Genomic DNA, 57,671 nt, shown 5'->3' with positions numbered 1-57,671 from the left:
CACCACGATGATCTTGCCGCGGCGCAAACCGACCTTCATCAGTGCCACCAGATCGGTCCAGGCCGCATCGAACTCGTCCTCGCCGACGTCGCGGCCGGGGCGGAACGGGTCGATGCCGTGGCGGTACAGCAACTCGCTGCGGTAGACGTTACCCACGCCGGCCATGACGGCCTGATCCATCAACAGCGCGCCAATGGGCCTGCGCGACTTGGCAATTCGTTTCCACGCCCACGACGGATCGGCGTCGCCGCGCAACGGGTCGGGACCCAGCCGGGCCAGCACGTCGCTGACCTGCCCTTCGTCGATCACTTCGCACACCGTCGGGCCGCGCAAGTCCGTGCCGTAGCCGGCGCCGATCATGCGCATCCGCACCTGACCCACCGCCTCGGGAAACGACCCGTCGCCGGGACGTTCCCATTCGGTGAAGGCGCCGTACAGGCCGAGATGCACATGCACGATCGGGCCGTCGGCGTAGTGGTGAAACAGGTGTTTGCCCCAGGCGCTGGTGCGTTGCAATACCCGGCCGTCGACCGCCGCGGCCGCATCGGCGAAGCGGCCCTGCGGGCTCGACACCGACACGGGCGCGCCGGCGTAGCGGCGTTGATGCAGCCGGGCCAGCCGGTGCAGGGTATGCCCTTCGGGCACGCGCAGACCTTTCCGGCGTCAGCCCGCCGCGCCGGGCACCGGCGGGGCTTGGTGGGTGCGTTCGTATTCGGCGAGGATGTCGATACGCCGTTGGTGGCGTTCGGCTTTCGACCACGGCGTGGTCACGAAGGCGTCGACGATTTCCAGCGCCTCCGCCACCGTGTGCATGCGGCCGCCGATGCCGATCAGCTGCGCGTTGTTGTGTTCGCGGGCCAGCGTCGCGGTTTCGACGCTCCAGGCCAGCGCGCACCGCGCCCCGGGGACCTTGTTGGCGGCGATCTGCTCGCCGTTGCCCGACCCGCCCAGCACGATGCCCAGGCTGTCCGGGTCGGCCACCGTGCGCGTGGCGGCGGCGATGCAGAACGCTGGGTAGTCGTCGTCGGCGTCGTAAGTGAAGGCGCCGCAATCGATCGGCTCGTGGCCGGACTTCACGAGGTGCTCGATGATCTGCTGCTTGAGCTCGAATCCGGCGTGGTCAGAGCCGAGGTAGACGCGCATGGACGCCATCCTTACACAGCCGCGCGACGGCCCGACCGCGCTAGGCGAAGTCGGGCTTCTCGGTGCGGCTGCGCTTGAGCTCGAAGAAGTGCGGGTAGGACGCGAAGGCCACCGAGGCGTCCCACAGCTTGCCCGCTTCCTCACCGCGCGGAATCTTGGAGAGCACCGGACCGAAAAACGCCACATCGTTGACGTGGATGGTGGGCGTGCCGACGTCATCGCCGACCGCGTCCATCCCGGCGTGGTGGCTCTTGCGCAGCGCCTCGTCGTAGGCGTCGCTGTTCGCGGCGTCGGCCAGCTCGGCCGGCAGGCCCACCTCGGCCAGCGACTGCTTGATCACGTCATCCAGTTCTTTGTTGTCCTCGTTGTGAATCCGGGTTCCCATCGCGGTGTACAGCGGTGCCAGCACCTCGGCGCCGTGGGCCTGTTCGGCGGCGATCGCCACCCGCACCGGACCGAATGCCTTCGCCAACCGTTCGCGGTATTCGTCGGGCAGGCCCTCGCGGTTTTCGTTGAGCACCGCCAGGCTCATCACGTGGAAGTTCACCTCGATGTCGCGGACCTTTTCCACCTCGAGGATCCAGCGCGAGGTGATCCACGCCCACGGGCACAGCGGGTCGAACCAGAAATCGGCTTTGTTCTTCGCGGGCGCGTTGTCGGGCATGGCGAGTCCTCTCGTCGGTTGCAAGTCTGGTCTGCACAACCGTAGGCCTCTCGCTCCTGTTCCCGGGTTGCCCAACCCGTAAGTTGGACACGTGGCACTCCCCAACCTGACCCGCGAACAAGCCGTCGAGCGCGCCTCCCTGATCACCGTCGCCAGCTATCAAATCGATCTCGATCTCACCGACTCCCACGGCGGTCCCGGCGAACGGACCTTCCGCTCGGTCACCACGGTGGTGTTCGACGCGCTCGCCGGCGCCGACACGGTCATCGACATCGCCGCCGACACGGTGCGCGCCGCCACGCTCAACGGCCGCGACCTCGACGTCTCCGGATACGACGAATCGACCGGCATCGCCTTGCGCGGGCTGGCCGACCGCAACGTCGTCGTGGTCGACGCGGACTGCCGCTACTCCAACACCGGCGAGGGTCTGCATCGGTTCGTCGACCCGGTCGACGACGAGACCTACCTGTACTCGCAATTCGAGACCGCCGACGCCAAGCGCATGTTCGCCTGCTTCGACCAGCCCGATCTCAAGGCGACCTTCGACATGCGGGTGACCGCACCGAAGCACTGGAAGGTGATCTCCAACGGCGCGACGGTGTCGGTGAACGACGGCCTGCACACCTTTGCCACCACCCCGCGGATGAGCACCTATCTGGTTGCCCTGATCGCCGGCCCGTACGCCGAGTGGAAGGACGCCTACACCGACGAACACGGCGAAATACCGCTGGGCATCTACTGCCGGGCGTCGCTGGCGCCACACATGGATGCCGAGCGGCTTTTCACCCAGACCAAGCAGGGATTTGGCTTCTACCACAAGAACTTTGGCTTGCCCTACGCCTTCGGGAAATACGATCAGCTGTTCGTCCCCGAGTTCAACGCCGGCGCAATGGAAAACGCGGGCGCGGTGACCTTCCTGGAGGACTACGTCTTCCGCAGCAAGGTCACCCGGGCGTCCTACGAGCGGCGCGCCGAGACCGTGCTGCATGAGATGGCGCACATGTGGTTCGGGGACCTGGTCACCATGGCATGGTGGGACGACCTGTGGCTGAACGAGTCCTTCGCGACGTTCGCGTCGGTGCTATGCCAAAGCGAGGCAACCGAATTCACGGAGGCCTGGACGACGTTCGCCACGGTCGAGAAGTCGTGGGCCTACCGACAGGACCAGTTGCCCTCGACCCATCCGATCGCCGCCGATATCCCGGACCTGGCCGCCGTCGAGGTGAACTTCGACGGCATCACCTACGCCAAGGGCGCTTCGGTGCTCAAGCAGTTCGTCGCCTACGTCGGGCTGGAGCACTTCCTGGCCGGGCTGCGCGACTACTTCCGCACCCACGCGTTCGGCAACGCCACGTTCGACGATCTGGTCGCCGCTTTGGAGAAAGCGTCGGGGCGCGACCTGTCCGACTGGGGTCAGCAGTGGCTGAAGACGACCGGGCTCAACACGCTGCGGCCCGACTTCGACGTCGACGGTGACGGCAGGTTCACGCGGTTCGCGGTGACCCAGAGCGGGGCCGCCCCGGGCGCGGGAGAGACCCGGGTGCACCGGCTGGCCATCGGCATCTACGACGACGACGGGTCGGGAAAGCTGGTCCGGGTGCGCCGCGAAGAGCTCGACGTCGAGGGCCCGGTGACGGAAGTTCCTGCGCTGGTTGGTGTTTCGCGGGGCCAGCTGGTCCTGGTCAACGACGACGACCTGACGTATTGCTCGTTGCGGCTGGACGCCGAGTCGCTGCGCACCGCGCTGGGTCGCATCGCCGACGTCGCCGAGCCGTTGCCGCGCTCGCTGGTCTGGTCGGCGGCCTGGGAGATGACGCGCGAGGCCGAACTGCGGGCCCGCGATTTCGTGGCCCTGGTGGCGGGCGGCGTGCACGCCGAAACCGAGGTCGGGGTGGCGCAGCGGCTGCTGCTTCAGGCGCAGACGGCGCTGGCGTCCTACGCCGAGCCGGGCTGGGCGCGCGAGCAGGGCTGGCCGCAGTTCGCCGACCGGTTGCTGGAATTGGCGCGCGCCGCGCAGCCCGGATCGGATCACCAGCTCGCCTTCGTCAACACGCTGTGCTCGTCGGTCCTGTCGACTCGCCATGTCGTGGCGCTGGCGGATTTGCTCGACCGCTCCCCCGCCGACCTGGGACTGCCGGGCCTCGAGATCGACACGGATCTGCGGTGGCGGATCGTCACCGCGCTGGCCACCGCCGGCGAGATCGACGCCGAGGGACCGGCGACACCGTTCATCGACGCCGAGGTTCAGCGCGACCCGACCGCCGCCGGCAAGCGGCACGGCGCCCAGGCCGCGACGGCGCGGCCCCAGCTGCAGGTCAAGGAGGCGGCGTGGACCACGGTGGTCGAGGACGACACCCTGGCCAACATCACCGCCCGCGCGATCATCGCGGGCATCGCCCCGCCGGCCCAGCATGAATTGCTCAAGCCGTTCACCACGCGGTATTTCGAGGCGATCTCCGGGGTCTGGGCGCGCCGATCCAGCGAAGTGGCCCAGACGGTGGTGATCGGCCTGTATCCGCACTGGGATATCAGCGAGGACGGCATCGCCGCGGCCGATGAATTCCTGTCCGACCCCGAGGTCCCGGCCGCGTTGCGGCGGCTGGTGCTCGAGGGCCAGGCCGGGGTGAAGCGTTCGCTGCGCGCGCGCCGTTTCGACGCCGCCGAGGCTTAGGCCGGGGAGATCCCCGCGCTCAGCACCCGGATCGCGCTGACCAGCCCGTCCACCAGATCGCCGCGCTCGAATGCCGAGGAGGCGGCGGCGACACCCAGCGGTGCGGCCGACTCGGCGCCGCGCCCGCGGACGGCGGACCCGTAAACCACCTCGATGACCCTCTGGTCGGGCGAGACGGCCAGCAGCACCGCATTGTCCGGCGTCGGCACGTCGGCCAGGATCTCGCGGGCCCGCGCGGCCGTGTCGCTGCCCAGGTCGCCCAGGTAGATCGCGAAACGCGTCTTGGAGGACCGCGACCCGAATTTCAGCGCGTCGTCCACGGCCACGAGATCTTTGGTCGAAAACGGGAAATGCACCGAGAGTTCGCCGGGCTCGGTGACGCCGGAGATCCGTCCGCTGGTGGTGATCACCGAGCCGTACGGCAGCTCGGCGGGTTCCCTCGTCGCTACCTCACCACGTGCCACTGGCGCCACCTCCGACCGAGAATTCCGACGTGCCGTGCCCCCCATGCCCGCCGTGGGGGTGGCCGACCTCTTCACCGATGGCGGCCCACAGGATCGGCGGATGCGTCCACTTCTCGCCCAACTTGTAGGACGCCGGGTGCGGCCCCTTGCGGGACCAGATCAGCACCGACAGCGCGACCACCAGCAACAGCGGTATGCCGACGATGAACAGGTGAAGATGCATAGGACTCACGACGCAAACCGTATCCCACCAAGCGATCCGCCGGCGCGCCCGGACACCGGATTGGCGCTCAGGCGGCGCCTTCACCGAGGTATCGGGCCCAGGCCGGGTCCAGCTCCTTGACCGTCGACAACAGCCGCCAGTGCTGCCCCGTCGGCGGCATCGGCGGCCGGCGCAGCGCCCAGCCGAGCTCGCTGAGCAGCTTGTCGCCCTTGCGGTGGTTGCAGGTCGAGCAGCAGGCGACGCAGTTCTCCCAGGAATGATCGCCGCCGCGGCTGCGGGGCACCACGTGGTCGACGGTGTCCGCCTTCGCCCCGCAATAGACACAGCAAAACCGGTCGCGGTGCATCAGCGCGGCGCGGGTCATAGGGACGCGCGCCCGGTAGGGGACGCGGACGTACGACCGCAACTGAATCACCGACGGCACCACGATCGAGCTGGTCGCCGAGTGGATGACCGGGCCGGCCGGGTCGTGGTGCACCACGTCGGCCTTGCCGCAGATCACCATGACGATCGCGCGCCGCATCGGCAGCGCGGTCAGCGGTTCGTAGGTGGAATTCAGCAGCAGCACCCGCCGCCGACTCCAGATGGAAGCGCCCTCCGGGCGGGCGGGCGGATGGATCTCAACACTGTGCAGCGATGACACGGTTGTGGGCCCGGTTAACCCTGCCGCGGCCACCTGACTACTGCGGTGGCTGCGGCGTCTTTTGCCCTGCGCCATAGATCCTCCGCGAACAGTCCACCATGATTCGTCGCCAATCGCACCCCTATTGCAGGTGAAACGCCGTGTCCAGCCGGTGAACAGCAGGAGTGCGATCGGGCCGCCTCCGCTCGCCGCCGCGGCGATGCCCCACAATGGACGGCGATGGATGAGGTAGGACAGTCCTTCTACGACGCTGTCGGCGGTGCCGAGACTTTCCACGCGATCGTGTCGCGCTTTTACGCTCAGGTGCCCGAGGACGAGATTCTGAGCGAGCTGTATCCGCTGGACGACCTCGAGGGCGCCGAAGAGCGCTTGCGGATGTTCCTCGAGCAGTATTGGGGCGGCCCGCGCACCTACTCTGACCTGCGCGGACACCCCCGGCTGCGGATGCGGCACGTCCCGTTCCGGATCACTCCGCTGGCGCGCGACGCGTGGCTGCGCTGCATGCACACGGCCGTCGCCTCCATCGATTCGGCGACACTCGACGACGAGCACCGCCGCGAGTTGCTCAGCTATCTGGAGATGGCCGCCGATTCACTGGTCAACTCATCGTTTTGAAGCCCAGTTCTGATGCCCAGTTCTGATGCCCAGCGAACCGAACGGAGCAGCATGAGCCCGGCAGCGTGGTGGTCGAGCGCGGTGTTTTATCAGGTGTATCCGAGGTCGTTCGCCGACAGCGACGGCGACGGCGTCGGCGACCTGGACGGGCTGACGGCCCGCCTGGATCACCTCGAGCGACTCGGCGTGGACGCGATCTGGCTCAACCCGGTCACGGTCTCCCCGATGGCCGACCACGGTTACGACGTCGCCGATCCGCGCGACATCGACCCGTTGTTCGGCGGGATGGCCGCCATCGAACGGCTGATCGCCGCGGCGCACCGGCGGGGCATGAAGATCACCATGGACGTGGTGCCCAACCACACCAGTTCGGCCCATCCGTGGTTTGCCGCGGCGCTGGCGGCCGGCCCGGGCGCCGACGCGCGGGAACGGTACTTCTTCCGCGACGGCCGCGGCGCCGACGGGGAGCTGCCGCCAAACAACTGGACCTCGGTCTTCGGCGGACCGGCGTGGACCCGAGTGGTCGAACCCGACGGCCATCCAGGCCAGTGGTATCTGCACCTGTTCGACACCGAGCAGCCGGACCTCAACTGGGAGCACCCGGACGTCTTCGACGATTTCGAGAAGACGCTGCGCTTCTGGCTGGAACGCGGCGTGGACGGTTTTCGCATCGACGTGGCGCACGGCATGGCCAAGCCGGCCGGCCTGCCGGATTCGCCCGACCTCGAGTCCAAGGTGTTGCACCACACCGACGACGACCCGCGCTTCAACAACCCGAGCGTGCACGACATCCACCGCGACATCCGCAGGGTGATCAACGACTATCCCGGGGCGGTGACCGTCGGCGAGGTCTGGGTCACCGACAACGCCCGCTGGGCGGAGTACCTGCGGCCCGACGAACTGCACCTCGGGTTCAATTTCCGGCTGACGCGGATCGACTTCGACGGCGCCGCGATCCGTGACGCGATCCAGAACTCGCTGGCCGCCACCGCCCTGCAAGACGCCGTGCCGACCTGGACGCTGTCCAACCACGACGTCGGCCGCGAGGTCACCCGCTACGGCGGCGGCGACCTGGGGCTGCGCCGGGCCCGCGCGATGGCGATGGTGATGCTCGCCCTGCCGGGCGCGGTGTTCATCTACAACGGCGAGGAACTGGGGCTGCCCGACGTCGAGCTGCCCGACGAGGTGCTGCAGGACCCGACGTGGGAGCGCTCGGGACACACCGAGCGCGGACGCGACAAATGCCGGGTGCCGATCCCGTGGTCGGGCGACGATCCCCCGTTCGGGTTCTCGTCGTGTGCCGACACCTGGTTGCCGATGCCGAGGCAATGGGCGGCGCTGACCGTCGAAAAGCAGAGCGCCGATCCCGACTCGACGCTGTCGTTCTTCCGGCGCGCGATCGAATTGCGCAAGCGGCGAGTCGAATTCGACGGCGACGGTGTCGAGTGGCTCGACGCGTCCGGCGATGCGGTGACCTTCCGACGTCCCGGCGGCCTGGTGTGCGCGCTCAACAGCGGCGCACAACCCGCGCCCCTGCCGCCGGGGGAACTCATCCTGGCGAGCGCGCCGCTGCTCGACGGAAAACTCCCCCCGGACTCCGCGGCCTGGCTGGCGTAGTCGGCTCGGGGCTTACCTGCCCGGGACCCGGTGGGCGTTTCGCCGCGCACTGCTCTATATGTGGTGCATGACTTCCTACGCGTGGGCAGTGATCGGTGCCGGGCCGGCGGGCGTCGCCGCGGTGGGGCGGCTGCTCGATCACGGGATCGCGGCCGAAAGGATCGCCTGGGTCGATCCCGCCTTCGCCGGCGGCGACATCGGCCAAAAGTGGCGGTCGGTGTCGAGCAATACCCACGTGGGCCTCTTCCTCGAATACTTCAACGGCTCCAAGTCATTTCGATTCGACGAGGCGCCACCCATGCCGCTGCGGGAAATCGACCCCCGGGAAACCTGCGCCCTGGGGCTGGTGGCCGAACCGCTGGTGTGGATCACCGGGCATCTGCGTGAGCAGGTCGCCACGTTCACGACGTCCGCGACAGCGCTGTACCTGGAAAACCGGCGGTGGCGGATCGAGACCGAACACGACGACATCGTCTCCACAAACGTGATCCTGGCCGTCGGGGCGACCGCCAAGAAGCTTTACCACCCCGAGCTCGACGAAATTCCGGTGGAGGTCGCCCTCGATCCCGAGAAGCTCGCGCGGGAGCCGCTGCAGGGCGCGACGGTCGGCGTGTTCGGCTCATCGCACTCGTCCATGATCGTGCTGCCGAATCTGCTGCGCCACCCCGTCAAGCGGGTGATCAACTTCTACCGCAGCCCGCTGAAATACGCTGTGTACTTTGATGATTGGATCCTGTTCGACGACACCGGACTGAAGGGCCAGGCGGCGGTGTGGGCGCGGGAAAACATCGACGGGGTGCTTCCGGAACGACTGGAACGGTGCTGGGTGTCGAGCCCGGAGTTCTCCGGGCAGCTGGCCCGGTGCGACCGGGTGGTTTATACCGTGGGCTTCGAACGCCGACGATTGCCCGAGACACCGCAGTGGGGCCCGCTCGACTACAACCGCACCAACGGAATCCTCGCTCCCGGCCTGTTCGGGGTGGGCATCGCGTTTCCTCAGTACGCGCAGGATCCCTACGGGTACGGGCAATTCCGGGTGGGGCTGAAGAAATTCATGGACTATCTGGACGCCGTTCTGCCGCTGTGGCTGCGCTACGGGCCCTGATCTTCGGCGACCGCCGGAGCGCCGGCGGCCGCTTTAAACTCAGCCTGATTTCGTTCGTCTCCCCGGCGGGCATTGAACTCAGCCCAGTAGCAGCGCCGGATCGCCGCGGCGGCGATACACCGAACCGAACCTCGCGTCCACACGCAGCCACGTCGGAGTGATGCGGACCCGGATCAGCTCGTCGGCGTCGACCGCATCGGGTGACTGCGGCAGGAAGCCCATCGCGGTCAGTGCGAACACGCAGCGCATCGGCAACCCCACGTGGACGTCGGCGGCGCTCACCTGAATGACCTCCTGGTCGAGCAGGGAAACCGGCGGGCCGTGAGAGCTGCTGTGCTCCTTGGCAAGTCGCGCGCCGCTTTGCGCCAGGCCGAGCACCACCCTGGCCGGGATGTCCTCGATGTGAGTGAAGCCGGATTCCGGCGGCAACGCGCCCCGCCACGCCGAGTCCATCGCGAAGCCGGGATCGACGTAGCCGGAGTCGTCCATCGAGGACAGGCCGCGCGCCAGCGCGTCCGCGCCCACGGACAGATCCCCGGGCCGGACCTCGCCTGCCACCACCCTGCTGGCCAGCACGTCGAAACCCGTTGCGACCCAGGCGGTCAGAAGCCCCTCGGATCGGGTCCGCAAGCGGATGATCGCCGCCTCATCGAGTCGCAGCGCGCGGTCGAGGAACGCGGCCAGATCCCTGCGGTGCTCGGCCCTGGATTGCGCGCCCAGCCACAGGCCGCGGTCGGCTACCTGATCCACCGCTGCAGGTACTCCCGATGCTGCGGCGAAAGCCGCACCAGCCGCTCCTCCTCGATGTGGACGGCGGCCAGTTGCGACTCGGCGATGACGGCGGGCTTCGAGTCCGGATCCGCGCTGACCGAACGCACTTCGTAGCCCAGCGTGAAGTCGACCGCCCGCAACCGCTTGGTCCACATCGTCACCTGCAGCGGAGAATCGACCAGCCGAAGCTGACCCTTGTAGGTCACCTTGACCTCGGCGATGAGCAACCCGATCGTCAAGATGTCCACCTCGAATGCCTCGCGCAGGAACTGGACCCGCGCCTCTTCGAGGATCGTGACCATGGTGGCGTGGTTGATGTGCTGGTACATGTCGATGTCCGACCAGCGCACCAGCACGGGCGCGACGAAGCCGATGCTCAACTCGATGAACCTCTTCCGCTCGTGCGGGTCATGCGACGGATTTGTCGCGCGGCGACGGACAGCGTCGCGAGATCCTTGTCCCCGCTTTCCTGGATCTCGATCAGTGTCCGGCGGGCCCGCTCGACCCTGGAGGCGGACAGGTGTTCCCACTCGGCGATCTTCTCTTCACCGCTTTCGTCGGGCTCCCCCACGGCGAGCACATCGAAGCACAGCGAGCGCAGCGAGGCGTAGATGTCGTCACGGATTGCCAAGCGCGCCAACGAATGCCAGCGGTCCCTTCGTGGCAGCTCGGACACCGCGGTCAGCAGGCCGTCGGTGCCGAGCCGGTCCATCAGGGCGAAATAGGTGTCCGCGACCTCGGCGGCGTCGATGTCGTTGATGTCGCCGATATCGATGATGTCGAGCAGGCTGAAGTGGTAGAGGCCGGCGGCCACCGTGTAGGCCAGGTCTTCGGGTGCGCCCTGGGAGGCGAACTCCGCGGCTTCCTTCTCCACGATGGCCTTGTCGTCACCGCGCAGCCATTCCGACATGCGCGGCGTCAGCGCCTTCACCTTGGCGGCGAACCGGTTGATCTCGGCGCCGACCGCCAAGGGCTGCGGACGGTAGTTGAGCAGCCAGCGTCCGGCGCGGTCGATCAGCCGCCGGGTGTCCAGTGTGAGCCGATCCGACAGGGCGACCGGCAGATTCGCCGCGCGGATGCGCCGCCAGATCTCCCCCACGCCGAAGATGGCGTCGGTGGCGACGTAGGTGCGCACCGCGTCGACCGATCCGACGCCGACGTCCTCGACGATCCGGAAGGCGTAGCTGATGCCGGCGGCGTCCACCAGGTCGTTGATCAGCATGGTGGTGACGATCTCGCGGCGCAGCTGATGCGTGCGGATCTCCGGAGTGAACCGTTCCCGCAACGGTTTCGGAAAGTACAGGGGTAACCGGGAGGCGAACACGTCCTGTTCGGTCAGTTCGGTTTCGAGCATCTCCTCTTTGAGCCCCAGCTTCACGTGCGCCATCAGGGTGCACATCTCCGGTGAGGTGAGCCCGATGCCGGCGTCGGACCGGCGCTGGATCTCCTTTTCCGAGGGCAGCGCTTCCAGCTCCCGGTTGATGCCGCGCTCGTCCACCAGGTACTGGATCAGCCTGGCGTGCACCGGAAGCAGGCTGGCCGCGTTCGCGCGGCTGGTGCCGATCAGGTCGTTCTGGTCCTCGTTGTCGGTGAGCACCAGTTGGGCGACCTCATCGGTCATCGACTCCAGCAGCGGTTTGCGTTCCTCCGGCTTGACCTTGCCGGCGGTGACCAGGGAGTCGATCAAGATCTTGATGTTGACCTCGTGGTCGGAGCAGTCCACGCCGGCCGAGTTGTCCATCGCGTCGGTGTTGATCCGGCCGCCGGCAAGATCGAATTCGACGCGGCCCAACGCCGTCACCCCGAGGTTGCCACCCTCGCCGATCACCTTGGCGCGCACCGCAGAACCGTTGACGCGCACCGGATCGTTGGCGCGGTCACCGACGTCGGAATCCGATTCGGACTCGGCCTTGATGTAGGTGCCGATCCCGCCGTTGAACAGCAGATCCACCGGCGCCTGCAGGATCGCCTTGATCAGGTTGGGCGGGGTCATTTCGGTGACCTCACCGCCGATGCCCAACGCGTCGCGGACCTGGGGGCTGACCGGAATGGACTTGTGCTCCCGGCTGTACACCCCGCCGCCCTCGCTGATCAGCGCCTTGTCGTAGTCGTCCCAGCTGGACCGCGGCAGGTCGAACATCCGTTGGCGTTCGTCCCACGAGGCCGCGGTGTCGGGGTCCGGGTCGAGGAAGATGTGCCGGTGGTCGAAGGCGGCGAGCAGCCGGATGTGCTTGCTCAGCAGCATGCCGTTGCCGAAGACGTCGCCGCTCATGTCGCCGATGCCGACCACGGTGAAGTCCTCGGTCTGGGTGTCGACGTCCATCTCCCGGAAGTGCCGTTTGACCGCCTCCCACGCACCCTTGGCGGTGATGCCCATGGCCTTGTGGTCGTAGCCGACCGACCCGCCGGACGCGAACGCGTCGCCCAGCCAGAAGCCGTAGGACTTGGCGACGTCGTTGGCGATGTCGGAGAACGTGGCGGTGCCCTTGTCCGCGGCCACCACCAGGTAGGCGTCGTCGCCGTCGCGGCGGATGACGTCCGTTGGCGGGTTGACCTTTCCGGTCGCGTGGTCGACGTTGTCGGTGACGTCGAGCAGGCCGGAGATGAACAGCTGATAGCAGGCGACGCCCTCGGCGCGGGTGGCGTCCCGGTCGGCGGCGGCGTCCCCGGTGGGCAGGGGCGGCCGCTTGAGGACGAACCCGCCCTTGGCCCCGACCGGCACGATGACGGCGTTCTTGACCGCTTGCGCCTTGACCAGACCCAGGATTTCGGTGCGGAAGTCGTCTCGACGGTCCGACCAGCGCAGGCCGCCGCGGGCCACCGGGCCGAACCTCAGGTGCACGCCTTCGACCCGCGGTGAATAGACGAAGATCTCGTACCTGGGCCGCGGCAGCGGCAGCTCGTCGACCAGTTGGGCGTCCAGCTTGATGGCCAGCACGTCGCGGACCCGGGCCGAACCCTCGCGTGTCACAAAGTAATTGGTCCGCAGCGTGGCCTGCACCAGCGACGCGAAGGCGCGCAGAATGCGGTCGGTGTCCAGACCCACCAGCGCGTCGATGTCGGCCGCGACCGCGGCGGCGGCCGCCTGCGCGTCACGACCCGTAGCGGCACTCGACGGGTCGGGGTCGAACAACGCCTCGAAGAGCGCGACCAGCGACCGCGCGGTCGAGGGGTGTTCGTTGAGCACCGATTCGATGTAGGACTGGCTGTAGGGGAAGTTGGCCTGCCGCAAGTACTTTGCGTAGGCGCGCAAGAGCACGACCTGTTGCCATCGCAGCCCCGCGCGCATCACCAGTTCGTTGAAGCGGTCGATCTCGAGGCGTCCCTGCCAGATCGCGGTGACGGCGTCGGCGAATCGCTCGGCCATCGCGTCGCGCTCGGCTTGCGTCGACGCCAACCTGATGGTCGGGTGCGGGGAGATCTTGAACTGATAGATCCACACCGGCAGCCCGTCCGACCGGGTGACGGTGAACGGCCGCTCCTCGAGCACCACCACGCCCATGCTCTGCAGCATCGGCAGCAGCTGGCTCAGCGAGGCGGTGCGCCCGCCCAGGAACCAGGTCAGCTGGGCGGATCCGTCCTCGCCTTCCAGGAACACCAGCTTGACCGAATCGTCGTGCAGCTCTTTGATGATCCCGATCTGTTCGATGGCATCGGCCGGCGTGACGGCCTGCTTGTAGACCTCGGGAAACGCGTCGGCGTAGTACTCCGCGTCGGCGTGCCCGACGGAGCCTTCGGCGGCGGCGGCGATCATCCGGTCGGTCCAGGTGCGCGCCGCCTCGCTCAGCAACCCCTGGATGCGGATCCGGTTGTCCTCGGAGACGTCGACGTGGATGGCGCCGGGGTCATCGGAGGGCAGGCGGACCATGAAATGCATGAGCGCCCACGGTGATTCGCTGACCCTCGCGGTGAATTCCAGTCGCGTGCCGCCGAATTCGTGGACCAGGATGTCTTCGATCTGCAGCCGCACCGCCGTGGTGTAGCGGTCGCGGGGCAGATACACCAGGCAGGAAACGAAGTACTGCAGGCTGTCGGCGCGCAGGAACAACAACGCGTTGCGCTGCGGGCCGAGATCCACCACCGCTTTGGCCATCGCCAACAACCGTTCGGCGCTCAGCGTGAACAGTTCCGAGCGGGGAACGGTTTGGATCACGTCGAGCAGCAGCTGGCCGGGGTGGATCGGGTCGCTGTCGGCCATCGCCAGCGCGTCGCGGACCCGCCGCGAGATCGTGGGGATCTCCAGGACGTCGGCGTTCATGGCGGCGACCGTGAACAGCCCGACGAAGCGGTGCTCGAGCACGCCGCCGTCGGCGTATTCGCGGACCGCGATGGCATACGGGTAGGCGCCGTACCGCAGGTAGCTGCCCACCACGGATTGCGCCAGGACCAGCAGCCGGTCGTCGTCGGTCAGCCGGGGGCGGGAGCCGGTGCGGGTGCGCAGCACGCCGAGGCCGGGGGTCCCGTCGCCGGAGACCCGCCCGTCGTGCACGTGGCAGCGTTGATAGCCCAGCAGCAGGAAATTGCCGTTGCCCAGCCAGCGCAGCAGCGCCGCGACGTCGTCGCGGTCCGGCGCCGAGAAGCGATCGTCGGGGTTGGCTTCGACCTGTGCGGCCAGATCGGTCAGGGCGGCGATCAACGCCGACGCGTCGCTGGCGACCTGTTGCACGTCGGCCAGAACGCGGGGCAGCAGCCGTTCGACCTCGGTCAGTCCCTTGCTGTCGACGGACGGCAGGAGCTGCACGTGTATCCACGCCTCGCCGGCGTATTGCGATGCGCCCTCGGGCTTCGCTTCGACGCTGAGCAGGTCGCCGGCGGGGTTGCGGCGCACGTCGAACACCGGCGTCATGATCGCCGTGTACGGAACGCCGAGCCGGTGCAGCAGCACGGTGACCGAATCCATCAGCATGCCGCCGTGGTCGGTGACGACCTGCAGCGCCGGCCCGAACCCGGCGGGGTCCTCCGCGGGGTAGACGGCGACGCGGCTCTCGCCGTCGGGACGGTGCTGGCCGAGCCGGTAGTGCGCGCTCAGCATGGCCGGGGTGACGATCGCCGCCGGGACGGTCAGGTCGATGGGCCTGGTCTCGGCGCCCCCGGACTGGTCGTTATGCGGACCGCGATAGCTCTCCACATAGGCTTTCGAGATCCACTTGGGAATGTCCTGCTGCTGGGTGAAGGTCGTCCATGGCTCGAGATCCTGTTTGGCTCCGGGATCGATCGTCATGCCGACTGCTCCCAACTGGCGACGGTTGTCAATGCGCTCAAACGCCCCGGTCCCGCGCGGCGGGGGGCAGAGCCGACACTAGTCGCGCGTCAGCTTGCGGTGGGTCACTCTGTGCGGCCGGGCGGCCTCGGCGCCGAGCCGTTCGACCTTGTTTTCCTCGTATGCACCGAAGTTGCCCTCGAACCAGAACCACTTGGCCTCGTTGTCGTCGTCACCCTCCCACGCCAGGATGTGCGTGCAGGTGCGGTCCAGGAACCACCGGTCGTGCGAAATCACCACCGCGCAGCCGGGAAATTGCTCGAGGGCGTTCTCCAGGGAGCTCAGGGTTTCGACGTCGAGGTCGTTGGTGGGCTCGTCGAGCAGGATGAGGTTGCCGCCCTGCTTGAGCGTCAGCGCGAGGTTGAGCCGGTTGCGCTCGCCGCCCGAGAGCACACCGGCCGGCTTCTGCTGGTCGGGTCCCTTGAACCCGAACGCCGAGACGTAGGCGCGCGACGGCACCTCGGTCTGGCCGACGACGATGTGGTCCAGGCCGTCGGAGACGACTTCCCAGACGTTCTTTTTGGGATCGATGCCGGCGCGGGTCTGGTCGACGTAGCTCAGCTTGACGGTCTCGCCGACCTTGACCGTGCCGCTGTCCGGCTGCTCGAGTCCGACGATGGTCTTGAACAGCGTCGTCTTACCGACACCGTTGGGGCCGATGACCCCGACGATGCCGTTGCGCGGCAGGGTGAACGACAGGTCCTTGATGAGGGTGCGACCGCCGTAGCCCTTGTCGAGATGGTCGACCTCGACCACCACGTTGCCCAGCCGCGGACCGACCGGGATCTGGATCTCCTCGAAGTCGAGCTTGCGCGTCTTCTCGGCCTCGGCGGCCATCTCCTCGTAGCGCTGCAGCCGCGCCTTGCTCTTGGCCTGGCGCGCCTTGGCCCCGGAGCGCACCCAGGCCAACTCCTCGGTCAACCGCTTCTGCAGCTTGGCGTCCTTGCGCCCCTGCACCGCCAGCCGTTCGGCCTTCTTTTCCAGGTACGTGGAGTAGTTGCCCTCGTACGGGTAGGCGCGGCCGCGGTCCAGTTCCAGGATCCATTCGGCGACGTTGTCCAGGAAGTACCGGTCGTGCGTGACCGCCAGGATCGCGCCCGCATACGAGGCGAGGTGCTGCTCGAGCCACTGCACGCTCTCGGCATCCAGGTGGTTGGTGGGCTCGTCGAGGAGCAGCAGGTCGGGCTTGGACAGGAGCAGCTTGCACAGCGCCACCCGGCGGCGCTCACCACCGGACAGCTTGGTCACCGGCTCGTCGGGCGGCGGGCAGCGCAGCGCGTCCATGGCCTGCTCCAGCTGCGAATCGAGGTCCCACGCGTCGGCGTGGTCGAGCTCCTCCTGCAGCCTGCCCATCTCCTCCATCAACTCATCGGAGTAGTCGGTGGCCATCAATTCGGCGACCTCGTTGAAGCGGTCGAGCTTGACCTTGATCTCGCCCAGGCCCTCTTCGACGTTGCCGCGAACGGTCTTCTCCTCGTTCAGCGGCGGCTCCTGCAGCAGGATGCCGACGGTCGCGTCGTTGGCCAAGAAGGCGTCACCGTTGTTCGGCTTGTCCAGGCCCGCCATGATCCGCAAGACGCTCGACTTGCCGGCGCCGTTGGGCCCAACGACACCGATCTTGGCGCCTGGATAGAAGCTCAACGTGACGTCGTCCAGGATCACCTTGTCGCCGTGCGCCTTGCGGACCTTTTTCATCGTGTAGATGAACTCAGCCATGCCGCGGTTGTGCCTTTCTGGTTGCGAGTGATCTCGCGGACCATCCTAGGCATCGCCCGGCGGGCCCGGGCCCGCAGCTAAGCCGACAGCGACAGCGGTGCTGCGTCGTCGGACTCGTCGCCGCCGTCGGCACCGGCGCCCTCACCCGCGGTGTCGGCCGCATCCGCCGGCGTTGCGTTGGCGTCGGCGGGAGTCGGACCGGTGTAGCCCGGCCGCTCGATGCGCACGATCGCGCGGGACACGTCCGGCCCGACGGTGGTCGCCCGCATCTCCAGTGACGAGCGGCGGTTGCCGTCGCGGTCCTCATACTCGCTGGTGTAGACGTGGCCCACCACGATCACCGGTGCGCCCTTGCCCAACGCGGCCCCCACGCCGGTGACCAACTTGCCCCAGCAATTGACGTTGATGAACAGCGAGTTGCCGGCCTCCCAGCCGCCGTCGGCAGTGCGCCGGCGCGAATTGCTGGCAACGCGGAACTTGATGACCTCCTGGGTGCCGACCTGGCGACGCTCCGGGTTGTTGACGATGTGGCCCACGACGGTAAGCGGTGTTTCGAACATTGGCTGATCCCTTCTCGATTGCTTGCTATGACTCGATGGCCACCAGTAAGCGCGGCGGTACCGACGGGTCGGCGGCGCGACGGGCGCCGGCCCACCGGCCCTGTGGAAGGAACGGGGACTGTGGATCGATCCGCCCGCTTGATGCGAACGCGGGCATGCGGACCACGCTGAGCGGTACCACACCTAGTCGGTTGCGGACTCCTCGCGCGGCTTGTCACGCGCCGGTCCCGACCGCTCGCGCTGCGCCAGCCGGCTCAGCATCGCGTTGTAGGCCGCCAGCTCCGCGTCATCGTCGCGGTCGGCGGCGCGGTCCAATCGTTTGGCGGTGCGACGGTCGCTGCGAGCCCACTGCACCAGCAGCGCCAGCATCACGATCACCAGCGGGAATTCGCCCGCCGACCAGGCGATACCGCCGCCCAGACGCTGGTCACCCAGCAGATCGGTGTGCCAGCTCAGACCCAGCGAGCGGTAGTAGTCGGCGCCGAGCACCTTCTTGGTGCCCATCAGCACCACCCCGAAGAACGCGTGCAGCGGCAACGAGGCGAACACCACAGCCACCTTGGCCAGCGGCGGGATCGGTCGCGGCGTCGGGTCCACGCCGATCACCACCCAATAGAACAGGTAGCCGCTCAACAGGAAGTGCAGGTTCATCGCCAAGTGCCCGGCGTGACTGCTCGCGGTGATGTCGAAGAGGTTGGACAGATACAGCCCGTAGAACCCGGCGACGAACAGCACGGTGGCCACCACCGGGTGGGTGAGGAACCGCGAGAAGCGGCTGTGCAGCGCGGCCAACAGCCACTCCCGCATGCCCGGCGGATCGTCCCGCCCGGCCGCGGGCAGCGCCCGCAACGCCAGGGTGACCGGAGCGCCCAGCGCCAACAGGATCGGCACCAGCATCGACAGGCACATGTGGACCACCATGTGCATGCTGAACATCGCCGGCATGTAGCGGCCGACACCCGAGGACGTCACGAACAGCAACGCCAGGCAGCCGAGCAGCCAGGAAGAGCTCCGGCCCGGCGGCCACTTGTCGCCGCGCCGGCGCAGCCGCACCAGCCCCGCCACATACAGCGCCGCCAAGACGATGGCCGCGGTACCGAAGATCAGGTCGAAGCGCCAATGGAAAAGAATGCGCGCCACGGTCGGGGGCCCGTCGAAGTCGTAGCCGATCTCGGCTTCGGCAACCGAGGGCAGCCGGGCCGGCGGGGGCGGCGGCGCGGTGCGGCTCAGCCCGACGGCAATACCGAACGTGAGGCCGAACAGCGCCGCCTCGATCAGCGCCAGCCTCGCCAGCGCGGCGCGTGCCCGCGGCGGGCCCGGATCTGCCTGCAGCCCAGCCACACTCACGCGCCGCTGGCGCCAGCCGACGCCGCCCAACAGGCACAGCGCGACGAACTTGGCGACCACCAGGCGCCCATAACCGGTGGTGAGCAGGTCACCCGGCTGGACGCGCACAAGGGCGTTGACCAATCCGCTCAACGCCATCGCCACCCAACACCACAGCGCGATCGACGAGAAGCGCCGCGCCGCCAGGCCCGTGTGAGCGCCGCCGCGCAGGGCGTGGGCGAGCAGGGCGAGCAGGCCGCCGGCCCACAGGCTGGCGCCGACCAGGTGGATCAGCAGGCCGTTGGTGGCCAGGTCGTGCGAACCGCCGGCCGACGAATGCCCGGTCAGGCCGAGCGGGATCAGCGTCAGCACCGACGCGGCGAGCAACACCGGCGTCCAGGACCAGCGCAGCACCGGCAGGCTCGCCACCGTGATCACGGCGGCCAGGATCGCGGTCCAGCGCCAGGCCGAGGCGGTGGCGATCAGACCCGCCAACGACCAGATCCGCGCCGGGCTGATGTCGACGACCGCGTGACCGGACACGTCGGAGATGGTCAGCGGGACCAGCAGCGCGGCACACACCGCCCACACACCCGACGCCACCGTCCCCAGTCGAAGCGCCCGGTAGCCGTCGGCGTCGAGGACGCCGCTGCGTTGCGGCGGCACCAGGAAGGCGGCGAACAGAAACGACCCGACCGCGAGCACCGCGGCGATCTCCCCCGCCGCCCGAACGAACGGCAACCCCAGGGTCGTCACCGGACCCGGGTCGGGCAGACCCGTCGCGGTCAACACGCTCGCCAGCGAGAGCGTCCCGATGCCGGCGGCCGTGCAGCCCGCCAGCACAGCCACGCCGGCCAGCACCGGCCACACCAACGCGCGGCGCTGGGATGAGGCCGCGGTCGGGGCGTTGCCGGCCGGCGGGGCGACGGTCATGCACCCAGGGTATGGGCGGGCGGGCCGGCTACAGAGTTTGGCTGTCCAGCCGGTCCTGACGCGCCTTGAACTCGCGGGCCACGAACTGATCCCGCGCGATCCGTCCGACGTAGTTGGAGTCCCTCAGGATGTCGCGCAGTTCGTGCAGGAAGGCCACTCGTCTTTCGGCCAGGTCCGGGGCGGCGGCGATCAGGTCCTGATCGTCGACGACCTGGCGCGCGGTGGCGAACAGCAGCGTCGACACCGATTCGCTGCTGCGGATCCGGGTCTGCGCCACATATTGCCGCCCGACGCCCAGCGCCAAGTCGGTCAGTTCCCGGTGCCCGATGTCCGCCGGGGCGTCGCGCAGCACATCGGCGACGATCTCGTAGGCCTCGAAGAACACCCGCAACATCGCGTCGGCCATCAGCGGACGCTTGGCGAACAGCAGCCCTTCGATCTCCTCGCCGCCGGCGGCGACGTGGGCTTCCCAATTGTCGTGCCACGCCATCTCTTCGGCGATGTGGTCCCGGAAGGTCGCCGAGTCCGCGAAATAGAAGTCGAACTTCAGCAGATCGCGCAACCGCATCGCCTGGGCCCAGAACGCCGCCATGCGGTCGCCCTCGGCGTGCCTGGCGTGTGCGAGCGCGAGCTCGACGATCGAGGTCTCCAAGAAGGCGTGGATCACCGAGTTGCGGTAGAACGCCGCGGCGTGCTGCTCTTCGGCCGCGATGTGCCACACCGGCTCCCGGCCGCCGTCGACCCGGGTGATGGGGTGCCCGTTGGACAGCGCGTCGACGGCCGCACGGACGCCGTCGTGCGAGCGCAGCCGCAATGCGCTGGTCGACATCGGATTCTGTTTGCGTTCCAGATAGTCCAGCGAGTCCTGCAGCGTGTGGTGCAGCTGGTCCAACGTCAACGCCGCGCCGCGCGTGGTCAGCAGCAGGGCGCACACCAGACCCGTCGCCGTCACCGGTGTGGCCTGCAGTATCCGCCACGCGACTTCGAACGACATCTTCTGCAGCGCAAGCCGTTTGGCATCCGGGTCCTGTGACAGCGGGCCGTGCGGGGCGCCGAGGTACTGGCGCATCGACACGGCTTCGGGGAACCGGACGTAGATCTTGCCGTAGTTGCGTTCGCCCTGCGCCCTGATGAAGTTGTACAACCAGCCGACACCCTCGGGTGTCTTCTCCCCGCCGCGGGCGTAGGCGGCGTACTCGGCGGTCTCGTGCAGCTGATCGAAGCTGATCGAAACCGGTTGCAGCAGAATGTCTTCGCTGCGACCGTCCAGGTAAGCGTCGGCGACGTAGGCCAGCAGACCGAGCTTGGGCGGCAGCATCTTTCCGGTGCGCGAACGGGTGCCCTCGATGGACCAGCTCAGGTTGAACCGCTTTTCGACGATGTAGCCGACGTATTCGCGCAGCACGTACTTGTAGAGCTGGTTGTTGCCGATGTTGCGGCGGATGAAGATGACACCGGAACGCCGCAGCAGCGGGCCCATCGCGCCGAACGACAGGTTGATGCCGGCGAACACGTGCACCGGCGGTAACCGGTTCTCCTGCATGGCCACCGGCACCACGGCGCCGTCGATGTAGGAACGGTGGGAAAACAACAGCACCGCCGGGTGGGCGTCCAGACCGGTGCGCATCGCGGCAACCTGGTACGCGTCATAGTCGATCTCGGGATCGAACCCGCGGCTGATCATCCTGCCGAGCACCGAGACCAGGTCGACCGACGCCCTGCTCCACCCGGTGGCGAGTTCGTCGAGCATCTTTCCGGCCTCGTCGACGGTTGCGCCCGGGATCTTGGCCAGGCCGGCGCGAAACCGGCTGGACGCCAAGATCTCCGGCTTCACCAGCCGCGGCGATTTGTACTGCGGCCCGAGGATTCGGTACTCGACGCGCTCCATCGCCAAGATGGCGCGGCGGATCACGAATTGGGCGAAGTCGCTCTTGTCGTCGCCGACGGTGGTGTCACGCCACTGCCGGCGGAGTTCGGAGACGGTGGCCGATTCGCCGGCCACCACCCGCGCCCGCTGGGGAGCGCTGCGCAGGATCTGTGTTTGCAGGCGCTGGTTGGGGTGGTAGGGATCCCGGCCGGGCAGCAGCCCGGCCAGCCTCGCGAGCCGCCCGCGATCCGGCGGGGGCAGCCAGAACACCCGCACCGGCACGATCGAACGGCCTTCTCCGGACTCGAGCTGCTCGGCCAGGGATGTCATCGCTTCCGGCGGCGCGTCGAGCGCGGGAAGTGGGACCAGGTCGAATTTCGCGCCCGGGTGGCCGGCACGTTGTTGGTCCAGCCACGTCGTGACCAGTTCCATCTCGAGCGGAGAGGCCATCGACGCCAAGACCAGCGAGTCGGTTCCGGCAAGGATGGCGCTGGTATCTGCCGCCGGTTCGGTCACGGATGCCCTCGGGGCTGCGATTCCGGTGATTCGGCGCCGACGGTTCCGCCCGCGGCGGGCTGTTGTACCTCACCGTCCTTGAGCGCAACCTCGGATGCGTTCGGATTCGCCTTGGGCGCAGCCTTTTTCGCGCGGGGCTTGCTCGCCGACTTCGCTGGGGCCTTTTTCGCCGCGGCCTTCTTGGCGGTGGTTTTGGTGGCCCGGCTGCGGGCTTTGGTGGCCGCCTTCTTCTCGGCGTACAGGTCGACCTCGGGCAGTTCGCCGACGGGCCAGTGGGCGAGCGTGTCCAAATACAGCTGGCGGACCTCGGCGATGCGCTCGGTAAGCGTGTCAACTGTCCAGTCCTGCACCGAGATCGGAGGAAAGACCGCGACGTCGACGGTGCCGGGATTGATGATGGCCGAGTTCCTGGCGGCAACGAGCTCGGCGTTGCGGATCACGATCGGGACGATCGGGATGCCCGCGGCCATCGCGAGTCGGAACGGCCCCTTCTTGAACGGGCCGACCTCGGTGGTGTCGAGCCGGGTGCCCTCCGGAGCCATCAGAATGGAGAGGCCGTTCTTGGCTCGCTCTTCGACCGTGCGCATCGTCTCGAGCGCCGAGGCCGAATCGTCGCGGTCGATGAACACCCCGTCCAACGCCTTGCCGAGCAGGGCCATGATCGGGTTCTTCTGCAGTTCCTTCTTGGCTACGGCCACCCAGTTGTCGTTCACCAGCGCACCGGCGATGACCGGGTCAACCTGGTTGCGGTGGTTGTAGATAAAGACGGCCGGACGTTGCGCGGTCAGGTTCTCTTTCCCGACGACATTGAGATGCACTCCGGTGGTCGCGAGCACCGTTTGGGAGAACACGGAGGTGAAGAAGTTGGCTCCACGCCGCCGGCTCCCGGTCAGCACACCCATTGCCACCGCGCCGGCGCCGACGGGGACGATCGAGCCGAGTCCGGCGAGCGTGCGCACCTGCCGCCGCAAACCCACCGGACCGCGGCTGCTGAACCGCAGGATCGGCCAGCCGCGGCGCTTGGCCACCGCGGCCATCTTGCCTTCGGGATTCGTCGGCCGCGGATTGCCGACCAGATACATCAGCGCGACGTCCTCGTCACCGTCGGCGTAGAAGTAGCTGTCCTTGAGGTCGATGTCGTGCTCGGCCGCAAAGCGTTGCACCGCAGCGGCTTTGCCCGGGCCCCACAGGATCGGCTTCTCGACGCCGCCGGTGAGTATGCCGTCTTCGGTGGTCTCGAATTTGTTGGTCAGCGTGTTGGGGATGCCGAGGAACCGCGCGACCGGATTGACCTGGATGGTCAGCGCCGACGAGCTGAGCACCACGGTGTGGCCGCGGGCCATGTGGGCGCGCACCAGCTCGCGCATCTCCGGGTAGATCCGGGACTCGATGCGCTGGACGAACAACCGCTCGCCGATCTCGTCCAGGTCGTCGAGCAGCCGGCCCGCCAGCGCCGCGGCGGCCTTGCCGATGAGGTCCTCGAACTCGATACGCCCCAGCGTGTGGCTCAGCCCGGCCTGGACCATGCCGAGCAGCTCCCCCACACCCATGTCGCGGCGCAGCAGCCGCTCCTGGGTCAGGATGACCGCGGTGAACCCAGCGACCAGGGTGCCGTCCAGGTCGAAGAACGCACCGATTTTCGCGCCGGCGGGGCTGGCCATGATCTCGGCCACCGAGCCGGGCAGCCGCATGTCCGCCCCGCTTTCTGGGGTGTCTTCGTCCCGCTCTTTGGACGCGCTCATGAGCCCGCCGCCGATCGAGACGACACGGCGGACTCGGTGAACGAGGCGGGTACCGCGCGCGGCGGAGGATCACCGGCCAGCGCCAGGATTTCGTCGAAGCCGTCGAGCAGGCACTGGGCGAAAAGTGCGTCGTTGCGCACCGAGGCCCTGTCGTAGCGCACGGTGATGGTGCACCACCCGCCACGCGAGATCAGCACCACCATCATCGCCACGCCCGGCAGCGGTCCGATACCGTACTGCCGCAAGACTTTTGCGCCGGCGAGGTAGGTGTCTCCCGGAAAGACCGGGAGATTGCTGGCCTGCACGTCCGAGCCGATCACCGAGCCGGTGAGTCCTTCCAGCACGGCTGTGGGCAAGACGCTGAGCACCGGGGCAAAAGAACCGATGATGTTCATCGCGGGCTCGTCGCGACGCTGGGTCATCTGCGCGCGGATCTTCTTCATCCGGGAGACCGGGTCGACGGTGCCGATCGGCGCGGCCAGGTTGACACCGGTGAACCGGTTGCCGCCGGCGTTGTCCGCTTCGGCCCGAAGGTTGACCGGCACCGCCATCGGCAGCGTGCTGATCGGCACGCCGAACGCCTCGTGGTAGCGGCGCAAGGCTCCGCACAACCCGGCGAGATAGGCGTCGTTGATCGATCCGCCGCCGGCTTTGGCGGCCTTGTGCAGGTCGGACAGCGGGATGTCGATCGCTTCGCTGCGGGTGGTCAGGCTGCGCCGGCGCAGCAGCGGCGACGGCTCGGCGGCCCGGTTGAGCACCCGCATGCCCGACATGGCGTACCCGACGATTCCCGAGACGGTGGCCGTCGGTTCCAGCACCACTCGCCCGGCCGCCGACACCGCCCCGGACAGCGCGCCCAGGACGCCGCCGACCACGGCGAGCGGCAGGTGGTTAATGCCTTGGCGCATAAGGTCATTCGACGTCAGGTCCTGCGGGATGGGCAGCGGCAGCGTCGGCTTGGCGGGCGGGTCGCGCTCGAGGTCATAGATTTCGGCGAACATCTGGACCCCGCCGACACCGTCGGTGACGGCGTGGCTGACATGCAGCAGGGTCGCCGCCTTCCCGTCGGCCAAGCCCTCGACCAGGGTGGCCGTCCACAGCGGCCGGGAGATGTCCATCGGTGACTGCAGGGTGACCTCGGCGAGGTCGAACACGTCACGCAGCGTGCCGGGTTCGGACACGCGCACCCGGCGCGCATGGAAATCCAGGTTGAAATCGGGATCGACCACCCAGCGCGGCGCCGCCGTCGGCAAGGTCGGCACGACCACCTTTTGCCGGAGGCGCAGCACCCGTCGGGAGGCGTTTTCGAAGCGGGCCCGGAACTGCTGCCAGTCCGGGGTGGTGTCCAACAGCTCCAGCGCCATGATCCCCGACCGGGTGCGAGGATTCGCTTCGCCCCGATGCATGAGGTAGTCGACCGGCCCAAGCTCGTCGGACAATTTGATCGCCTCGACGGACTCAGTCATGGCCATCAACTCGACGAACCAACCTTGTCACCGTCGATCACGCCTCCCGCCTTGCACCCGCGAACCCTGATGGTCACCACAACGCTAGTCGGGTTACCCCGCTGGTGAAAGCAGCGGCGAGGACTTATGACCCCGCGCTCAGCTGGCCCTCAACTGGCGGAAGTGGCCGACAGCGGCAGCGAATCCAGGACGGAGCTGACACGCCGCCCGTAGACGACACCCAGGAAATCGGCGACGGCGTCGGCGGCCAGCCGCGACCGAACCGTCGGGGTGATGTCGAAAGCGTGATGCGCGTTGGCCAGTTCGGCGTGGGCCACCGTGGGGGCGCCGGCCGCGCGCAGCGCCGCACAGAACGCGCGGGCCTGGCCGCTGGGAACCAGTTCGTCTTTCTCGCCGTGCAGCACGAAGAACGGCGGCGCGTCGGGGTGCACATAGGAAATCGGTGACGCCGCGGTGAACCGTTCCGGCTCGTCGGCGTAACGGGCCTTCACCACGAACTGCTCCAGAAACGGCAGCATCAGTTCGTGCATGTTCTCGAAGTCGGTGAAATCGTAGACGCCGTAATAGGGGGCGACGGCCTGGACGCTGGTGTCGGCGTCCTCGAAACCGGGCTGAAAGTCGGGATCGTTCGGGGTGAGCGCCGCCAGGGAGGCCAGGTGCCCACCCGCCGACCCGCCGGTGATCGCGATGAAGTCCGGGTCCCCGCCGTAGTCGGCGATGTTCTCCCGGACCCACGCGATCGCCCGCTTGACGTCGACGAGATGCGCGGGGAAAGCACTGCGCGGGCTCTTGCTGTAGTCGATCGACACGCAGATCCAGCCGAGTTGGACCATGCGGCTCATCAGCGTGTAGGCCTGCGGGCGCCTGCCGTTCAGCGCCCACGCCCCGCCCGGCACCTGGATCAGGACCGGTGCCCGGCACCCGGGCGCCAGGTCGTCGCGCCGCCAGATGTCGAGCAGGTTGTCGCGGCCGCGGGGGCCGTAGGAGATGTCGGAAGTCTGTGCCGCATACCGGCGGTGCGGGCCGGGCCTGCCCAACAGGCCACCGCGCGGGGCGCACACCGCCCCCACCGCGGTCGGGTGACATACCTGGTCACGGAAGTCGGGCCCGAAGGATTCCTCGAGCGCGGTGGTGAGGGTCTGATCCGCCCGCTGGGCGGCCAGCGTCTTGCCGACGCGGCCGATCGACGGATGCGCGACCCGCGACAGCGCGTGACCGGTCACGACGTGCGGGGGAAACTCTGTGAAAAGCCAGCCGGCGAAACAGCCCAGCGCGAACGGGCCTCCCCGCAGCAACAGGGTGCCGGTCTGATACGCACCCCTGGCCTCGGCCGCCAGGCGTGATGCCTGGGCATTAGCCCAGGAATAGCGCGAAGTCAGGTTACTGGCCACGCTCATGACTACGTCACCCCTCGACGTCAGGCACACGCCTCGTTGCGGTTAACGGCCGATGGCCGGCCGATGTTGTACGTGTGTCGAGGCCCATCACGATAACCGATAAACGCGGCGCGGGAAGGCTTTTCGCGCGCGTGGCGGCGGGGAATCGGGCCGGCGGGGGCGGTTGGATAGACTGACCTGCGCATTGCCTCCGTAGCTCAGGTGGATAGAGCAAGGGCCTTCTAATCCCTAGGTCGCAGGTTCGAATCCTGCCGGGGGCACAGTTGTGAGGCAAGGTGTGCGGGCGCGCAGGAATCCCGCCATGACATCAGCGCCCGACGTCCGGGCCGCTCCCATTCCTGCAGCGCTGGCGATCAGCAGCCGACCGGGCCGCCGCCGGCCGGGCAGGTGGGTATGTCAATAGGTATGCAGCTCACCGACGTCGTTGAGACGGCGAACGCGAGCAGCAGCGAAAGCAAGACCTTCTTCCCCCTGGTCATAACCGGAGAGCGTACGCCCGGCCGGGATCCCCCACGGCGGTGTCCGCAGAAATAGGCACAAAATTTTCCAGGATCCGCGAGGCTGGCGGCGCTCCTTCGTCCTTGCCCAGGCGGACGTCGAGGGAATCGTGAGCGAAATCTGTTACGCCACTTGCCGTTGTGGCGTCAGCGCTCCGCAACATACCGCCAGACCGCTTCTCGATTTCCGTTCAGCGCCGGAGTGCACGACATGGTGCCGCCGGTCGCGTTCGGCACCGAACACGGCCGTCCGACCGCCGGTCGATTGAGGTAAGCAACGCCGATGCCGAGACCGACCAGCCCGGCCGTGGCGGCAGCGACCAGGAACAGGCGCAGGCATCCGAGCCGCCGATCGTTCGTCCTCTTGTCCGCCGCGGTCCGCATGGGTCGCTCCTAGCGTCGATGCCGAATGGGCGCTCTCGCGAGCTGAGATGAGCGTGCGAAGTCGGCCTTGGCGGAATCTCAATGAATCCTTGGCCGCAGTCCCGCTCCTCCCGCTGCGGCCGACGGGACGGCGCGTCCCGGCGGCCCGCCCAGAATGGCGTAGTGATGCAGGTCACGGCGTTATTCGCAGATGAAATCGCGGCTTACCAGGCGCCGGATAGGACCGGCGGTAATGGCTATTCGGGCCGGCCCGCATACGTCGGGTGCCCGGGCTTAGTCAAAGTGACTATCCAAAGTTCGAGGATTCAGTATTCTTGGAACAGCGTGTCACGACGAGCAGTTGACGCCCTCGGGGAGATCATTAGTTAGGGCGTCTTCTCTTCGAGGGGTTGGCGATATATGGCGTCGAATGACTGGCAGCCGGTAGTCCGCGTCGGGGAGCCGAGGTTCATAGCCGGCGTGGGTAGTCGAATCAAAGTCGAAGTGAAGACGAGGGGTTGGCTGAGCCGAGATTGGCGATGTTACTTCGGATCTCAGGTTTCGCAGCAACAACTTGATGCCCGGTACTCGTCCTATCCTTGCTGGGACGAAGTCCAGCGGATCGAGGGGTCCTGCTCGGAGCATGACGCGGAGCGCTATATCGAAATGATCGATGCCGCAATCCATTACGCCAACATCAAGTTGCGTAGCAATGCCTTGCCGAGGCCCGCCCTGCAGGGGGCGGGCCGGGATCGGCGGGCGTGTGCGGTGCGTGAGCGTCAGGCCGAACTCGATGAGCTAGCTAAGAAGTTGGCGAAACCCGAGTCCTAGTTTGTCGCAAGTCTCCGCGGATGCCGGGCGAACCGGTGACGGCCGCAATCCCCGCCTGCCCCAAAGCTGGCAGGTTATGCGTTTGCGCTGGTCTTTCCGGGGAGCAGACGAAGAGTCCCAAAGTTGCAGATAATGGCTTCATAAACACAGCATTAGTTGTAGATTCCGAATCCCTCGTGCACCCGCAAAGATTGGCGGGTTTGCGCCACTTCGGGCCGCAGATACTGGGGTGAGCCGTGAATGGCGTTCGGCCGGGGAGATGTCCAATAAGAGCGGTGGCCGTTGTTTCCTTGACGACCCATTCCTGCGCACCGTGCTAATCGCGTTCACACCGGCGATCCCACCCAGCCGGGCGCGCAGTACCCTTACCTCGCCCGTCACGCCGCCGCCGGACGAACCGGTGGGTCAGGCCCGGCCGCAACCCAAACCCCAAGCCGGAGGTGCCCGATATGGCCCAGTCCGATCTGGTCTTGCTCGACGTTGACAACCGCGTCGCGCTCATCACCGTCAACGATCCCGACCGCCGCAACGCGGTGACCGCCGAGATGTCGGGGCTGCTGCGCGCGGCCGTCGAACGGGTCGAAGCCGATCCCGACGTGCACGCCGTGGTGGTCACCGGGGCCGGCAAGGCGTTCTGCGCGGGCGCAGACCTCAGTGCCCTGGGGGCCGCGGGCGGCGGAGCGGCCGAGACCGGCCTGCAGCAGCTTTACGACGGCTTTATGGCCATCGGCAGTTGCCGACTCCCCACCATCGCCGCCGTCAACGGCGCGGCCGTCGGGGCAGGCCTGAATCTGGCCCTGGCGGCCGACGTGCGCATCGCCGGACCCGCCGCCCTGTTCGATGCGCGATTCCAGAAGCTGGGGCTTCACCCGGGCGGGGGCGCGACCTGGATGCTGCAGCGCGCGGTGGGCCCACAGGCCGCCCGCGCGGCGTTGCTGTTCGGCATGCGCTTCGACGCCGACGCCGCCGTGCGGCATGGCTTGGCGCTCAGTGTCGCCGACGATCCGGTGGCCGCCGCGCTGGAACTGGCCGCCGGGCCGGCGGCGGCGCCGCGCGAGGTGGTGCTGGCGACCAAGGAGACCATGCGCGCCACCGTCAGTCCGGGGTCGCTGGACCACGAGCAACACCAGCAGGCCATGCGCGCCGAGCTTGGGCCGCAGGTCCACTCGATCCAGTCACCAGAATTCGCGCAGCGGCTCGCCGCGGCGCAACGCAAGTAGGTTGGGGCGCGCGTCACAAATCCAGCAGCGCGATCTCGGGTGACTCGATCAGATCCCTTAACTCGCAGACAAATTGGGCCGCCTGTGCGCCATCGGCGATGCGGTGATCGAACACGCAGGTCAGCGACATCGTCGGGCGCACCACGATCTCGGCGCCCAGGGCCACCGGCCGCGGCTTGATCGCTCCCATCCCGAGGATGGCCGCTTCGGGGTGATTGATCACCGGCACGCCGTCGTCGACACCCAGCGCCCCGAAGTTCGACACGGTGAACGTCGAACCCGTCAGCTCGTTCGGCGTCAGGGTGCCCACACGCGCGCCGGCGATCAATTCGGCTGCGCGAGCAGCTAATTCGCGTGTCGTCTTGGCGTGGGCGTCGGCCAGCACCGGGACGAGCAGCCCGCGTTGGGTGGCCGCGGCGATGCCCAGGTGCACTCGGTGGTCGACGCGCAGCTGCGGGCCCTGCGGCGAGTCGACCCAGGTCGAGTTCAGAATCTCGTTGTGGCGCAACGCGATGACCAGCAGCCGCAGCGTCAGCACGAAGGGTGTTATTTTCTGATCCTTCGTGCGGAGCCGATCGGACAGCCGCACCAACTCGGTGCAGTCCACCTCGACGGTGACCTTTGCGGGCGGAATCTCCTTGTGCGACAAGGCCATCTTCTCCGCCATCCGGGCCTGCACGCCACGAATCGATCGGACATCGGCCCCGTTCCCGGTCCCGCCGGCCGCCGCCAGCACATCCTCGCGGGTGATGACGGCCCCGGCGCGGTGCGGCAACGACGCCAGGTCGACCATCAATTGTTTGGCGAGTTTGCGCACCGGAGGGGCGGCCAGCGGACGCCCCGTCCGCCGGCTGCTGTCGACGCCGGCATCGGCACCGTAGCCGACCAATGTGGGCGGCGCCGTCGCGGCCGCCGGCGGCTCGCCGCTTCCCGGTGCCGTGTCGATCTGCACCAGCACCGCCCCCACCTTGAGCACATCGCCCTCGGCGCCGTTCATTTCGACGACCCTCCCGGCGTGCGGGCTGGGGATCTCCACCTCGGCCTTGGCGGTCTCCACCGTGCACAACACCTGGTTGAGCTCGACGTCGTCGCCCACCGCGACGTTCCAGTGCGTCACCGTCACTTCTTCGAGCCCCTCGCCGAGGTCGGGGACCCGAAACGGCTTGACCCGCTCTTGCGCGGACGGGCCGGTCATGGCTGTTCCAAAGCGCGCTCGACGCAGTCCAGTAGCCGGTCGGGGCCCGGCAGCCACCACTTCTCCAACCGGGCCGGCGGGTAGGGGGTGTCAAACCCGCACGCGCGCAACACCGGCGCCTCCAGCTCGTAGAACATTTCCTCTTGTATGCGGGCGGCCAGCTCCGCCCCGAACCCGAGGGTGCGCGGGCCCTCGTGCATCACCACGCAGCGCCCGGTCCGGTGGATCGACGCGGCGACGGTGTCGAAGTCCAGGGGCGCCAGTGACCGCAGGTCGATGACCTCCAGGCTCCAACCACGCTGGCGCTGGGCCTCGTCGGCGGCGCCGACGGCCGTGCCGACCAAGCTCCCATAGGTCACCACCGTCACGTCGGTGCCCGGCCGGCGCACCATCGCCCGCCCGATCGGTGGTTCGGGCCGGGTGGCGTCGACCAGGCCGCGGCCCTGGTAGCGCCGCTTCGGCTCCAGGAACATCACCGGGTCCGGGCAGGCGATCGCGTGGCGCAACAGCCAATACGCGTCGGAGGGGCTGGACGGCACCACCACCTTCAACCCGGCGGTGTGCGCCCAATAGGTCTCGGTGGAATCCGAATGGTGTTCTGCGGCACCGATTCCCCCGAACGACGGGATCCGGACGGTCACCGGCATGTTGATCTGGCCGCGGGTGCGGGTACGGTACTTCGCCAGGTGGCTGACCACTTGGTCGAAGGCCGCGTAGGAAAACCCGTCGAACTGAATCTCGGGCACCGGCACGAAGCCACGCAACGCCAGCCCCACCGCGATCCCGATGATGGCGGACTCCGCCAGCGGCGTGTCAAAGCAACGACTCTCGCCGAACGCCTCGGCCACTCCCTCGGTCGCGCGGAACACCCCTCCCGCGACCGAGACGTCTTCGCCGAACACCAGCACCCGATCGTCGGCGGCCATCGCGTCGTGCAGGGCGCGGTTCAGCGCCTGCACCATGGTCAACGGCTGCGCACCAAGCGCCACGCTTTCCACTGCCGCGGTGCGTGTTTCGTCATGGCCGGCCGGACGATCAGCGAGCTGAGTCATTGACGCCTCTCAATCACTTCCGTCGAGTTCGGCCCGCAGCTGCTGGCGCTGCGCCTGCAATCCCGGCGTGATATCGGCGTACACCGAGGTGAACACCTCGTCGATGTCGAAATCGGGCGCATCGACCATCGCGTCGCGCAGTTCGGTGCGCATTCGCTGTGCCCGGCCAATGACCCGTTCCTCCAAGCGTTCTGACCACAGGCCCTGGGCCCGCAGATAGGCGCGGTACCGCGGTATCGGGTCCAGCGCCAGCCAGTGATCGACTTCGCCTTGTGTCCGGTACCGGCTGGGGTCGTCGGAGGTGGTGTGCGGGCCCAGGCGGTAGGTGACCGCCTCGATCAACGTCGGGCCGCCGCCGGCGCGGGCGCGGGCGGCGGCCTCGGCCGTCACGGCGTAGCAGGCCAGGACGTCGTTTCCGTCCACCCGAATTCCGGGCATGCCGTAGCCAATCGCCTTGTGCGCCAGCGAGGGTGCGGCGGTCTGCTTGTCGATCGGCGTCGAGATCGCCCACTGGTTGTTCTGCACGAAGAACACGCAGGGCGTGGTGAACACGGCGGCGAAGTTCAGCGCCTCGTGCACATCTCCCGTGCTGGTGGCGCCGTCGCCGAGGAAGGCCAGCGTCACCGAATCTTCGCCCAGCCGTTGGGCGGCCATCGCCGCGCCCACGGCATGCAGGGTCTGGGTGCCGATCGGAATGGAGAACGGGGCGCAGCACTTCTTGGTGAAGTCCAGGCCGCCATGCCAGGTTCCGCGCCACACGGCCCCTACGTGCCCGGGCGGGATGCCGCGCACCAAAAAGGCGCCCAGCTCCCGATATTGGGGAAACAGCCAGTCGGTTTTGCGCAGGCACGCCGCCGCACCGATCTGGGCGGCCTCCTGGCCGCGGCAGGATGCGAAGAGGCCCAGCTCGCCCTGCCGCTTGAGGTTCACGAATTCGGCGTCGAGTTCCCGGGTGATCACCATCATCTCGTAGAGCCAGCTCAGCGTCTCGGCGGGAAGGTCACGGCCGTAACGGCGTTCGGATGTCGGCGAGCCATCGGCGGCGACGAGTTGCACCGGTTCGAGGTCGACCGCCATGGGCATCTGAGACATCTGCGCCACACCGCCTCCCTCGCCGGGTGCCGCGTGGCCCCACGAGCCACAGCGGGTCCCAGCAAACGGTCAGCCGAGACCTACCGCGAGCGGAAGTCGATCGCCAGCTACACGAAAGGCTTCGCTCGCCGCGACACTGGCGTATTCCCCATTATGCCCTCAAATCAGAAGAGACCGCGCTGATTGCGAAGACTGCGGAACGTGTCGCGCTGGGCCGCGCCGGGCGGTGTCGCTGAACAGCCGGGGCCGTCAGTCGGGGACGGCCTCACCCGCCCTGCGCAACGTCATGTGCGCGTGTTTGAGCACCGGCGAGTCGACCATCTGCCCTTCGAACGCGAAGACCCCTCGCTCGCTGCGCGCGGCCGTCAACACTCGTCGCGCCCAGTCCAGCCTGTCCTCACTGGGGCGATACGCCTCGCGCACCACCGGGATCTGGCTGGGGTGGATGCACACGGTCCCGCCGAACCCCAGCGCGACGGCGTCCTCGGCCTCGGTCCGCAAGCCGTCGAGGTCGCGGATATCCAGGTGGACCGCGTCGAGCGCCACCCGGCCGAAGGCGGACGCGGTGAGCAGAGCCGTCGAGCGCACGTGGTGCGCGACATCCCGGTATGTCCCGTCGGCCCAGCGGCTGGAGCTACCGCCGAGCGTGGCAACCAGGTCCTCGGCGCCCCACATCAGCGCCACCGTGCCCTGCGCCGCCGCGATTTCGGTGGCGAACACCGCGCCGCGCGGCGTCTCCAGCAGCGCGATCACGTCGCGCGGGGCCAACGCCTCCACCTGCGCCGCCGATTCGGTCTTGGACAGCATCACCGTCGTGTAGGCGGTCTCGGCGAGGGCCTCGAGGTCGCGGGGGTATTCGTCGGTGACGGCCGCGTTGATCCGCACCACGGTGCGCTCGGGATCCAGCGGCGTCCCCTGCAACGCCTCGCGGGCGGCGGGCTTGTCCGCCTCGGCCACGCCATCCTCGAGGTCGAGGATCACCACGTCGGCCGCGGCGGCGGCCTTCGCGAAACGTTCGGGCCGGTCGGCCGGGCAGAACAGCCATCCGGGGCCGGCGGCGTGCAGGTTCACTTGGCCTCCTGGTCGGCCGGGCGCTTCTGGACCAGCGTGGTGCGCACGGCGCGCGCGACGACATCGCCGTGCTGATTGCGCCCGGTGTGCTCGAGGGTGACGATGCCCTCGCCGGGCCGGCTCTTCGACTCGCGCTTGGCCGTGCACACGGTTTCGGCGTAGAGGGTGTCGCCGTGGAAGACGGGCTTGGGGAAGGACACCTCGGAGAAGCCGAGGTTGGCCACGATGGTGCCGAGCGTCAGCTGCGACACCGAGAGCCCCACCACCGTGGACAGGGTGAACATGGAGTTCACCAGCCGCTCGCCCCGAAAGCCCGGCTGCTCGGCCGCCCAGGCGGCGTCGAGGTGCAGCGACTGGGTGTTCATGGTCAGCGTGGTGAACAAGACGTTGTCGGCTTCGGTGACCGTGCGGCCGGGCCGGTGCAGGTAGGTGGTGCCGATCTCGAACTCTTCAAACCACAAGCCGCGCTGGACAACTGACTTGCCGCCCTCGTTGCCGTCCGTCATGACAGGCCCAGCGATCGCGCGATGAGCATCAGCTGCACCTCGGTGGTGCCCTCACCGATTTCGAGGATCTTGCTGTCGCGGTAGTGACGCGCCACCGGATACTCGTTCATGAAGCCATACCCTCCGTGGATCTGCGTTGCGTCGCGGGCGTTGTCCATCGCCGCTTCCGACGCGATCATCTTCGCGATGGCCGCCTCCTTCTTGAAGGGCTTGCCCGCCAACATCTTTGCAGCGGCATCGTAGTACGCCGTGCGGGCGACGTGGGCACGCGCTTCCATTCGCGCGATCTTGAAGCTGATCGCCTGGTAGGAGCCGATCGGCTGGCCGAACGACTGGCGTTCCTTGGAATACTTGACGCTCTCGTCGACGCAGCCCTGCGCCGCCCCGGTCGACAGCGCGGCGATCGCGATGCGACCCTCGTCCAGGATCGACAGGAAGTTCGCATAGCCCCGCCCACGCGCGCCGAGCAGGTTCTCCTCCGGGACCCGGGCGTCGGCGAAGCTCAGCGGATGGGTGTCCGACGCGTTCCAGCCCACCTTGCTGTAGACTGGTTCGACGGTGAATCCCGGTGTGCCACTGGGCACGATGATCGTCGAGATCTCCTTTTTGTCCGCCCCGACGGTGCCGGTGACGGCGGTGACGGTGACCAGGGAGGTGATGTCGGTGCCCGAGTTGGTGATGAATTGCTTGCTGCCGTTGATCACCCACTCACCGCCCTCGAGCCGGGCCGTGGTGCGGGTGGCGCCCGCGTCGGACCCGGCACCGGGCTCGGTGAGCCCGAAGCCCGCCAGCGCCCGGCCGGCGGTCAGGTCCGGCAGCCACGTGCGCTTCTGTTCCTCGGTACCGAACCGGTAGATGGGCATCGAGCCCAGACCCACCCCGGCCTCGAGCGTGATCGCCACCGACTGGTCGACCTTGCCGAGTTCCTCGAGCGCCAGCGCCAGCGCGAAGTAGTCGCCGCCCATGCCGCCGTACTCCTCGGGGAACGGCAGGCCAAACAGGCCCATCTCCCCCATCTTGGCGACGACTTCGTACGGGAAGCTGTGCTCCTCATCGTGTTTGGCCGACACGGGGGCGACGACGGTGCGCGCGAACTCGGCGACGGTGTCGCGAAGGTCTTCGTATTCCTTGGGCAGCGTCCCCGCGCTGATGGATGTGGTCATGTCTCGTCCTTGCTTTCTTCTTCCGGGATCAGCCGGGCCAGCACCTGATCCACGGTCACTTGATCACCCACCGAGACCAGCACCTCCACCTGTCCGGAAACCGGTGCGGCCAGCGAGTGTTCCATCTTCATCGCCTCGACGACGACCACGACGTCGCCTTCGGAAACGGCGGTGCCGGAGGGGGTTTGGACGGCGATGACGCTGCCCGGCATCGGACTGAGGATTTCCGCCCGCTGCGCCCCCGCGGCGCGGTGGATCTTGTTCTCCTCGGCCTCGCGCAGATGCCAGGTGCCGCGCTCGTCGGCGATCCACAGGTGGCGGTCGGCTTCGGCCCATCGGTAGTCGCGGCGCAGGCCGTCGATCACCGCGCTCATTCGTGCGGGTTCGACTTGCACAGCGGCCGAACAGGTTTCCGCGTCGCCGACCTGCACCGTGGCGGCGCCGGGAAGCCCCCACACCGACACGGTCTCGCTGCGCAGCGGGGTGCGCATGTCGGTGCGAACCGGCGCCGCGCTGCCGCCGACGCGCCATCCCGTAGGCGCCGCCCAGGGATTGCCCGCGAAGCGGTGGGCCCGGGAGGCGAGAGCCGATTGTCGGTAGAGGCCGGCCGCGGCGAGCACGTCATCAGGGGCCGGCAGCGGCGCGAAGTCCGCCAGCCGCTCATCGAGCAGGGCGGTGTCCAGGTCGCCGGCCCGTACCCGCTCGTCGGCGAGCAGGAACCGCAGGAACTCGATATTGGTCTGCACGCCCAGGATTGCCGTGTGGCTCAGCGCCCGGTCGAGTTTCGCCAGCGCCTCGTCACGGTCGTCCCCGTGCGCGATCACCTTGCTCAGCATCGGGTCGTAGTCGCTGCCGACCAGCGTGCCGGGCAGCAGCGACGAGTCGACCCGCACCCCGTTGCCGGAGGGCTCGAAGACCTGCAGCACCCGGCCGCCGGTGGGCAGGAATCCGCGCGCCGGATCCTCGGCGTACACCCGGGCCTCGATCGCGTGCCCGCGCAATTCGATGTCGTCCTGGGCGAACGTGAGCTTCTCGCCGGCGCCGACGCGCAGCTGCCACTCCACCAGGTCCAGCCCGGTGACCGCCTCGGTCACCGGGTGCTCGACCTGCAGGCGGGTGTTCATTTCCATGAAAAAGAAATCTTGCGCACGGTCGGCGGAGACGATGAACTCGACCGTGCCCGCGCCGACGTAGTCGACGCTGCGCGCCGTGCTGCAGGCGGCCGCGCCGATGCGCGCCCGGGTCGCCTCGTCGAGCAACGGCGAGGGCGCCTCCTCGATGACCTTCTGATGGCGCCGTTGCAGGCTGCACTCCCGCTCGCCGAGGTGCACGACGTTGCCGTGCGTGTCGGCGAGCACCTGCACCTCGATGTGCCTGGGGCGCAACACAAACCGTTCCAGAAAGAGCGTGTCGTCGCCGAACGACGAGGCGGCCTCGCGTCGGGCACCCACCAGCGCCTCGCGCAGCTTGGCCGGTTCGTCCACCAGGCGCATGCCCTTGCCGCCGCCGCCCGCCGACGGCTTGATCAAGACCGGGTATCCGACCTCGTCGGCGGCGGCGACCAGGTCGTCGTCGCTCAGCCCCGGTTTGGCCACGCCGGGGACCACCGGGACGTCGAAGGCGGCGACCGCGTTCTTGGCGGTGATCTTGTCGCCCATCACCTGAATCGCCTGCGCGGGAGGCCCCAGGAACACGACACCGGCCCGCTCGCACGCCGCCGCGAAATCGGCGTTCTCGGAGAGGAATCCGTATCCCGGGTGGATCGCCTGAGATCCGGTGCGCACGGCCGCGTCGACGACCTTGTCGATGTTCAGGTAGCTCTCGCGGGCCGCGGCGGGCCCCAGCCGCACCGCGTCGTCGGCCTCGAGGACGTGCCGCGCGCCGGCGTCGGGGTCGCTGTAGACGGCCACCGACCGGATGCCCAGCCGGCGCAGCGTCCGGATCACCCGCACCGCGATCTCGCCGCGGTTGGCCACCAATACTGTCTCGAACATTGCACTCACATCCGGAAGACGCCGTAGGAGACGGGTTCCAACGGTGCTTGGGCGCACACCGAAAGGGCAAGCCCGACAAAGGTTCTCGTATCGGCTGGGTCGATGATCCCGTCGTCCCACAGCCGGGCCGTCGAGTAGTAGGGGTTGCCCTGGTCCTCGTACTGCCCGCGGATGGGCGCCTTGAACGCCTCTTCCTCGTCGGCTGACCACGGTTTGCCCGCCGCACTGAGCTGCTCACCGCGCACGGTGGCCAGCACGGAGGCGGCCTGTTCGCCACCCATCACCGAGATCCGGGCGTTGGGCCACATCCACAGGAATCGCGGCGAATACGCCCGGCCGCACATCGAGTAGTTGCCCGCCCCATAGGATCCGCCGATCACGACGGTCAGTTTGGGCACCCGGGCGCAGGCGACGGCGGTGACCATCTTGGCGCCATGCTTGGCGATGCCGCCGGCCTCGTAGTCCCGGCCGACCATGAACCCGGCGATGTTCTGCAAAAACAGCAGCGGGATCTTTCGCTTGTCGCACAATTCGATGAAATGTGCGCCCTTCAAGGCGGATTCGCTGAACAGCACCCCGTTGTTGGCCACGATCCCTACCGGGTGGCCGTGGATGTGGGCGAACGCGGTCACCAGGGTCTTGCCGTAATTGGCCTTGAATTCGCTGAATTCGCCGCCGTCCACCAGTCGCACGATGACCTCGTGCACGTCGTAGGGCACCCGCGGGTCCGGCGGCACCACGTCGTAGAGCTCCGTCTGCGCGCACCGCGGCGAGACGGGGGGCTGCACCTCCCACGGGCTGGGCTCACGCGGCCCGAAGGTCGCCGCGATGGAGCGGACGATCCGCAACGCGTGCTCGTCGTCGTCGGCGAGGTGGTCGGTGACACCGGAAACCCGCGAGTGCAGGTCGCCGCCGCCGAGGTCCTCGGCCGACACGATCTCGCCCGTCGCCGCCTTGACCAGTGGCGGGCCGCCCAGAAAGATCGTGCCCTGCTCGCGCACGATGACGGCCTCATCGCTCATCGCCGGCACGTAGGCGCCGCCCGCCGTGCACGAACCCAGCACCGCGGCGACTTGCGGAATTCCCTTGGCGCTCATGGTTGCCTGGTTGAAGAAGATGCGGCCGAAGTGCTCCCGGTCCGGAAAGACCTCGTCTTGGCGCGGCAAGAAGGCCCCGCCGGAGTCCACCAGGTAGATGCATGGCAGCCGGTTCTGCAGCGCCACCTCCTGGGCGCGCAGGTGCTTTTTGACCGTCATCGGGTAGTAGGTGCCGCCCTTGACCGTCGCGTCGTTGGCGACGATCACGCACTCGCGCTCCGATACACGGCCGATTCCGGTGATGATGCCGGCCCCGGGAGATTCGTCGTCGTACATGCCGTCGGCGGCCAGCGGTGAGAGCTCCAAGAACGGGCTGCCGGGGTCGAGCAGGCGGTCCACCCGTTCGCGTGGCAACAGTTTCCCGCGGCTGACATGGCGTTCCCGCGCCCGCTCGTTGCCGCCGAGCGCCGCCGCGGCCAGCCGGGCGTTCAGTTCGCCGACCAGCCGGCGGTGCTCATCGGCGAACGACGCCCCGGGAGCCTTCGCGGGCGAGGTCATCACGTTGTCCATCGCCGCAGCAGCCTCCTTGCCCTCGGGCGGTCCAGCTGAGTTAATGCTCATTAACTCGGGGCTTGAGAATACCATTACCGCCGTTGCCGGTCCAGCGGCACCGCACCCGGCGAATAATGCGAGTTAATTGCGAATAACTCGTGCTACGTTGGTGACGATTCATCACACGGAGGTCCGTCATGACAACGCCTGCCTCCGAAGGCCAGGCCGGCGGCGCCGAGGCCCCAAATCGGCGGAGCCAGTTGAAATCCGACCGCCGCCTGCAACTGCTGTCCGCCGCCGAGCGGCTGTTCGCCGAACGCGGATTTCTCGCCGTACGACTGGAAGACATCGGCGCCGCGGCCGGCGTCAGCGGTCCCGCCATCTACCGGCATTTCCCCAACAAGGAATCGCTTCTGGTCGAATTGCTGGTGGGCATCAGCACCCGGCTGCTCGCCGGCGCACGGCAGGTGCGGACCCACAGCTCGGATGCCGCGGCCGCGCTCGACGGCCTGATCGACTTCCATCTCGACTTCGTCCTGACCGAACCGGACCTGATCCGCATCCAGGATCGCGACCTGGCGTACCTGCCCGAACAGGCCGAAAAGCAGGTGCGCAAAGCGCAGCGCCAATACGTCGAGGTCTGGGTGGGGGTGCTGCGCGAGCTGAACCCCGAGCTGGCCGAGGCCGACGCCCGGCTGAGCGCGCACGCCGTGTTCGGCTTGCTGAATTCGACGCCGCACAGCATGAAATCCCCCGACGCGTCGCGCAGCAAGAGCGTGCGCGCCGCACGATCGCGCGCCGTCATGCGGGCGATGACCGTCGCCGCCCTCGCGGCCGGAAATCGGTGCCCCTGAGCTCCCCGTCGCACCGTGAGTAAGCGCTTCAGCGCCCCGCCCAGGTACCCTGCAAGCCATGAGGTGGACATGAACGATTCACGTCCCACCGAGCGGTTTAGTCCATCGCAACCGGGGCCGCAGCAGCCGGGGTACGCCCCGCCCGCCGATCCCGCATACGCCGATCAGACGCCGTATGCCCCCACCTATGGCGGGACGATGTCGCCCTGGGCGCCCACCGCCAACGAGACCAACACGACAAGGCCGCTGCCGGCGTATTGGCAACGGGACGTCCCCGCGTCGGACGACCCGCACTCCCACGGCCTGGCTCCCCCACCGCCCGAAGGGCCGAAATCGCCGCGCTGGCTGTGGGTCGCCGCCGGCGTTGCGGTGCTGCTGGTCGTCGCGCTGGTGATCGCACTGGCGCTCGCCAACGACGCGATCAAGACCCAGACCGCCGTCCCGCCGTTGCCGGCGATGCCGGAAACGACAACGGAGAGCCCCACCCCGTCGGCGCGTAAGTCGCCCACCCTCATCCCCGCGCCGATACCCCCGACGAGCGGCCCGGAGCTGCCCACCTCGACGACCGGTCCGGCGGCGATGCAAGACGTCGTCTACACGGTCACGGGCGAAGGTCGCGCGATCAGCATCATGTACATCGACACCGGCGACCTCATCCAGACCGAATTCAACGTCGCGCTGCCGTGGAGCAAGCAGGTCAGCCTCGCGAAATCGGCCGTCCACCCGGCCAACGTCACGATCGTCAACATCGGGCACAGCGTCACCTGCACCGTGACCGTCGACGGAGTTCAGGTCAGCAAGCGCGTCGGTGGCGGGCTGACCATCTGCGACGCCCGGGGCTGAGCCCCCGCTTCGAGGCGCGAACGTCCATATCCCCCACAGCTCGAGGCGGCGAGCCCCTTACGAGAGTTCGGTGACCGGCTCGCCGCGCTGCGGAACGCGGACCACGAGCATGGCCAGCAGCCCGGCGATCAAGACCAGTGAAATCCCGCCGAGGCCGGCACGCACGGCGCCGAATACGTCGACGAACACCGAGAACAGCCACGGCGCCAGGAACGCCACCGCCCGACCGGTCATCGTGTAGAGCCCGAACGCGACGCCCTCCCTGCCGTGTTTGGCCATCTGCAGCAGCAGGGCGCGCGACGACGACTGCGTCGGGCCGATGAACATGCACAGCAGCAGCCCACAGACCCAGAAGGCCACCGGTCCGGACGACACCATCAAGGTCAGTCCCAGGGTGATGATCGCGACCAGCGAGGCCACGATGACCGGTTTCGATCCGGCCCGGTGGTCGACGAACCCGCCCAGCACGGCACCCACCGCGGCGACGACGCAGGCCGCCACCCCGAAAATCAGCACGTCGGCCTGGGAGATGCCGTACACGTTGACGCCGAGGACCGCACCGAAGGCGAAGATCGCCGCCAGCCCGTCGCGGAACAGCGCGCTGGCGACCAGGAAGTACACCAGGTTGCGGTCGCGGCGCCATTCCGCGGAGACCTCCGTCCACAGCTTCCGGTAACCGCCCAACATGCTCGTGGGCTGATACACCTCGGCCGGCTCGCTCAGTCGTTGCGCCACGAACAGCAGCGGCAGCGCGAACACCGCCAGCCAGGCCGCGGCCACCAGCATCGCCTCGCGGACATAAAGCCCGTCCTGCAAGGGAATTCGCAGCAGTCCGCGCGTCGCGCCCGGTCCCGAGCCCGATCCGGAGATGAATCCGGTGTAGATCACCAGCAACAGCAGGACGCTGCCACCGTAGCCGGCCGCCCAGCCGAATCCGGATATCCGCCCGGCCGTCTGCGGCGTCGAAAGCTGGCGCAGCATGGCGTTGTACGGGACGCTGGCCAGGTCGCCGCAGGCCGCCGTCGCCCCCAACAGCACCAGACCCGCCCACAGGTAGCCGGGCCGGTCGCGGATGAAGAACATCAAGCAGGTCAGCGTCACCGCCGCGGCGGTCAGCACGCTCAGGGCCACCCGCCTGCGATGCGGGGACTCCACCCACACGCCCACGGCGGGCGCGAGCACCGCGACGGTCAGCCCGGCGATGGCCGCGGCTCGGCCCAGCCAGCTCGCCGGCGTGGTGCTGCCCCCGATGCCCACCCCGACGCTGCTGGTCAGATACACGGCGAAGACGAACGTGGCCACGATCGCGTTCAGACCGGTCGAGCCGCAGTCCCACAGCGCCCACGCCACCACGCGAGATCGCATGGGCGCGGCGGAACGCAACTCCGGCTGACTCATGCCCGGCACTCTAGCGGCGCCGGCGATCGCCTGCGGATGGCGATTCGCCGGCTGTCTACGATTGGCGCATGCCGATACCCGCTCCAAGCCCTGAGGCGCGCGCCGTTGTCACCGGAGCTTCGCAGAACATCGGTGAAGCGCTCGCCACCGAACTTGCCGCCCGCGGACACAATCTGATCGTCACCGCGCGACGCGAGGATCTGCTGAAGGATCTGGCCGCCCGCCTGACCGACAAGTATCACGTCACCGTCGACGTGCGACCCGCCGATCTGGCCGACCCGGGCGAACGCGCGAAGCTGTGCGACGAGCTGGCCGCCCGCCCCATCTCGATCCTGTGCGCCAACGCGGGCACCGCGACCTTCGGTCCGGTTGCCACGCTCGATCCGGCCGGCGAGAAGGCTCAATTGCAGCTCAATGTCCTAGGGGTGCACGACCTTACGTTGGCGGTGTTGCCCGGCATGGTCGAGCGCAAGGCCGGCGGCATCCTGATTTCCGGTTCGGCGGCCGGCAATTCGCCGATCCCCTACAACGCCACCTACGCCGCCACCAAGGCCTTCGTCAATACCTTCACCGAATCGCTGCGCGGTGAACTGCGCGGGTCCGGGGTCAACGTGACGCTGCTGGCGCCCGGGCCGGTCCGCACCGACCTGCCCGCCGACACCGAGGCGTCGATCGTGGAGCGGCTGGTGCCGGACTTCCTGTGGATCTCGACGGAACACACCGCTCGGGTGTCCCTGGATTCGTTGGGCCGCAACAAAATGCGCGTCGTCCCCGGCCTGACGTCCAAGGCCATGTCCGTGGCGAGCGGCTACGCACCGCGCGCCATCGTCGCACCCATCGTGGGCGCGTTCTACAAAAAGCTCGGCGGCGGGTAGGCGCCGGGCGGGCAAGCCCCCGCGAGCGTAACGTGGCTGCGATTTGCGGCCCGGATTTTCGCAGCCAGGTTACGGTCGCGACGAAGGCCGGCTACTTCCGGCGGCGACGACCAGTGCCGCCGAAAATGCTTCTCACCGCTTCGCGTATCGCCGTGTTGATGCCGCTTTTCACCGTGGGGTTCTGCAGCACTTCCTCCCACATCGACGGGCCTTTTTCCCCCTTGGGCTCCGCGGGCTCCGGCATCGGCGGGACGGGGTCGTTCGAAGGTACCGGCGGGTAGTCGGACTGGGCCTGCGGCGGTTGCGCCTGCGTACCCGCCGGGCCGGCCTGGGGCTGCGACGGTTGCTCAACCGTCTTGCCGTACTTCTCCTGCAGCGCACTGCCTTTCGCCGCAGCCTCGATCGCGTCGTTGCCGATCGACGCCATCAGCGAGCGCGGCACCCGCATGCGGGTCCACGCGACCGGGGTGGGAGAGCCCTTCTCGGAGAGCACGGTCACGACGGCCTCGCCGATCCCCAGCGACGTCAACGCCGACTCCAAGTCATAGACATCGGTTTTCGGGTAGGTGCGCACGGTCTTGGACAGCGCCTTTTGGTCGTCGGGCGTGAACGCCCGCAGCGCGTGCTGGATCCGGGCCCCCAGCTGGGACAGCACATCGTTGGGCAGGTCGGTGGGCAACTGGGTGCAGAAAAACACCCCGACGCCCTTCGAGCGGATCAACTTGACGGTCTGCTCGACCTGCTCGAGGAAGGCCTTGGACGCGTCGGCGAACAGCAGGTGCGCCTCGTCGAAGAAGAAGACCAGCTTGGGCTTGTCGACGTCGCCCACCTCGTCCAGGACGGTGAACAGGTCGGCCAGCAACCACATCAGGAAGGTGGAGAAGATGACCGGCCGCAACGATTGTCCGCCGAACTCCAGCAGCGAGATGGTGCCGCGGCCCGCATCGACGCGCAGCAGATCGTTCGGGTCGAGCTTCGGCTCGCCGAAGAACGTGTCGCCGCCCTCGCCCTCGAGATTCACCAGCGCGCGCAGGATGACACCCGCCGTCGTCGACGACACGCCGCCAAGGGATTTCAGATCGGCCTTGCCCTCGTCGCTGGTCAGGTAGGTGATGGCGTCACGCAGGTTGGCCAGCGTGACCAGCTGGTATTTCTTCTCCTTGGCCCAGTGGAAGATCAGCCCCAGCGTCGACTCCTGAGTAGCGTTGAGCCCCAACACCTTTGACAGCAGGACCGGGCCGAAACTGTCGACGGTGGCCCGAACCGGCACGCCGAGCCCGCCCGTGCCCAACGACAGGAACTCCACCGGGAAGCCCGTCCCGGTCCAGTCGTCTCCCGTGTCGCGGGCACGCGCCGCGGTTTTGTCGTCGCCCTTTCCCGGTGTGGACAGCCCGGACAGGTCGCCCTTCACGTCGGCCATCAGCACGGGCACGCCCGCGGCGCTGAGCTGTTCGGCGATCAGCTGCAGCGTCTTGGTCTTGCCGGTTCCGGTGGCGCCGGCCACCAGCCCGTGCCTGTTCACGGTCGCCAACGGAATGCGGATCTGCGCCGTCGGGTCGGCGGCGCCGTCGACCACGACGGTGCCCAATTCCAGTGCCTGGCCGCCGACCGCGTAGCCGTCCGCGATCCGGCTCGCCGGTGTTGCCGCTGAATCGGTGCTCATCGTGCTGCGCCCCTCTTCCCCAGTGATTCGGCATGCAGTTCGACAACGCTCACCCTACTTTGCGGGCGGATCCGGGGGCGAGGGCCAGCACGGACGTCGTATGCGCCCGTTAGTGTGAGCCCTGTGCGCGACGAATTGGTGTGGATCGACTGCGAGATGACCGGGCTCGATCTCGGTTCGGACAAGCTGATCGAGATCGCGGCGCTGGTCACCGACGCCGAGCTGAACATCCTCGGCGACGGTGTGGACGTGGTAATCCACGCCGACGACGCCGCCCTCGCGGCGATGGGTGACGTGGTGACCGAAATGCACTCTCGCTCCGGGCTGATCGACGAGGTGCGGGCATCCGCCGTAGACCTGGCGACCGCCGAGGCGATGGTGCTGGACTACATCGGCCAACACGTCAAGCAACCCAAGACGGCGCCGCTGGCCGGAAACTCGATCGCCACCGATCGCGCGTTCATCGTGCGCGACATGCCCGCTCTGGACACGTTCCTGCACTACCGCATGATCGATGTGAGCTCGATCAAAGAGCTCTGCCGGCGCTGGTATCCGCGGATCTACTTCGGTCAGCCCGCCAAGGGGCTCGCCCACCGCGCACTTGCCGACATCCATGAATCGATCCGCGAATTGCAGTTCTATCGGCGCACCGCCTTCGTTTCCCCACCGGGCCCGTCTACCAGCGAAATCGAGGCGGTGGTCGCCGACCTGGACGGCGGAGATGACGCACCGGAACCCAGTGATTCGGCCAGCGCCCCGCCGAGCCGCTAGTATCTACAGTCGCTGCGCGTGCAGGCCTGCGGTCGGCACACAGCCATGGTGGGTGTAGTTCAGTTGGTAGAGCGTCAGGTTGTGATCCTGAATGTCGCGGGTTCGAGTCCCGTCACTCACCCCACTGGTCAGGGAGCACCGTTGCTCCCTGACCTTTTACGGTGGTAGCGACTCCGCGCGCCGCTGTTGCACCCGTGAGTGGAAAGCAGTGAAGAGACAACGTCCCGCCTCGCCCACGATGCGGCCCGCCGTCGCGGCCGTCGCGCTGTTCCTCGCGGGCTGCGGAGGGTCGAGCCACACGTCGACGACGGTCATATCGACCCCGCCGGCGGCGACGAAAACGGTGACGAAGACCGTCGCCCCGCCACCCCCGCCCGGACCGAAGACATCGATCGAGGCCAACGGCACCTACATCGTCAACAAGGACATCGCGGCGGGCACCTATCGCACCGACGGCGGCAAATACGGCTGCTATTGGGCGAGGCTGCGCAGTTTCGACACGAACGACATCATCGACAACAACGTCGGCGACGGCCCCCAGGTGGTTCGGATCTTGCCGACCGATACCGCGTTCATGACCAGAAGCTGCGGGAGCTGGCACAAGATCGACTGACCGGACCGGTCAGGTGTTGGCGTTGCCCGCTTTCCACTCCGGCCACGGGATGTTCCAGTCGCCGAGCCCCTCGGTGCCCGGCAATGTCGGGCCCACCGTGTGCACAACCTCGACGATGTCGCCGCTCTTGCTGTGGTCGTAGAACCATTCGGCGTTGCTGGGACTGACGTTCAGGCATCCGTGGCTGGTGTTGGTGTGGCCCTGGGCGCCGACCGACCACGGCGCCGAGTGCACAAAGACTCCGCTGTAGGACATCTGGGTGGCCCAGTCGACTTCGGTGCGATATCCGTTGGGCGAGTTGACCGGAACCCCATAGGTCGACGAATCCATGATCATGTGCTTGAACCGCGCGCCGACGATGTAGACGCCGTTGGCCGTTGGCGTGCTGTCCTTGCCCATCGACGTCGGCATGGTCTTGACGACTTCACCGTTGACCCGCACCGTCACCGTTTTCGTGGTGTCGTCGGCGGTCGAAATCACCTCGTCGCCAATGGTGAAGTGCGTCTTGACGTTGTCCTCACCGAACATCCCGTCACCCAGGTCCACCCCGTAGGTGTTGACGGCCACGTCGATGGCCGTTCCTGACTTCCAGAAATGTTCTGGGCGCCAACGTACTTCGCGATTGTTGAGCCAGTAGAACGCGCCCTCCACCGGCGGGTTCGTGGTGATGGTGATGGCCTTCTGGGCCGCCGCCCGGTCCGCGATGTTCTCATCGAAGCGGATCGCCACCGGCTCGCCGATGCCCACCACATCGCCGTCGACCGGACTGACGTACGGCATGGTCAGGTGGGCGGGTGAACTGGTCGCGAAGGTCATCTGCTTGCTGGCCGCACCGCCCAGCCCGGTCGCCTTGACGTTCAGCGTGTAGCGCCTGTTGTAGCCGAGCTGCTCGGTGTTGGACCAGCGCAGGCCGTCGGGGCTCAACTTCCCGCTGATCGACCTGCCGTTTTCGTTGACCATGGTGACCGACGCGAGCACGCCGTCGGCGACGCTCACCGTCACCGGCGCGTCCACCGTCACGCCGACGGCGCCGTCGGACACCGAGGAGGTGAGCTTGGGGACCAGCAGATCGGCAAACGGAGTGCCCTTGTCGAAGATGACCTTCGCCGGCGCGGCCGCGTGGTTGCCACCGCATGCGACGGCAAACACGGCAACGGTGGCGATCGTGGCTGCCAGGCACGATCGGCGTCCACGCAAAGACGTCATCCAGTGACCTTCCATTCAATTCTCGAAGTCGGTCACCGCTGACCTAGCTGCAGGCATTCTAAAGGGTTTTGCCGACACCACATGCTCACACCGGCCCGGGCGCCCATTCGGTGTCTTCGCCGCAACGAATTCGTCACTCAGCCGAGGTCAGCGGCGTCGCGGCACGGCGCTAGGCGGGTTCTTGCTGCAGCTGCGCCTCGGCCCTGTCGCGCGTCGCGACGGCCTCAACACGGGCGAGTTTGATGATGGCCGCCGTCATCACCAACGCGGCCGCGACCAGGGCGATCGCCCCGGCGCGGCCCGTGTCCAGCGTTTCGCCGAGGACGACGACGCCCAGCACCGCGGCCACCACCGGCTGTGACATCTGCAAAGTGGGCATGGACGCCGTCAGCGGCCCGGCCCGAAACGCCGACTGGCTCCACGCCACACCGCCGAGGGCGACGAGGATGCAGGCGTACAGCTCGGGCGTCCGGGTCACCGCCCCCAGCCCGTCACCGAGCCGGGCGACGACCTCCTTGGTGAGCACCGCAAAGATGCCCCACAGCGACCCCGACACGAAGGCGAACAGCACCGCGGCCACCGCCCCGCCGCGCATCCGTCCGGCCACCACGCAGCCGACCAGCAGCGGCCCCAGCACGATGGCCACCGCGGCCCAGGTTCCCAGCGAGGCGCCCGAATGACCTGCCTGCGGATTGCCGACGATGACGACCACGCTGACCCCGGCCGTCAACAATGCGGCCCACATCCATTCGCCGGCGGTCACCGCGCGATGCGACAGCCTGGCGTTGATGGGCAGCGCGAAGAGCACCGAAAACATCAGCAGCGCCTGCACCAGCAACACCGATCCGCCGCCCAGGGCGGCGGCCTGCAACCCGATGCTTGTCGCCAAAAGCACAGTGCCCCACCACCATCGCTGGCTGCGGAGCAGGTTGGCGAACAATTCGACGGAACCGACCGCGCCGTCGGTGATGCAATGCGCCGCGCGTTGCTGCAGGACGTCGCCGATCGCGACGCATAGCGCCGAGCTCAATGCGAGGAGAGCCGCGATATCCGTTCGGCCCATGGGGATTTCTCCGTCCTGCCCGGCGTCGGTGGCCCGGTGCTTGTCAAAGTCATTGCCTCACAACACACGTCGGATTGTCAGCCGCGCCCGGTCGCGGTCTTGGTGGGCCACCTCCTGATCAATGACCGCCCCTCGTTGGGCGCGTCGCGGGCCCAGCGGCCCCGCCCGACCGCGATTTCGCCGTCTTCACCGGTCGCCGACCGTTCCCTCAGCCAGAGCAGGGGCCGCGGCGCCCACCACGTCCAGCGGCCCAGCAGGTGGATGAACGCCGGAACCAGGACCATGCGCACCAACGTGGCGTCGACGAGCACGCCAAGCGTGAGGCCGAGCCCCAGCATGCGCATGAACGAGACGTGCGCCGGGATCAGCGCGGCGAACGAAATCGACATCACCACGGCGGCGGTCGTGACGACCCGGCCAATGCCGGCGATGCCCAGCGCCGTGCTCTCGTCGGTGGCGGCGCGCGCCTCGGCCGCGGTGGCCGGCGTCTCCCGCATGGCCTGCGAGGCCAGCCAGTACTCGTGGATGCGCGAGACCAGGAACACCTCGTAATCCATGGCCAGCCCGAAGGCGATGCAGAACAGCAGCACCGGGATGTTGGCGTTCAACGTCCCGTTGGGGGTGGTCCCCAGGGCGCCCAGGTGGCCGTCTTGGAAGATCCACACCATCGCCCCGAACGCCGCCGTCAGCGACAACACGTTGCACACCAGCGCCTGCAGCGGCAGCACCGCGCTGCCGGTCAGCAAGAACAGCAACGCGAACGTGATGAGCGCGATCAGCGCGAACACGATCGGCAGTCGCTGGGTGATCGCGTCGACGCTGTCGCGGTTGATCTGCGCCAGCCCGGTCATCTCCACCGGCTGCCCGGCGGGCCCGGCGACCTGATGCAACCTGCCGAGCTGGGCGTTGGAGGCCTGCGAATAGAGCGGCGCGGTGGTCGAGACGGCGAGGAACGCGCTGCCGTTGGCCACGCCGGCGGGGGCAACGGGTGGCCCCACCCGCGCCCCATCGGCGAACGTCCCGGTCGGTGCGCTGACCGCGGACACGTCGGGCACGCGGGACAGCTCGGCGGCGTACCGCTGCAGGTCGACGCGGGTCACGCCGCGGGCGTCGGGCACGACCACCGACACCCCGGTGCCGAACCCGTTGGCGAAATCGTTGTCCAGCATGTCGGCGACCTGGCGCGCCGACGCGGACTCGGGCAGCACCCGCTCGTCCGGGAAGCCCCACTTCACCCCCAGGAACGGCGCGCCCAGCAATAGCAGCAGCGCGACGACGCTCAGGCCGACCGGCATGGCGTGGCGCAGCACATACCGCGTCGACCGGTACCAGAACTGCTCCTCGAGCGGCCGGTGCGCGTGGTCGCGGAACGACCGCTGCCCGTGCAGGATGCGATGCATCACCCGCCGGGCGTCCAGCACGTGCAGCCGCGGCCCCAGCAGCACGATCGCCGCCGGAGTGACCACCACCGCGGCGATCGCCACGATGATCGCGGTGACCACGATGGTGTAGGCGGACGACTTCAGGAAGTACATCGGGAACAGCGCCATCACCGCCATCGACAGCCCGACGGTCGTGGCCGAGAACAGCACGGTCCGGCCGGCGGTGGCCATGGTGCGGTACAGCGCCCGGTCCCGGTCCTCGGTGCGGGCCAGCTCCTCGCGGTAGCGGGTGATGATCAGCAGGTTGTAGTCGATGGCCAGGGCCAGGCCCATCGCGATGCTCAGGTCCAGCGCGTACGTCGACACGTCGGTGGCGAAGGTGATCAGCCGCAGCACCGACATGGTGCCGACGATGGCCAAGAGGCCGAGGACGATCGGCAGCGTGGCCGCCACCACACCGCCGAGCACCCAGACCAGCACCGCGAAGCTCAGCGGGATCGCGATGGACTCCATCAACAGCAGATCTCGCTGGTTCTGCCCGTTGATCTGCGCGTACGCGACGGCCATGCCGCCGGCGCGCACGGTGACGCCGTCGCGGTCGTGCACGAGGTCGCTGGTGAGCGTGCTGGCGTACTTCTGCGCGTCGTTCTCGCCGCCTTTCAGGCCGGCGACGATCATCCCGGATTTGTTGTCCTTGCTGATCAGCTGGGCGGCGGCCTGCGGCCGATCGGGTGGCATGGTCCACGCCGACGACACGTTCAGCACCCATGGCGATCGTTTCAGCTGGTCCACGATGTCGGTGGCGACCCGGCGCGCCTGGTTACTGCGGACGCCGTCCGGGGCCGTCACCACGATCAGCATCTGCTGATCGGTTTGGTTGAAGTTGTCCCGCAGGACCTCGGTAGCGCGCGCGGACTCCGAGGTCGGGTCCTGGAAACCACCGCCGGAAAGGCTGTTGACCACCGGAAACCCGAAGACTGCGGCCCCCACCAGCACCAGGAAGGCGAGCCCGACGACGCGGCGCGGGGCGGCAATGGCAAGCCGGGTGATTACCTGCAGCATGGCGTATCGCCTACCCGAAACCGCGCCGTTTGACCCGCCCCACCGCCGATTGTTCGCGCACAGCAGTTATCCGGTGAGCGGCCCCTGAGGTTTGACCTTCTGGTACTCGGGTATCGAATGTAAAAGCACACTCAGCACGTGGATTCGGTGTGCGCAGTGCCGTTTTGCCTGGGCTACAAGCGGATTGGATGTGCAATGAACTCGACGGACGACGGCACCAACATTCGGCATCCAACCGAAGACGACTGGCAGGCGGTCTTTGAAAATCAGGCCCGCACGTTCGGCGATCCGGTGGGTCCGCAGGATCTCGAAGCGTGGAAACGCCGGGTCAACCTCGACGACATCCTCATTGCCGAGGACGTCTCCGAGCCCGAGCATCCGTTTCTGGTGGGAACGTCGATCATTTACCGCGCGCAGCTCACCGTGCCTGGTGGCACCGCCCTGCGCGCCGCGTGGCTGACGATGATCGCCGTCGCGTCGACGCATCAGGGCAAGGGGCTTTGGGCCCAGCTCAGCGCGAAGGGACTCGGGATCCTGTTGGACCGCGGCTATCCGATCGTGTGCGGCGTTCCGACGCAGACCGCGATGTACGACGGTTTCGGCGCCGGGGTGGCCAGCTATAGCCACACCTATTCGATCGACCGCCGCTTCGCGAAGTTGAGGGCCGCGCCGGACGGGAGCCGGGCGCGCGAGCTCAACGCCGCCGAAGCGAGCAGCCGCTTGCCCGAAATCTACGAACGATGGTGTGCCGCAACCCATGGCGCGATCACCCGCGACGACGCGTGGTGGGCCGACTACATGGACGACAGGGAAACGCAGCGGGGTAACGGGTCGGCGCTGCATTACACGGTCCATCCCGATGGCTTCCTGACGTATCGGGTCGTCGGGTCGCAACAGCATGCGTTCCGCCCGCCCCTGGGCACGGTAGTCGTCGAGGACTTCTGCCCTATCACCAATGAAGCTCACACCGAGCTGCTGCAGACGCTGTTGGTGCTGGAGATGTTCTACCGCATAGAGATCGATGTGCCCGGCGACGATCCGCTTCCGCTCAAACTCACCGATCAACGCGCCGCGGAGATCAAGGGCGTCAGCGATTTCCTCTGGGTGCGCATCAACGACGTACCCGAGGTGCTCGGCGCCCGCACCTACGCCGCCGACACCGACCTCGTGCTGGAAGTCACAGACCCGCTGCAGCTCGCGGGCGGACGGTTTCAGCTGCAGACCCGCGGCGGCGCCGGGAAGTGCACGCCGCATGACGGGCCCGCGCACATCGAGATCGGCCTGGCCGACCTGGCCACCATCTACATGGGGGCGCACCGGGCTTCCCAGCTGGCCCGGGCCGGCCGCATCGCCGAAGCGCGCGCGGGTGCGTCGGCTGAGCTAGACGCCGCCTTCGCCACCGACCGCGCGCCGTTCTGCGGCACGGTGTTGTGAATGCGGCTGCGCGACAGTGCGTTTCGTCTTCCATGCAGACCGGGCGGCGAACAGTTGACGACAGCGGGACGACGGCCCGGCCCGGCAACGCCCACCCGGGTGCGCGGGCACGCTATCCTGGGAAATGGTCGGGATTTCACTCCGCGGTAGGACGCCTGTTATTGTCGCCTACGCGGTCTCGCCGACCACAAGCGCCGTTAGCTCAGTTGGTAGAGCAGCTGACTCTTAATCAGCGGGTCCGGGGTTCGAAACCCTGACGGCGCACAGCTCACCGAATAGTTCATCGTTCGGTGGCTTTTGCTTCCACACTGGCGCCAGTGTCTCGGAACTCCCTTTCCCGTGGCCCCCGGGGCGTCTTACCATCGCAGCGACGGTGTTTGTCCAGAGGGAACCTGTGAAAACCGAGCTGAAGTGGGTCGAACCCCACGAGGGCCACTTCCACGCCAGCATCGATGACCGCAGCGAGTACCGCGTCCACGCGGTCTCCACGGGCGGCTTCCGCGCCGAACGGGTCGACGACGGCTTCGTGCACCACGATCTCGGCCGGGCAGCCGACGCCGCCGAGGCGCAGGCGATCTGCCAGGGCCTGCACACGCGGGCGAGGCGGCGCGCGGCATGGGAGGCGTACATGGCCGAAAATGACCCGCCCGGGTGGGAGTAATCGGGGCGGCTGATCAACCTCCACAAGCCATTTGCCGTCGTATCACCCCACAAAAGCCGCTCATGTAGGTAGTTTCTTGCTGACGCCGATACGTCCCCCTGGAGACGGGCCGCGTCGAAGGAGCTGCCATGGGGTTCATCCGGCCCAATCTGCCCGTCGTCGACGTGGCCGACTGGAGCGCACGACCACGCGCCGAACGCATCGTGCCGATGGCACGCCACATCGCCCAGCACGGGTTCGGCACCCCGCTGGTGATGCACGTCATGTACGGCGTGAAGATCGCGCTCTACATCCTCGGCGGCTGGATCTTCGCGTGGTCCACGCGAGGCATCGGCGGCTTCACCCAGGTCAGCGCATGGTGGGCGGAGCCCGTCGTGTTCCAGAAGGCCGTGCTCTACACGATGCTGTTCGAAGTCGTGGGCCTCGGATGCTGCTTCGGGCCGCTCGCCGGGCGCTACTTCCCCCCGATGGGTTCGATCCTGTACTGGCTGCGACCCGGCACCATCCGGTTGCCGCCCTGGCCCGATCGGGTACCGCTGACCAAGGGCAACAACAGAACTCCGTTCGACGCGTTGCTCTACGGCGTCCTGCTGGCGCTACTTGTGTTCGCGCTGGTGTCCGACGGCACCGGCCCGATTCCCGCCCTGGACACCGCGATTGGCGTGCTGCCGCGGTGGCAGACCGCCGCCATCCTGGCGGTCCTGGCCCTAATCAGCTTGCGCGACAAGGTGATCTTTCTGGCCGCGCGCGGCGAGGTGTATGCGCCGCTGGCGCTGACGTTCCTGTTCGCCGGGGCGGACATCGTCGTCGGGGCCAAGGTCGTCTTCATGGTGATCTGGCTGGGCGCGGCGACGTCGAAACTCAACAAGCACTTCCCCTTCGTGATCTCCACCATGCTGGCCAACAATCCGTTCATCCCGTCGGGACCGCTCAAGCGGTCGATGTTCAAGCGCTATCCGGATGACCTGCGGCCCAGCGCGCTGGCGGGTTTCATCGCCCACTTCTCGACCGCGGTCGAAGGGCTGGTTCCGCTGGTGCTGCTGTTCTCCCACGGCGGCTGGCCGACGGCACTCGCCGCGTTCGTGATGATCGTGTTCCACCTGAACATCCTGCTGGCCTTCCCGATGGGCGTGCCGCTGGAATGGAACGTGTTCATGATCTTCGGCGTGCTGTGGCTGTTCGTCACGCACGCGCACCTGGGCCTGTCGAGCATCGGCAACCCGTGGCCGATCGCCCTCGTCTTCGTGGTGATCGCCGGGACCGTCGTCGCGGGAAACCTGTACCCGCGCAAAGTCTCCTTCCTGCCCGGCATGCGCTACTACGCCGGCAACTGGGACACCACCCTGTGGTGCGTCCGCCCCTCGGCCGACGAGAAATTCCGCGTCGGCTCACGCGCCCTGGGCCCGATGCAGCACCTGCAGCTCGAGCGGTTGTACGGCAGCAAAGAGGAAACCCTGGTCCCGCTGCACCTCGCGCTCGCGTTCCGCGGCATGAACACCCACGGACGCGCGCTGCTCACCCTGGCCCACCGGGCGATGGCCGACTACGACGAGGACGACTACAACCTATGCGAGGGCGAAGTCCTGTGCTCGATGGTCCTCGGCTGGAACTTCGGCGACGGGCACATGCACAACGAGTGCCTCATCGAGGCGCTGCAGCAACGGTGCGGGTTCGAACCCGGCGAGGTGCGGGTCGTGATCCTCGACGCCCAACCCATCCACCGACAACGGCAGGAATACCGGCTGGTCGACGCGGCGACGGGCGAATTCGAGCGCGGCTACTGCGAGGTCGCCGACATGGTCGTGAATCAGCCCTGGGCCGACGACATTCCGGTCTACGTGCAGAGCGACCGCGTCAGCGGTTCCTGACGCGGCGCACGGTCACCACCACGACGAGCGCCCCGACCCCGGCCAGCGAGGCCAGCACCACAGGTTTCTGCACGAACCCGATCACTTGGGCCTTGAGGTCGTCGGCGAGGCGACGCGGGTTCGCCCGCTCGGCAAGGGAATCGACGGTGGCCGCCAGCTGGTCGCGGGCGACGTCGATGTCTCGCTTGATGGCTTCGGGGTCGCGGTCCGCCACTGTGTCCTCCAAGTCGCCCACTATCCGGCTCATGCACCTGCCCGAACTACCCTAGATCAGCTGGCGGTAACCCCGACGCCCCGGTGAACAGAAAGGGACCCACCTTGACCGAGACCACGCGGCTTGCACCGGGCGACAAAGCGCCCTCCTTCAGCCTGCCCGACGCCGACGGCAACAAGGTATCGCTGGCCGACTACAAGGGCCGCCGGGTCATCGTCTACTTCTATCCGGCCGCCTCCACCCCGGGGTGCACCAAGCAGGCGTGCGACTTTCGGGACAGCCTGGCCGAGCTCAACGGCGCCGGCCTCGACGTCGTCGGCATCTCCCCCGACAAGCCGGAGAAGCTCGCCAAATTCCGTGACGCGGAGGGGCTGACGTTCCCGCTGCTGTCCGATCCCGACCGCAAGGTGCTGACGGCCTGGGGCGCCTACGGCGAAAAGCAGATGTACGGCAAGACCGTTACGGGCGTCATCCGCTCCACGTTCGTCGTCGACGAGAAGGGCAAGATCGCCGTAGCGCAGTACAACGTCAAGGCGACCGGCCACGTCGCCAAGCTGCGCCGCGACCTGTCCGTCTAGCTGATTACGGCGGCCTCCGTGTACTCGGTGATCGGCCGCGCGATCCCCTGTTCGTCGCACACCCGCTGCAGCTTCTCCAGCGTCTCGTCGATGCCCGGTCCGAGCCGCGGGCCGGGGGTGAAGGTCGCCGGAAGGTGCTGCATGCCCTGGATCACGCCGATGGTCGGATAGTGCACGGTGCCCTCGGGGTCGCAGCGGTAGTCGGGCATCCGGTCGAGCACCGCCGTGAGCATCGACTTGAACACGACCCGCGCGACATTGGAGCCGATGCAGCGGTGGATGCCGAGCCCAAAGCTGAAGTGCCGGTTGTTCTTACGAGCGAGGTCCAATCGATGCGGGTCGGGGAACACCGCGGGATCGCGGTTGGCCATCGCCCAGGACAACCACAGGCGGTCGCCCTCCTTGAACCGCGTGCCCGCGATTTCGAGGTCGGCGGCGATCGTGCGACCGTCCCCGGGGGCGGGCGTGAAGTAACGCAGGAATTCCTCGGTCGCCGAGTCGAGCAGCGTGTCCGATTCCCGCCTCAGTAGTTCGCGCTGCTCGGGATTTTCGCCCAGCCATTCGAGCGAGTGCGCCGTCAGCGCCGTCGTCGTGTCGAAACCTCCGCCGATGATCAGGCCGAGCATTCCGAGCAGTTCGGCGTCGGGGGCGGGTTCGCCGTCGATCGTCATTCGTGCCAACGCGTCCACGATGCCGGGTCGCGGGTTCTCCCGAATCTCGAGGAGGTGGTTGAACAGGTCCGCCCCCATCGCCATCGTCTGCTCCAAAACCCTTGGGGCGTCCGGGGAATCGACGGGGGTGTAGACATTGGCGTGGGCCGGCTCGCAATAGAGCTGCCACTTCTTCAGCGGAACGCCCATCATCGCCAGCGTCAGGACGGCGGGCACAACGTTCGCGAGATCGTCGACGAAGTCGATCCGCCCGACTTCGATCTTCTCGTCGATGCTCGCCCGCACGATCTCGTCGACGAATGGCTTCCAGCGCTTGATCGCTGCCGGCGACATGTAGGGGTTGAGAATGCGACGGTAGGCGGAGTGCTCGGGTTCATCCATCTCGAGCATGCCGCCACGGACGCCGGTGGCCTGCGGCAGCGTGGGAATCGTGATGCCCTTGTAGCCGGTGCCCTCTCCGGTGACGTCGTGGTCGTTGGACACGTGCGGGCACCGAGCGAGCTCGAAGACCTCCCGGTTGCCCGCGGCCACCCAATGCCCGTCGTAGGTGTCGGTCCACGCCAGCGGGCACCTGGCGTGCATCTCCTCGGTGATCGCGGTGAACCGCTCGCGGTACTCCGGGGTGTGGCGATCAAAGTGGTAACGGTTGGTCTTGCTGACGTTTTCCGTACTCACGGTGGCCTCTCCTGCGGACGAGTGGCTGCGTATAGAAGCAGTATGCAGCGAGACTGTCGGTCTCGTTGAGCATTCAAGCGGCTTGTCGGCTCATCTGGCAGAGATCCTGTCCACTCGGCGATACTGACTTCCATGAGTTCCCTCGCCGAGAAAGCGCTCGCCGGATTCATCCGGTTCCACGATCACGTGTATCGGGGAACTCACGGCTGGATCGGGCACCGGATGATGTGGATGCCCAGCCTGTTGCTGCACACGGTTGGTGCGAAGACGGGCGCGCCACGCACGGCCGCGCTGGCCTATGGCCGCGACGGCGACGACTACCTGGTAACCGCGTCCAACGGCGGCGCCGCGCGCTCGCCGGGCTGGTACCACAACGTGAAGGCGCGCCCCGAGGTGGAAATCAACGTCGGCCCACGGCGTTTCGGCGCCACAGCGCGTTCCGTCCTGCCCGGCGACACCGAATACGACCGGCTATGGAAGATCGTCAACAAGGTCAACAAGGGCCAGTACGCCAGATACCAGGAGCAGACGTCGCGGCCGATTCCCGTCGTGGTGCTGACGCCCAGCC

Annotated in this window: 49 protein-coding genes and 3 tRNA genes (1 of these 52 running past the window's edge); 19 read left to right on the top strand and 33 right to left on the bottom strand. The window is 67.8% G+C overall.

Annotated elements, in window-relative coordinates; all coding sequences use genetic code 11:
* The 3 genes in view from JF781_RS08650 to JF781_RS08640 are tightly spaced (at most 40 nt apart) and all read right to left on the bottom strand, a layout consistent with a single transcriptional unit that may run on beyond the window.
* Positions 1–645, bottom strand: the 5' portion of a protein-coding gene (locus JF781_RS08650; RefSeq protein WP_225327089.1) for a DNA-formamidopyrimidine glycosylase family protein. Its footprint begins 162 nt before the window's first position; the window shows 645 of its 807 coding nt (coding positions 1–645); the start codon lies at positions 643–645; the stop codon falls past the left edge of the window.
* Positions 646–663: 18 nt separating this feature from the next.
* Complete coding sequence (locus tag JF781_RS08645) at positions 664–1,143, bottom strand: ribose-5-phosphate isomerase (protein WP_225327088.1); 480 nt, start codon at positions 1,141–1,143, stop codon at positions 664–666.
* Between the two features lie 40 nt (positions 1,144–1,183).
* Positions 1,184–1,807: a DsbA family protein gene (locus JF781_RS08640; RefSeq protein ID WP_201407320.1), complete on the bottom strand. Its 624-nt coding sequence runs from the start codon at positions 1,805–1,807 to the stop codon at positions 1,184–1,186.
* A 91-nt stretch (positions 1,808–1,898) separates the two neighbouring features.
* Here JF781_RS08640 and pepN point away from each other — a divergent pair, with 91 nt between their 5' ends.
* Positions 1,899–4,478 carry an aminopeptidase N gene (gene pepN / locus JF781_RS08635; RefSeq protein WP_225327087.1) on the top strand — a complete coding sequence of 860 codons (2,580 nt, stop codon included), beginning with the start codon at positions 1,899–1,901 and terminating at the stop codon, positions 4,476–4,478.
* Here the strand turns inward: pepN and JF781_RS08630 are convergent.
* The 3 genes from JF781_RS08630 to JF781_RS08620 all read right to left on the bottom strand — a co-directional run bounded on the left by JF781_RS08630 (position 4,475) and on the right by JF781_RS08620 (position 5,883).
* Entirely contained in the window at positions 4,475–4,942 is a 468-nt protein-coding gene (locus tag JF781_RS08630; protein WP_225327086.1) for a DUF5130 domain-containing protein, read from the bottom strand. The two genes, pepN and JF781_RS08630, sit on opposite strands and share 4 nt — an antisense overlap.
* Positions 4,929–5,165: a hypothetical protein gene (locus JF781_RS08625; RefSeq protein ID WP_225327169.1), complete on the bottom strand. Its 237-nt coding sequence runs from the start codon at positions 5,163–5,165 to the stop codon at positions 4,929–4,931. The genes JF781_RS08630 and JF781_RS08625 overlap by 14 nt, the downstream gene beginning before the upstream one ends.
* Positions 5,166–5,232: 67 nt before the next feature.
* The gene (locus JF781_RS08620) at positions 5,233–5,883 is read right to left on the bottom strand and encodes an HNH endonuclease (protein ID WP_225327085.1); all 651 of its coding nucleotides are present in this window, start codon (positions 5,881–5,883) and stop codon (positions 5,233–5,235) included.
* A 144-nt stretch (positions 5,884–6,027) separates the two neighbouring features.
* Here JF781_RS08620 and JF781_RS08615 point away from each other — a divergent pair, with 144 nt between their 5' ends.
* The 3 genes from JF781_RS08615 to JF781_RS08605 all read left to right on the top strand — a co-directional run bounded on the left by JF781_RS08615 (position 6,028) and on the right by JF781_RS08605 (position 9,145).
* Entirely contained in the window at positions 6,028–6,423 is a 396-nt protein-coding gene (locus tag JF781_RS08615; protein WP_225327084.1) for a globin, read from the top strand.
* Between the two features lie 12 nt (positions 6,424–6,435).
* Positions 6,436–8,040 carry a glycoside hydrolase family 13 protein gene (locus JF781_RS08610; RefSeq protein WP_374109680.1) on the top strand — a complete coding sequence of 535 codons (1,605 nt, stop codon included), beginning with the start codon at positions 6,436–6,438 and terminating at the stop codon, positions 8,038–8,040.
* 88 nt (positions 8,041–8,128) lie between these two features.
* Positions 8,129–9,145: a pyridine nucleotide-disulfide oxidoreductase gene (locus tag JF781_RS08605; RefSeq protein WP_225327168.1), complete on the top strand. Its 1,017-nt coding sequence runs from the start codon at positions 8,129–8,131 to the stop codon at positions 9,143–9,145.
* A gap of 78 nt (positions 9,146–9,223) precedes the next feature.
* On the opposite strand, the gene JF781_RS08600 is transcribed toward JF781_RS08605, so the two are convergent.
* The 10 genes from JF781_RS08600 to JF781_RS08555 form a co-directional block, all read right to left on the bottom strand.
* A complete protein-coding gene (locus tag JF781_RS08600; RefSeq protein WP_225327082.1) occupies positions 9,224–9,895 on the bottom strand; it encodes a hypothetical protein in 672 nt (223 codons plus the stop codon).
* A complete protein-coding gene (locus JF781_RS08595; protein WP_225327081.1) occupies positions 9,883–10,296 on the bottom strand; it encodes a thioesterase family protein in 414 nt (137 codons plus the stop codon). Before JF781_RS08595 ends, JF781_RS08600 begins: the two co-directional genes overlap by 13 nt.
* Positions 10,293–15,137 carry an NAD-glutamate dehydrogenase gene (locus tag JF781_RS08590; RefSeq protein WP_225327080.1) on the bottom strand — a complete coding sequence of 1,615 codons (4,845 nt, stop codon included), beginning with the start codon at positions 15,135–15,137 and terminating at the stop codon, positions 10,293–10,295. The genes JF781_RS08595 and JF781_RS08590 overlap by 4 nt, the downstream gene beginning before the upstream one ends.
* A 78-nt stretch (positions 15,138–15,215) precedes the next feature.
* A complete protein-coding gene (ettA, locus tag JF781_RS08585; RefSeq protein WP_225327079.1) occupies positions 15,216–16,892 on the bottom strand; it encodes an energy-dependent translational throttle protein EttA in 1,677 nt (558 codons plus the stop codon).
* 77 nt (positions 16,893–16,969) lie between these two features.
* Positions 16,970–17,452: a single-stranded DNA-binding protein gene (locus tag JF781_RS08580; RefSeq protein WP_225327078.1), complete on the bottom strand. Its 483-nt coding sequence runs from the start codon at positions 17,450–17,452 to the stop codon at positions 16,970–16,972.
* 183 nt (positions 17,453–17,635) lie between these two features.
* Positions 17,636–19,711 carry a cytochrome c oxidase assembly protein gene (locus JF781_RS08575; RefSeq protein ID WP_225327077.1) on the bottom strand — a complete coding sequence of 692 codons (2,076 nt, stop codon included), beginning with the start codon at positions 19,709–19,711 and terminating at the stop codon, positions 17,636–17,638.
* Positions 19,712–19,739: 28 nt separating this feature from the next.
* On the bottom strand, positions 19,740–22,094 hold the full coding sequence (locus JF781_RS08570) for a glycerol-3-phosphate 1-O-acyltransferase (protein ID WP_225327076.1): 2,355 nt from the start codon (positions 22,092–22,094) through the stop codon (positions 19,740–19,742).
* A complete protein-coding gene (locus JF781_RS08565) occupies positions 22,091–23,836 on the bottom strand; it encodes an HAD-IB family hydrolase/lysophospholipid acyltransferase family protein (RefSeq protein ID WP_225327075.1) in 1,746 nt (581 codons plus the stop codon). The genes JF781_RS08570 and JF781_RS08565 overlap by 4 nt, the downstream gene beginning before the upstream one ends.
* The gene (locus JF781_RS08560) at positions 23,833–25,302 is read right to left on the bottom strand and encodes a wax ester/triacylglycerol synthase family O-acyltransferase (RefSeq protein ID WP_225327074.1); all 1,470 of its coding nucleotides are present in this window, start codon (positions 25,300–25,302) and stop codon (positions 23,833–23,835) included. Before JF781_RS08560 ends, JF781_RS08565 begins: the two co-directional genes overlap by 4 nt.
* A gap of 149 nt (positions 25,303–25,451) precedes the next feature.
* Positions 25,452–26,699: an alpha/beta hydrolase gene (locus tag JF781_RS08555; protein ID WP_225327073.1), complete on the bottom strand. Its 1,248-nt coding sequence runs from the start codon at positions 26,697–26,699 to the stop codon at positions 25,452–25,454.
* 186 nt (positions 26,700–26,885) lie between these two features.
* Between JF781_RS08555 and JF781_RS08550 the strand changes: the two genes are divergently transcribed.
* Positions 26,886–26,959: transfer RNA gene (locus JF781_RS08550), tRNA-Arg, on the top strand.
* Between the two features lie 93 nt (positions 26,960–27,052).
* Here JF781_RS08550 and JF781_RS28420 read toward each other — a convergent pair.
* Complete coding sequence (locus JF781_RS28420) at positions 27,053–27,178, bottom strand: hypothetical protein (RefSeq protein WP_255641443.1); 126 nt, start codon at positions 27,176–27,178, stop codon at positions 27,053–27,055.
* Positions 27,179–27,343: 165 nt separating this feature from the next.
* Positions 27,344–27,580 carry a hypothetical protein gene (locus tag JF781_RS08545; RefSeq protein WP_225327072.1) on the bottom strand — a complete coding sequence of 79 codons (237 nt, stop codon included), beginning with the start codon at positions 27,578–27,580 and terminating at the stop codon, positions 27,344–27,346.
* A gap of 399 nt (positions 27,581–27,979) precedes the next feature.
* Between JF781_RS08545 and JF781_RS08540 the strand changes: the two genes are divergently transcribed.
* Together JF781_RS08540 and JF781_RS08535 are read left to right on the top strand one after the other, a co-directional pair.
* Positions 27,980–28,390, top strand: coding sequence for a hypothetical protein (locus JF781_RS08540; RefSeq protein WP_225327071.1), 411 nt, complete (start codon positions 27,980–27,982; stop codon positions 28,388–28,390).
* 449 nt (positions 28,391–28,839) lie between these two features.
* Complete coding sequence (locus JF781_RS08535; RefSeq protein WP_225327070.1) at positions 28,840–29,610, top strand: enoyl-CoA hydratase; 771 nt, start codon at positions 28,840–28,842, stop codon at positions 29,608–29,610.
* Between the two features lie 13 nt (positions 29,611–29,623).
* Here JF781_RS08535 and JF781_RS08530 read toward each other — a convergent pair whose 3' ends face one another.
* The 8 genes from JF781_RS08530 to JF781_RS08495 form a co-directional block, all read right to left on the bottom strand.
* Positions 29,624–30,805: a dihydrolipoamide acetyltransferase family protein gene (locus JF781_RS08530; protein ID WP_225327069.1), complete on the bottom strand. Its 1,182-nt coding sequence runs from the start codon at positions 30,803–30,805 to the stop codon at positions 29,624–29,626.
* A complete protein-coding gene (bkdB, locus tag JF781_RS08525; protein ID WP_225327068.1) occupies positions 30,802–31,857 on the bottom strand; it encodes an alpha-ketoacid dehydrogenase subunit beta in 1,056 nt (351 codons plus the stop codon). Before bkdB ends, JF781_RS08530 begins: the two co-directional genes overlap by 4 nt.
* Positions 31,858–31,866: 9 nt before the next feature.
* Entirely contained in the window at positions 31,867–32,949 is a 1,083-nt protein-coding gene (pdhA, locus tag JF781_RS08520) for a pyruvate dehydrogenase (acetyl-transferring) E1 component subunit alpha (RefSeq protein ID WP_225327167.1), read from the bottom strand.
* Positions 32,950–33,198: 249 nt separating this feature from the next.
* Entirely contained in the window at positions 33,199–34,020 is an 822-nt protein-coding gene (locus JF781_RS08515; RefSeq protein ID WP_225327067.1) for a CoA ester lyase, read from the bottom strand.
* Positions 34,017–34,526: a MaoC family dehydratase gene (locus tag JF781_RS08510; protein ID WP_225327066.1), complete on the bottom strand. Its 510-nt coding sequence runs from the start codon at positions 34,524–34,526 to the stop codon at positions 34,017–34,019. Before JF781_RS08510 ends, JF781_RS08515 begins: the two co-directional genes overlap by 4 nt.
* Positions 34,523–35,689 carry an acyl-CoA dehydrogenase family protein gene (locus tag JF781_RS08505; protein ID WP_225327065.1) on the bottom strand — a complete coding sequence of 389 codons (1,167 nt, stop codon included), beginning with the start codon at positions 35,687–35,689 and terminating at the stop codon, positions 34,523–34,525. The genes JF781_RS08510 and JF781_RS08505 overlap by 4 nt, the downstream gene beginning before the upstream one ends.
* Complete coding sequence (locus JF781_RS08500; RefSeq protein WP_225327064.1) at positions 35,686–37,683, bottom strand: acetyl/propionyl/methylcrotonyl-CoA carboxylase subunit alpha; 1,998 nt, start codon at positions 37,681–37,683, stop codon at positions 35,686–35,688. The genes JF781_RS08505 and JF781_RS08500 overlap by 4 nt, the downstream gene beginning before the upstream one ends.
* A 5-nt stretch (positions 37,684–37,688) precedes the next feature.
* Entirely contained in the window at positions 37,689–39,278 is a 1,590-nt protein-coding gene (locus JF781_RS08495; protein ID WP_225327166.1) for a carboxyl transferase domain-containing protein, read from the bottom strand.
* 191 nt (positions 39,279–39,469) lie between these two features.
* On the opposite strand from JF781_RS08495, the gene JF781_RS08490 reads away from it, so the two are divergent.
* A complete protein-coding gene (locus tag JF781_RS08490) occupies positions 39,470–40,126 on the top strand; it encodes a TetR/AcrR family transcriptional regulator (protein ID WP_225327063.1) in 657 nt (218 codons plus the stop codon).
* Between the two features lie 63 nt (positions 40,127–40,189).
* Positions 40,190–40,969, top strand: a complete 780-nt coding sequence (locus JF781_RS08485) for an MmpS family transport accessory protein (protein WP_225327062.1) — start codon at positions 40,190–40,192, stop codon at positions 40,967–40,969.
* A 57-nt stretch (positions 40,970–41,026) separates the two neighbouring features.
* On the opposite strand, the gene JF781_RS08480 is transcribed toward JF781_RS08485, so the two are convergent.
* The gene (locus tag JF781_RS08480; RefSeq protein WP_225327061.1) at positions 41,027–42,367 is read right to left on the bottom strand and encodes an MFS transporter; all 1,341 of its coding nucleotides are present in this window, start codon (positions 42,365–42,367) and stop codon (positions 41,027–41,029) included.
* Positions 42,368–42,435: 68 nt separating this feature from the next.
* Between JF781_RS08480 and cmrA the strand changes: the two genes are divergently transcribed.
* On the top strand, positions 42,436–43,242 hold the full coding sequence (gene cmrA, locus JF781_RS08475) for a mycolate reductase (protein WP_225327060.1): 807 nt from the start codon (positions 42,436–42,438) through the stop codon (positions 43,240–43,242).
* 91 nt (positions 43,243–43,333) lie between these two features.
* Here the strand turns inward: cmrA and JF781_RS08470 are convergent, their stop codons facing one another.
* On the bottom strand, positions 43,334–44,905 hold the full coding sequence (locus tag JF781_RS08470; protein ID WP_225327059.1) for a helicase HerA-like domain-containing protein: 1,572 nt from the start codon (positions 44,903–44,905) through the stop codon (positions 43,334–43,336).
* Between the two features lie 123 nt (positions 44,906–45,028).
* Between JF781_RS08470 and orn the strand changes: the two genes are divergently transcribed.
* The 3 genes from orn (at position 45,029) to JF781_RS08455 (ending at position 46,289) form a co-directional block, all read left to right on the top strand.
* Positions 45,029–45,676, top strand: a complete 648-nt coding sequence (orn, locus tag JF781_RS08465; protein WP_225327058.1) for an oligoribonuclease — start codon at positions 45,029–45,031, stop codon at positions 45,674–45,676.
* A gap of 48 nt (positions 45,677–45,724) precedes the next feature.
* A tRNA-His gene (locus JF781_RS08460) sits at positions 45,725–45,800 on the top strand.
* Positions 45,801–45,914: 114 nt separating this feature from the next.
* Positions 45,915–46,289 carry a hypothetical protein gene (locus JF781_RS08455; protein ID WP_225327165.1) on the top strand — a complete coding sequence of 125 codons (375 nt, stop codon included), beginning with the start codon at positions 45,915–45,917 and terminating at the stop codon, positions 46,287–46,289.
* 9 nt (positions 46,290–46,298) lie between these two features.
* On the opposite strand, the gene JF781_RS08450 is transcribed toward JF781_RS08455, so the two are convergent.
* The 3 genes from JF781_RS08450 to JF781_RS08440 form a co-directional block, all read right to left on the bottom strand.
* Positions 46,299–47,510 (bottom strand): Ig-like domain-containing protein, encoded by a 1,212-nt coding sequence (locus JF781_RS08450; protein WP_225327057.1) that lies wholly within the window; start codon positions 47,508–47,510, stop codon positions 46,299–46,301.
* A 154-nt stretch (positions 47,511–47,664) separates the two neighbouring features.
* The gene (locus tag JF781_RS08445) at positions 47,665–48,558 is read right to left on the bottom strand and encodes a DMT family transporter (RefSeq protein ID WP_225327056.1); all 894 of its coding nucleotides are present in this window, start codon (positions 48,556–48,558) and stop codon (positions 47,665–47,667) included.
* Positions 48,559–48,635: 77 nt separating this feature from the next.
* Positions 48,636–51,002, bottom strand: a complete 2,367-nt coding sequence (locus tag JF781_RS08440; protein WP_225327055.1) for an MMPL family transporter — start codon at positions 51,000–51,002, stop codon at positions 48,636–48,638.
* Positions 51,003–51,197: 195 nt separating this feature from the next.
* On the opposite strand from JF781_RS08440, the gene JF781_RS08435 reads away from it, so the two are divergent.
* The 4 genes from JF781_RS08435 to JF781_RS08420 all read left to right on the top strand — a co-directional run bounded on the left by JF781_RS08435 (position 51,198) and on the right by JF781_RS08420 (position 54,965).
* A complete protein-coding gene (locus JF781_RS08435) occupies positions 51,198–52,436 on the top strand; it encodes a GNAT family N-acetyltransferase (RefSeq protein ID WP_225327054.1) in 1,239 nt (412 codons plus the stop codon).
* 191 nt (positions 52,437–52,627) lie between these two features.
* Positions 52,628–52,700: transfer RNA gene (locus JF781_RS08430), tRNA-Lys, on the top strand.
* 130 nt (positions 52,701–52,830) lie between these two features.
* Positions 52,831–53,097: a hypothetical protein gene (locus JF781_RS08425; protein ID WP_225327053.1), complete on the top strand. Its 267-nt coding sequence runs from the start codon at positions 52,831–52,833 to the stop codon at positions 53,095–53,097.
* A gap of 128 nt (positions 53,098–53,225) precedes the next feature.
* Positions 53,226–54,965: a DUF3556 domain-containing protein gene (locus JF781_RS08420; protein WP_225327052.1), complete on the top strand. Its 1,740-nt coding sequence runs from the start codon at positions 53,226–53,228 to the stop codon at positions 54,963–54,965.
* Here JF781_RS08420 and JF781_RS08415 read toward each other — a convergent pair.
* Positions 54,952–55,179 carry a DUF3618 domain-containing protein gene (locus JF781_RS08415; protein ID WP_225327164.1) on the bottom strand — a complete coding sequence of 76 codons (228 nt, stop codon included), beginning with the start codon at positions 55,177–55,179 and terminating at the stop codon, positions 54,952–54,954. The genes JF781_RS08420 and JF781_RS08415 overlap by 14 nt on opposite strands.
* A gap of 104 nt (positions 55,180–55,283) precedes the next feature.
* Here JF781_RS08415 and bcp point away from each other — a divergent pair, with 104 nt between their 5' ends.
* Positions 55,284–55,757 (top strand): thioredoxin-dependent thiol peroxidase, encoded by a 474-nt coding sequence (bcp, locus tag JF781_RS08410; protein ID WP_225327051.1) that lies wholly within the window; start codon positions 55,284–55,286, stop codon positions 55,755–55,757.
* Here the strand turns inward: bcp and JF781_RS08405 are convergent.
* The gene (locus JF781_RS08405; protein ID WP_225327050.1) at positions 55,754–57,103 is read right to left on the bottom strand and encodes a cytochrome P450; all 1,350 of its coding nucleotides are present in this window, start codon (positions 57,101–57,103) and stop codon (positions 55,754–55,756) included. The genes bcp and JF781_RS08405 overlap by 4 nt on opposite strands.
* A 132-nt stretch (positions 57,104–57,235) precedes the next feature.
* Here JF781_RS08405 and JF781_RS08400 point away from each other — a divergent pair.
* A partial coding sequence (locus JF781_RS08400; RefSeq protein ID WP_225327049.1) for a nitroreductase family deazaflavin-dependent oxidoreductase occupies positions 57,236–57,671 on the top strand: 436 nt, incomplete at its 3' end.

The organism is Mycobacterium sp. WUMAC-067 (assembly GCF_020217485.1).
GTDB lineage: Bacteria > Actinomycetota > Actinomycetes > Mycobacteriales > Mycobacteriaceae > Mycobacterium.
The sequence above is the reverse complement of the archived record's forward strand: the minus strand, read 5'-3'. Positions and strand labels throughout refer to the sequence as shown.

Coding starts and splice junctions, on each gene's coding strand:
- JF781_RS08645 (WP_225327088.1), bottom strand. CDS start 1,143: ATGCGCGTCTACCTCGGCTCTGACCACGCCGGATTCGAGCTCAAGCAG.
- JF781_RS08640 (WP_201407320.1), bottom strand. CDS start 1,807: ATGCCCGACAACGCGCCCGCGAAGAACAAAGCCGATTTCTGGTTCGAC.
- JF781_RS08625 (WP_225327169.1), bottom strand. CDS start 5,165: ATGCATCTTCACCTGTTCATCGTCGGCATACCGCTGTTGCTGGTGGTC.
- JF781_RS08620 (WP_225327085.1), bottom strand. CDS start 5,883: ATGGCGCAGGGCAAAAGACGCCGCAGCCACCGCAGTAGTCAGGTGGCC.
- JF781_RS08615 (WP_225327084.1), top strand. CDS start 6,028: ATGGATGAGGTAGGACAGTCCTTCTACGACGCTGTCGGCGGTGCCGAG.
- JF781_RS08610 (WP_374109680.1), top strand. CDS start 6,436: ATGCCCAGTTCTGATGCCCAGCGAACCGAACGGAGCAGCATGAGCCCG.
- JF781_RS08590 (WP_225327080.1), bottom strand. CDS start 15,137: ATGACGATCGATCCCGGAGCCAAACAGGATCTCGAGCCATGGACGACC.
- ettA (WP_225327079.1), bottom strand. CDS start 16,892: ATGGCTGAGTTCATCTACACGATGAAAAAGGTCCGCAAGGCGCACGGC.
- JF781_RS08580 (WP_225327078.1), bottom strand. CDS start 17,452: ATGTTCGAAACACCGCTTACCGTCGTGGGCCACATCGTCAACAACCCG.
- JF781_RS08575 (WP_225327077.1), bottom strand. CDS start 19,711: ATGACCGTCGCCCCGCCGGCCGGCAACGCCCCGACCGCGGCCTCATCC.
- JF781_RS08565 (WP_225327075.1), bottom strand. CDS start 23,836: ATGAGCGCGTCCAAAGAGCGGGACGAAGACACCCCAGAAAGCGGGGCG.
- JF781_RS08560 (WP_225327074.1), bottom strand. CDS start 25,302: ATGACTGAGTCCGTCGAGGCGATCAAATTGTCCGACGAGCTTGGGCCG.
- JF781_RS08555 (WP_225327073.1), bottom strand. CDS start 26,699: ATGAGCGTGGCCAGTAACCTGACTTCGCGCTATTCCTGGGCTAATGCC.
- JF781_RS28420 (WP_255641443.1), bottom strand. CDS start 27,178: ATGACCAGGGGGAAGAAGGTCTTGCTTTCGCTGCTGCTCGCGTTCGCC.
- JF781_RS08545 (WP_225327072.1), bottom strand. CDS start 27,580: ATGCGGACCGCGGCGGACAAGAGGACGAACGATCGGCGGCTCGGATGC.
- JF781_RS08540 (WP_225327071.1), top strand. CDS start 27,980: ATGGCGTCGAATGACTGGCAGCCGGTAGTCCGCGTCGGGGAGCCGAGG.
- JF781_RS08535 (WP_225327070.1), top strand. CDS start 28,840: ATGGCCCAGTCCGATCTGGTCTTGCTCGACGTTGACAACCGCGTCGCG.
- JF781_RS08530 (WP_225327069.1), bottom strand. CDS start 30,805: ATGACCGGCCCGTCCGCGCAAGAGCGGGTCAAGCCGTTTCGGGTCCCC.
- bkdB (WP_225327068.1), bottom strand. CDS start 31,857: ATGACTCAGCTCGCTGATCGTCCGGCCGGCCATGACGAAACACGCACC.
- pdhA (WP_225327167.1), bottom strand. CDS start 32,949: ATGTCTCAGATGCCCATGGCGGTCGACCTCGAACCGGTGCAACTCGTC.
- JF781_RS08510 (WP_225327066.1), bottom strand. CDS start 34,526: ATGACGGACGGCAACGAGGGCGGCAAGTCAGTTGTCCAGCGCGGCTTG.
- JF781_RS08505 (WP_225327065.1), bottom strand. CDS start 35,689: ATGACCACATCCATCAGCGCGGGGACGCTGCCCAAGGAATACGAAGAC.
- JF781_RS08500 (WP_225327064.1), bottom strand. CDS start 37,683: ATGTTCGAGACAGTATTGGTGGCCAACCGCGGCGAGATCGCGGTGCGG.
- JF781_RS08495 (WP_225327166.1), bottom strand. CDS start 39,278: ATGACCTCGCCCGCGAAGGCTCCCGGGGCGTCGTTCGCCGATGAGCAC.
- JF781_RS08490 (WP_225327063.1), top strand. CDS start 39,470: ATGACAACGCCTGCCTCCGAAGGCCAGGCCGGCGGCGCCGAGGCCCCA.
- JF781_RS08480 (WP_225327061.1), bottom strand. CDS start 42,367: ATGAGTCAGCCGGAGTTGCGTTCCGCCGCGCCCATGCGATCTCGCGTG.
- cmrA (WP_225327060.1), top strand. CDS start 42,436: ATGCCGATACCCGCTCCAAGCCCTGAGGCGCGCGCCGTTGTCACCGGA.
- JF781_RS08470 (WP_225327059.1), bottom strand. CDS start 44,905: ATGAGCACCGATTCAGCGGCAACACCGGCGAGCCGGATCGCGGACGGC.
- JF781_RS08455 (WP_225327165.1), top strand. CDS start 45,915: ATGCGGCCCGCCGTCGCGGCCGTCGCGCTGTTCCTCGCGGGCTGCGGA.
- JF781_RS08450 (WP_225327057.1), bottom strand. CDS start 47,510: ATGGAAGGTCACTGGATGACGTCTTTGCGTGGACGCCGATCGTGCCTG.
- JF781_RS08445 (WP_225327056.1), bottom strand. CDS start 48,558: ATGGGCCGAACGGATATCGCGGCTCTCCTCGCATTGAGCTCGGCGCTA.
- JF781_RS08440 (WP_225327055.1), bottom strand. CDS start 51,002: ATGCTGCAGGTAATCACCCGGCTTGCCATTGCCGCCCCGCGCCGCGTC.
- JF781_RS08435 (WP_225327054.1), top strand. CDS start 51,198: ATGAACTCGACGGACGACGGCACCAACATTCGGCATCCAACCGAAGAC.
- JF781_RS08420 (WP_225327052.1), top strand. CDS start 53,226: ATGGGGTTCATCCGGCCCAATCTGCCCGTCGTCGACGTGGCCGACTGG.